Below are 41790 nucleotides of genomic sequence, written 5' to 3'. Positions count from 1 at the left end.
CCCCCATGCGTATATAGCGCCGGATAGTCTGGCGGGAACACCCCAAATGACGGGCAATAGCACGGATGGACATGCCTTGCCGACGAAGAACAGCAATCTCCACTCTTAACTCCAATGTTAGCATCGGTAGCTCGCTTAAAACTGCCAGTTTTACCCATGGTGGGTCCATTTTACATTGGCATGTGGGTCATTTTTACATCGGCGCTAACAGTTACCACCAACGGGGCTGCCTGATTTTAGGCAACAAAAAAGGCCCCAACCATGACGGCGGGGCTTTTCTTATTTGGCTTTATTACTTCACTTCTTTAGCCTTAAGAGCCAGATCGCGAAAATGTTTTACACTGCGCTCGAACCCCACGCGTTTTTCCATGCGAAAAAACTTGTTCTGATCGAACCCCATCAATCTACAGAAAGCTGCCCGATTGATAATTTCAGGGGTAAATGTGGACAGTAGATTAAAACCAAGTGAGTTGTTTATGGAGATCTTCAAGTGTTGCCTCGAATAGTTAAAGGTATCAATAAATGACATCTCAGGATATGTAGCAGCGGGGGCGTTAGGCCCCCCATCTGTCAGAGAATTACTTAGATTTTTTCTCTTTGATGTTTAACTTCATTTGGAAGTTAGGGCGCAGGTTCAGCGGCAAGTGGCTGAATTCCTGTTCCATATTGAGCATGCCGTGGTCATCTACACGAGTCCAACCATAGCGAGCCTGAACACCACCCTGTGCAACGGTTTGGAGACGGCTACAAGGGCCTTGAATCACACGCAGCGGGTTAACATCAGCGCGGGAGAACTTAGGCAACATTAGACCGGTTTTCTCGTCCAACTCGTAGCGGTCATCATCGATCAGGATGAAGCGCATGTTCTGCCAGTCGAAGAATTCGAAGCCCGCGATCAGTTGATTGGTATAGGCATTCTTAGGAGCACCGGCAACATTGTACTGAGTCAGTTCACGGTTGTAGGCGTTGGTGCGGATAGAGTCGTACAATTCAGCGCCAGCGAATACCACCAGACCCTCTACGAAGCTACGAGCGCCACGCAGTTCTTTATTCAGTGCACGACGCGCCTTGTTAAACTGGGTGGTCAGTTCGTTGGTATTGGAACTACGTTGGCGGCAAATAACGTAAAGCCCTGCATGGATAGCAGGGCCTTGATGGTTTAGAGCGTGGTACCGGGAAGGCGTTCTATTTTTGCACCGGCCCGGCGAGCCGTTGATGGCAGAATATTGGCTTTAGTCACATAGCCATCGGGATCCAGGCAACGATTAAGTTTGCGTACATCCTCAAGCAGGGTTTCATCCCAGTAAAGGCGTTTACGTTGATCCCCCTGAGTGGTCAGCGTGGCTTCCATATCTGCGTCCAACGCCCGATAGCTGCGCCAGCAGCCGGCAGGAACAGAAACCACCGAGCGCTCGGTGGCTACAATGGTCACTTCTTCCCCCTGCCGGTTATAAGTCACCTCCAGCGTGCCCTTAAATACCATCAGCACCTGTACGCTTTCACAAAGATGACGTCCTATCTGGTGCGCAGCGGCCAGGCGCAGCCACTCTACCGAGAAGCCATGGGGATTAACTATTGGCGGCGTGGAGTTACGATCCTGCGAAATCCCATAGCCAATCACCGGAACCATTTCACCGCCGTGCCCTGGCAGGACGGCATCCAGCAACGCATCTGACGACCATTGACGCTGTTCACCTGTCACGGCACGCCGCGCCATCTCCTCGACGGAATAATCACGCAATTCTCGGATGCTGTCTTGATCTAATGGCGGTAACAGATCGTTGGCGTCGGGCAGCGGATCTCCTGCATTGACGTCAATCAGCATGTTGTCCCGGCTAAGATACAGACCGTATTCCTTGGCCGCATCCAAAATGGAAGGATGCCAAATGATCCCGCCGGTGCTATCGCCACCCAACACCGTGTACACCATGCCGCAGGTATCTTCGGGACTGACGTTGGTGAAGCCACGGAAGATCCAGGTGGGGATCGACAAAATGGCCGGGGCGGAGAACTCGGCCTGATGCTCACCGTTGGCTCCCCAGCGAAAACGCCATGTGCCTTCGTGGATCAGGAATACCTCGGCGGTGAAGTGCAAATGCAGATTATTGATCACTCCTTTTGGCATGGCTGCCGCGCCGATATTAAAGCCGTGGGCTTCAGGGATATTCACCACCTGAGAGGCTGACTGCGTTACGCCAGGCCCAATAAAGGAGTAGTTTTGTTTGAGGTGGGAACCCGGCAACTTGCAGTCGATAAATGCCACGCTGCACGACACCATATCTTGCGGACTTACCAGGCGGCGCTCGGCTTCTTGCTGGCTCAACGTTACTGTTTTCATGTGGGTAACTCCTGTTAATAACCGGACACACCGCGGGTGGGTGCGGATTTGCCAAGGGTAGCGGCAATGGCTTCACGGGCGGCACGGCCAAGCTGCATGACATCATTGGCGGGTGTCACCAATTGAAATCCTTGCGCCAGGCGGGCAGCAGCAGCGTCGCCAGAGGTACAGAAAATACCGGCAACTTTGCCGTGTGCACGGCTGCGGGACAGCACCAGCTCAATGGCCGCCAACATGTCAGGATGCTGAGATTCGGCGCTCGCGCTGCCGGTTAACGTCAGCGAGAGGTCGTTCGGGCCGATAAATACGCCGTCCAGCCCTTCGGTGTCCAGAATGGCGTCAAGGTTGGCCAGCCCCTCACGGGTTTCAATCATCGCCAGTGTCAGAATTTCACCGTTGGCGTATTGCGGGTAATCCTTGCCGCCGTACAGCAGCGCACGCGCAGGGCCAAAAGAACGGGTGCCTAACGGTGGATAACGGCAGGCGGAGACAAACTGCCGCGCCTGCTCGGCGCTGGAGATCATCGGGCAAATAATGCCCCAGGCTCCTGCATCCAGCAGCCGCATGATCTGCGCCGGATCGTTGCAGGCCACCCTGGCGAGCGGGACAGCAGGCGTGCAGGAGATGGCTTGCAGCATGGATAACGCATTGGAAAAATCGATCATGCCGTGCTGCATATCCACGGTGATGGCGTCGTATCCCTGATGCCCGGCAATTTCTGCGCTGTAACCCGACGGGATTGCCAGCCAGCCGTTGACGACAGGGAGTTGCTGACGAAATGCCTCTTTTAGGCGGTTCATTCTCATAAAAGCTCCATTAACCAATGACGAAGAGCAGCGGAGGTAAACTCTGGTGCTTCAAGGGGAAGAAAGTGCCCGCAGTTGGGCAGGGTCTGCCAGTGTGCTGCCGGTGCGGCAGTGGCAATAGCCTGATGATGTTGTGCAGTGCAAATCACGTCTTGAGCACCGTTGAGGATGAGTATCGGATGTGAAAAGTTGGCTAGCGCTGCACGATGATCGTGGCGAGTTATCGCGATTTCCGTTTGCTGGGCAAACGTTGCAAGACCGCATTCCAGCGCCATTTGTACGACGGTGTCATGCAAGTTGGCATCGTCGAGGCGCTCGGGAGCGACATAGTGAGGCCAAAGCGTCGCGGTTAACCAAGGAACCAAACCTTGCCGTGCTGCATTGGCCACCGCTGCGCGTCGGGGGGCTGCAGATTCTGGCGGGGCGGTGAAGGGGTTGGCCGAAATGAGCGCCAGCCCTGCCAGCCTCTGGGGGGCGTCTGCCAACATCTGTAAAGCCACAATCGCGCCCAGTGAAAATCCCACCAGGCAAAAATGCTCAGGCAGCATGGCCAATAACCGTTTTGACTGCGCTTCGGCGGAATCAGCCCCCGTCAGCGTCACGCAGATGACCGCGCTGACATTCATGTGATCGATCGCAGGTTGCCAGAGCCGCGTATTGCACAATGTGCCGCCAAGCAGCACCAGTGGCAGCGTCGTGTTATCCAAAAGGCTCAGGGAGGTGTTTGATCTCTTCATGTTGCGGTCCAACCCCCATCCACCATTAATGACGATCCGGTGATTAACGCGGCAGCGGGGGAGGCCAGGAACACGACTGGCCCCATGATGTCCTCAATTATCCCCAACCTTCTTAGCTTGATGTTATCCATGACGTAGCGTTTGAAAGTCGGGTCGGCCAATGAAGCATGCGAAAGTTCGGTCTCGATAAAGGTGGGGCAGAGAGTGTTCACTCTGATCCCCGCCTCTCCCAACTCCAGCGCCATCGCTTTGGTCAGCCCTTCCAGCGCAAACTTTGAGGCACAGTAGACGCTGCGATTGGGGCCGCCAACGTGGCCCATTTGCGACGAGATGTGGATGATGGAACCTTCTACGCCCTTTGCCAGCATCGAGCGGGCGACATGCTGGCTGATCAAGAAGGTCGCGCGTAGATTAAGGGCCATCACCGCATCGTAATTTTCCTCGCTGACCTCGACAAAAGGCTGGTGGCGTGCCAAGCCAGCGCTGTTGACTAAAATGCTGAAGCTTGGCAACTCAGCCAGCGTCGTCGCCACCGCGTGGCTATCCGTAATATCCAAAACGACTGAGTGCAGTTGAATGTTTTGCTCAGCAGCGAGCGTGACCGCTAGTTGCAGTTGCTGACTGTCGCGAGCGGCAATCCAAACCTTTGCTCCGGCTTCGGCAAGGGCAATGGCTGCCGCAAAACCGATGCCGCGTGAGCCTCCGGTCACCAGCGCCTGCTGGTTGTCGACACGAAAGCTTGGCGTATAGGGAACCGTCATCATGTTCAGGCCTTGTCACTATCCGTGACCGCCACCGGACTGGCGTAGGGCACATCGCGTTGGCCGTAGCGCCGCACGCGAATGTTTGCCTGTTCCGCATGGCCAGAGAAACCTTCCAGTAACGACAGGCGTGAGCAGTAGCCGCCGATCTCCGAGGATGCCTCGTCGCTGAGCACTTTCTGCCAGGTACAGGTTTTCATGAATTTACCCACCCACAATCCGCCAGTGTAACGTGCGGCTTTCTGGGTCGGCAGGGTATGGTTGGTGCCGATCACTTTATCGCCATAGGCCACATTGGTTCTTGGCCCGAGGAACAGTGCGCCGTAGTTAGTCATATTGCTCAGGAACCAGTCGTCGCGGGAAGTCATCACCTGGACGTGTTCGGAGGCGATACGATCGGCTTCTTGCAGCATCTCCTCGTAGCTGTCGCAGACAATCACTTCGCCGTAGTCATGCCAAGCCTGACGAGCGATCTCTGCGGTAGGAAGTTGAGTCAGCAGCCGTTCGACCTCCAGCAGGGTAGCCTTGGCCAGCGCCAGGGAATTGGTGAGTAAAATGGCAGGCGTGGTCACGCCGTGTTCCGCCTGGCCGAGCAGGTCGGTGGCACAAATTTCCGCATCCACGCTGTCATCGGCGATCACCAGGGTTTCGGTCGGCCCGGCGAATAAATCGATCCCCACGCGGCCAAAAAGCTGACGCTTGGCCTCTGCCACAAAGGCATTGCCGGGGCCGACCAGCATATCGACCGGGCTAATGGAGCCGGTACCCAGTGCCATGGCCCCAATCGCCTGAATGCCGCCTAAGGCATAAATCTCATCGGCTCCGGCCATTGCCTGGGCGGCGACAATGGCTGGCGCCGGTTGACCATGAAAAGGAGGTGCGCAGCTGACGATACGCGAACATCCCGCAACCTTGGCGGTGATGATGGACATATGTGCTGAGGCGAGCAGAGGATATTTCCCGCCAGGCACGTAACAGCCTACCGCATTAATCGGGATGTTTTTATGGCCAAGAATAATGCCGGGGCGCGTTTCCACTTCCAGATCCAGCAGGCATTTTTTCTGCTGGCTGGCAAAGTTAAATACCTGCTCTTGAGCAAACTCAATATCTTTAATATCCTGGCGAGTTAACTGCTTGATACAGGCGTTGATTTCATTTTGTGATAGTCGGTAATCGTTGCGGTCATAGTGATCAAACTTGATGGATAATTCACGAATTGCCCGATCGCCACGTAATTCAATGTCGGCGAGGATATTTTCGACCGTAATACTAACTTGTTTATTGTTTTGCTGGCGCTCGGAGAGCGATTTACTGGTTTTCAAATAATGGCTCATAACACTTTTCCTTTTTCTGCGCAGGCAATACCCGGCCAAAATATGGCATCAGGTGCGAGGTGATAAATTTACAGAGGTTGGTTGTTACTAATGAATTAGTCCTGTAACGCTGTCAGGGGTGATACCTCACCTTTATTCTTTACCAATTTTGATTGGCGTTGATAAACGCTGCGCGCAGCCAAAGGCGTCAAGAGAGCAGCCACAAATGACAGAGCACCTATAAACAAATATCCCGATGACAGATTAATGTGCTGTAGCATCACGCCCATGATCACCGGCCCGGCAAACATGCCGCAGGAATAGATCGTTTGAAACAACCCCATACGCGTAGACTGTTCCTCTTCCACCGTGTTAACCACGCTGAGTGACATAAAGACGGCGAAGGCCATACCGAAGGAGAAACCGGCCAGCGCTTGCAGGAAGTAGATCAGGTTTATATTGCTGGTAAAGGGGATGCCGACGCTGGAAACCACCTGCAGCATAATGCCAACGAAAGCGGTTTTGACTAACCCCAGTCGTTTGTAGAACACCGAGCTGCACAGTGCGACGGCCAAGGCGTAGCTCAGCAGATGAATATTGCTCAATAGGGTAAGAATACCGGCTTTAGCCCCAAGCTGCTGGGCGTAGATAGGAGTCAAAGTATCCCGTGTGGCAAAGGGTACCAGCACCACAATGGTGGCGAGCACACCAATCAACCATACCGAAGGATCAACCAGTTGGCGGCGTGCGCTGACGATGCAGGCTTTCAGGGTCGGAGCCTTTGCCGCATCGTGTACATCCTTGATGCGGGTAGTCAGAATTAATGCCAGGATGGCGGATACGCAGGAGACGAAATAGCCAATATTAGCCGCAAAATAGTGGATCAGAATGCCGCCAATGCAGTTCCCCAGAAATACTCCAAGCGGGCCAGCTAACGCCAGCAGCGCCACCGCGGCAGGGGCATCTTTGCGATCGAAATAGCGGATAAACAGGATGTTATAAAGCACCCAGGTGGCGGCAGTAAACCCGTCGGCAGCTTTTGCCAGATACAGCGTCAGTGCACTGGGGTCGATGTAGGCGATTGGCCAGGCAATAATCGGCAGCAACAATGCCCCTTGAATAAATATCTTACGGCTTTTGACTACGTCGGAAATGATGCCCAGCGGGAAGCGGATACACAAGGTTGCCAGACCGCTGGCACCCATGATCATACCCACAATCTGTGGTTCCATACCCTGATTAATCATCATCGGTGCCAGAAACGCATCGATGCTGTGGATGCAGATGAAAAACAGCACGCTGATAGAAAAAAACAAACGTAGCTCAGGACGACTGAATAGTGCACGAAACATGGTGGTGAACCTCTTTATTATTAGTGGCTTATAACCAATCAAGTACGGCATTAACGGGTTTTGTCCAATCAGTTTGACGCGGTGTCCCCGGTAAAATTGACGGCCTTCGGTGTCCTTGCATACGTATTCAAAGATTGAAGTTACGAAAAGATTTCGCGTTTGTAAATGGTGTTAATGAAAAATTAAAAAATAACACAATGACGCTTGCATACGCATGCAAAAATGATGTAAGTATAAAAAACACACATTCCTGCAGGTGGTGAAAGTGCCCTTGACGTGGCGTTCTGCGAGCGCTCCGTTACACTGGAAGACACCATGAGCACCGGGCCAGAATTCATGGCGGGAATGTTAAAAAGGAAGAAACAGCAATGAAACGTAAGACGTTTGGACCTGTGACATCGCAGCAGGTAGCACAGGTTGCCGGCGTGTCGCAATCGGCGGTATCACGCACTTTCACGCCAGGGGCCAGCATTTCGCCCGCGACCCGTGAAAAAGTGTTGCAGGCAGCGCGTGAGCTGGGCTATCGCCCGAACGCTATCGCCCGTTCGCTGAACACCGCGCGCTCCCGAATTGTTGGCGTAGTGATGTCTTATTTTGAAAACCAGTTTTACCCACAGGTGCTGGAGGCGCTGGCGCAGAAACTGGATGAGCTTAACTATCATCTGTTGCTGTTCGTGGGCGACAAGGACGGTAACGTCGACAGGATCTTCGATCAGATCATGCAGTACCGGGTGGATGGCATTGTGCTGGCCTCGGTTTCTTTATCGATTGAGTTGTCCGAAGAGTGCCTGGCTGCGGGGATCCCGGTGGTGCTGTTTAATCGAAATGCAGAAACGGGTACCGCTTCGAGCGTCAATACTGACAACGCCAAGGCGGCACAGCAAATCGCCGAGTTCTTGCTGGCAGGGGAGCATCGCCATTTTGCTTATGTTGCCGGGATTGCCGAGTCTTCAGTGAACCTGGCTCGCCAGCATGGCTACGTTGCTGCCTTGCAAGCCAGAGGGGTAAAAGATATTCAGGTGGTGTTTGGCAATTACGATGCGGAGCAAACTGCCAGGGCTGCACGAGAGTTGTTTTCCAGCCCACAGCCACCGGATGCGATTTTTGCAGCCAACGACCATATGGCACTAACCGTGATGGATGTAGCGCGCTACGAATTTGGGCTACGCATTCCGGAAGATGTTTCGGTGGTAGGTTACGACGATACCGGGCCTTCGGGCTGGCCGTCCTATGCGCTGACCTCCGCATCGCAACCGGTTGATGCCATGGTGACAGCAACGGTAGCGCTGTTGATGAAGCAAATTGACAGCGGCAATATTGAACCCGAGCAGGTGATTGTCCCCGGAGTGTTGATCGTGCGGCATTCAGCCAGGCGCCCACGCCTTGGCATTATAGAAAAAGAGGGATTATCCTTGTTCCAGCCCCAGGAGGTTGAATGACACGCTTACCCGGCTTTAGCCCACAGTTTGATTCTATTCAACAGTTTATTCTGACCCTGACCCACGTAGTGTGGGAGCAAAAAGACATTGGGCAACTGGCCGATTTTTACGCCACGCCGGTGGTGTTTCATACCCCGGAAAAACGCCTGACCGATCTGTCGCAGTTTATGCGGTTGACTCTTGAGGCCATGCACAGTTTCCCGCAACGCTCCGTGCTTACCGAAGATATTCTGTGCAGCCAAAATAATGAGGGTGAGTATTATGCGGCGCAGCGCGCTGTGGCCTGTATCCGCCATCAGGGGGAGGGTTTCTTCGGCAAGCCGAGCGGGAAAAGCCTATGGGTACGCACCTGGGCCGATCGTATTTGTGCTGAAGGTGCAGTGCGTCAGGAATGGCTATTGCAGGATCGGGCTGCCATCGTTTCACAAATTGGGCTGGACGTGCGTGATTTTGCCAACCAACTGGCGGCAACCCGCCGTGAACTGGGGCTTGAACCGACCACGGCAGAAGAGTTGGATGCCCGCTGGGCCGGGGGGCCTGAAGGTGATGATGTCGAAGGCCCGCTGGCTGGATTGATCGAGCGCTATTTATCTATGTGGGCGGGCGGTAACAGCGGAGTGGTGCCCGGTTTGTATCACCCAGCCGCAACATTGAACGGCCCTGGCCATGTACTGTGCACTGGCGAACAGGATATTGGCAGCTTCCTTTCTGGTTATCGGGCGTCTTTCGCCGATAGTGAGACGCAGCTGCATCATATGATTGTCCGCAGAGATGCCAATGAACCCGTGCGTCTCTCGCTGCGTTGGTCATTACTGACCTGGCACGATGGCTATGGAAAGTTTGGCATCCCTTCACGGCGGCCGGTGTCGATTTCGGGGATCAGCCAACTTGAATTGCGTGATGGGTTAATAATGCGGGAGTATTTAGGTATCGATGAACTAGCAATATGGTCACAAATATTTAATTAACTGGGCTCTGCCCAATAAAACAAGCAGCCATTCAAACGATAAATACTTTGGTATTTATCATGGCTGTCTGTTGCCCTAAATAACTCAAAGTATTATCAGCGAAAGAGCCTTCACTCTTAATCTATGCTCGCAGGAGTGAGCCTCAGGCGTGCTGCGTATTTTACGCGAGCACATAAAAGAAAATACAGGAGATACCATGTCTTCCACTGAAACTACCAATAAAGCACCGGCAGCACCTGAAAAAATTACTCCGAAGGCCGTGCGAGATGAGCCGGTATTACAAATTGAACGCCGTGACTTTACTGATTTAGTCCCGGAAAAACGCCCGCGCGCACAATCACTACGCGGTTTCGATGATTGTTATACCGATATCGTTGATTACATTGTTCGCTGTACGCATAAAATATGGGACGAGCGCGATGTGGGATTAATTTACACCCATTATACGCACAACTGCATTTTATATAATGCGTTGGGAACCATGTATAACCGTGAACAGGTCGTGCAGGATACGCTGCAACGGCTGGTGGCATTCCCTGAGCGGCGTGGCATGGCGACGCAGGTTATATGGAATGGTAATGACGTCGACGGTTTTTATACTTCCCACCTGGTCACTGGCAGCGGTCGCCATACTCAGTTCAGCCATCTGGGTAAGCCGACCAATCGTACCTTCGTCACCCGTACCGTCGCCGACTGCATGATCCATGAAAACAAGATTTACCGGGAGTGGGTCGTAAGTGACAACATGGCGCTGATGAAGCAGATCGGCCTGGATACCCATGCCGTGGCCCACGACATGGCAAAAGAGCAGTTTGATAAAGGTTTCCGGGTGACCGACATCGGTGAAAACCGTCGCCTGCTTGGGCAGTACCCACCAGAAACCGAGTGCGATACTTCCATTGCCCATACCGACATTGAAGAGCAATGCCTGCGTTGGCTGCATGAAATCTACAACCGCAGAATGCTTGGCAAAATCAAAGACGTTTATGCCACCAACGTGCAATGGCATGGCCCACTGATGAAAGAGCTGTATGGCCAGGCCGCGGTGATCCACCAGACGCTGGCACTGATTGGCATGATCCCGGATGGTGCCTGGATGCCGCAGCATATCTGCTCAAATCCTTGCGAGGAGGGCGGTACCAAAGTCGCCGTGCGTTGGATTATGGAAGGGCATCATCTGGGCTATGGGGAGTTGGGTAAACCGACCGGCGAGCGTCTGTTCGTGATGGGCATGTCTCACTACCACATTATCAACGGCAAAATCGTCGACGAGTGGGTGGTCTATGACCATCTGGCGTTGTTGGCACAAATCAAACTTGGGCAAATGGAGAAGTAACCGATGAGCAGCAGCGATAACTTTGCAAGCGTACAGTATTTGAAGCGGCCACAAGGGCAAGACGTGGTCGCAGACCGCTCATTGGGCGAGACCGTTAGCGATATTATCAGCCAGGTTCGCGAGCGTGGCGATGCGGCCTTGCGTGAATACTCACAGAAATTTGATCGGGTGACCCCTGCCCGTTTTGAAGTTACTGCGCAAGAAATCGAACAGGCACTGGCAGAACTGGATCCCCAAACCCGGCTCGATAGTGAGTTTGCCATCAACCAGGTCAAGCGCTTTGCCGAAGCGCAATTGGCCACCATTAAGCCATTGGAAGTCGAGGTACTCCCGGGAGTGCATCTTGGCCATCGTATTATCCCGATCCAAACCGTGGGCTGTTATGTTCCTGGTGGCCGTTACCCGATTTTATCTGCGCCGGTGATGTCGATCGTTCCTGCGAAGGTGGCAGGGTGTGACGAGATCGTTGCCTGCCTGCCGCCGGGGGCGCATTCTGCAATGATTGCTATCTGTCATCTGGCCGGCGCTCATCGTATTTTTAAAGTCGGCGGTGCACAGGCCATTGCAGCGATGGCTTGGGGAACCGAGAGCATCCCAGTGGTTGATAAAATTGTCGGGCCGGGCAATGCGTTCGTTAATGAAGCGAAACGTCAGGTATTTGGCAAAGTGGGTATTGATGCACTGGCTGGCCCCAGCGAGATCTTCATTATTGCCGATGACAGTGCCGATCCACGCATTCTGGCTGCGGACCTGTTGGCTCAAGCCGAACATGACGTACGTACCCGCGTTGGGCTGGCAACCACCAGTCTGGACATTGCGCAGCAGACGCTGGCTGAAATAGCTCGCCAGCTCGGTAATCTGCCTACGGCTAAAACTGCGGGTGAGGCTTGGCGTTCACAGGGGGAGATCGCCGTCTGTCAGGATGAAGCACAGTTGATCGCCTATGCGGATCATATGGCGACCGAGCACTTACAGGTGCATACGCGAGATCCGCACGGCACCGCCAGCAAAATCCGCAACTATGGTTCGGTGTTTATCGGCCAGAATGCCAGCGTGGTGTTCTCGGATAAGTGTTGTGGAACCAACCATACGTTGCCGACTATGGCTGCCGCGCGCTACACCGGTGGATTGTGGGTGGGGGCTTATGTGAAAACCTGCACCCATCAGTGGATCGATGAGCAGGGGATCCCGGCCATTGCCCAGCCAGCCATTCGCCAGAGCAGAACCGAAGGGATGCAGGCCCATTGTCGGGCTGCGGAGCTCCGTTTGCATCCGGAAGCCATTGACGCCATTACAAGTGGCGAACGCGACTAGTAGCCCTCACCCCGACCCTCTCCCACAGGGAGAGGGAGCCGCCACGGTGCACTGGGTTACCTTGTGCTGCTGCGGGACGCCGAGTAAAGAACAAGAAAGGCAGGGTATTACGCAAAGCAATCAACGAACTCGATCGGTTCCCTCTCCCTGTGGGAGAGGTTAGGGTGAGGGGCCATCTTGGCGCAAAACAAATGGATATCATATGAAACCTCCTTCACTCATTCCTCCGCTGGATTGTCGGGAAGAAGTGCGCCGTCGTCTGCAAACTATTGCCGAACATCAATCATTGAATGCTATCTTGCAGGTAAATCCGCAGGCAATTGCCGAAGCTGAATATTGGCACCAGGCCAGGAAACAGGGCCTACCGATGGGGCCACTTCAGGGCATCCCAATAATCATTAAAGACAATATTGATCTTTCCCCTATGCCAACCACGCTGGGATGTTTAGCTTTGGCAAACGCCAAAGCGTCACAAGATGCCTTGGTGGTTCAGCGTCTGCGAGGGGCCGGAGCCATTATTCTCGCCAAGGCTAATCTGTCGGAGTTTGCTTTTGATGTGTGTTCACGCAGCTCTCTTGCTGGTGATGTGCATAATCCTCTGATGCCTGGCGTCACCGCTGGAGGATCAAGCGGGGGTTGTGCGGCAGCGGTGGCGGCGAATATGGCCGTGGCTGCCATCGGCACCGACACGGGCGGTTCAATACGTATCCCCAGCAGCTATACCGGCTTGGTAGGGTTGCGCCCCCATCATCGGCGTGAACTATTGCAAGGTGTTGCCCCTCTATCTCCCAGCAAAGATTGTGTGGGGCCGATGGTGAACAGCGTGCAGGATGCCGCTCTGCTAAACGCGATTATGGCGGGGAAACCGTCGTGCCCGTTACCAACCATCTCGTTGAAAAGAATGCGACTGGGAGTATTGAATGAGCTGGAAGGCCATTCTCCGCAACAACTCGTGGTTTGGCACGAAGCGTTAAACCGGCTGCGCCGCAACGGGGTGGAGTTAATCGATGTGACATTGCCCATCATTTCGGAAGTGGCGAATGAACCTTGCCTGAGCCTGTATGAGTTTCATGTCGCCATCAATACGTGGTTGGCAATGTACCCGTCAACCCCGCATGACTTGAGCGAGCTGTATCAATCAGGCCAGTTTTTGTCAGAGTTCTCACCGTTTATTGCGCAGTTGCTTTCACACAGAACGCTGAAAACAGCGCAATGGCGCAACGCTCGTTGCTTCCAACGCAAACTCAAGGGGGCTCTCTACGAACTTATTGATACTCAGCGGTTGCATGGAGTCATTTACCCAACCGTGTCCCGCCAGCCGGAGAGTCTGGAAAAAATGCCTCCTGGTTGCGCCCCTGAGCTTTCCGCCATCAGCGGTTGGCCCGCGCTGACTTTACCCTGTGGCGTGAGTGCTGTGGGACTGCCGGTAGGGTTAGAAATATTGTGCGCCCAGCCGCAAGAGGATTTATTACTCTCGCTGGCATTGGCATGCGAAGGGGTGTTTAACCACTGAGAGAAATGCGCTTATGGCAGCAAATTATTTCAGGATGAAAGGCAACAGGAACGGCTCGGCAGATTGCTCCAGCAGGGTAATAAGCTCAGGATCCATATACTGATAGTCATCAGGGATATCGAGAACGTGCAGGGGTTTGTGTTCCAACAGGCGCTGATACTCGGCAACCAACCGGCTCTTGTGCTTTTGCTCCATGACAAAAATCATATCTGCCCAGCGCAATAACTCTGGCGTTACCGTTTTTTTGGCATTACGGCTGGTCCCGGCCGACCTGGTGGTCAGGCCGGGAGTCCGTTGCCATATGCGTTCTGCGGTAGGGCTGCGCCATTGGTTACGGCTACAGACAAACAGCACATTCATGGTTAATCAATCTCATCAAGTGAGTTACGCCGGGCTACGGCGCGGGATACTTGTGGGTATTCAATGCCTAGTTGCCTCGCCCGGGTCACTTTATGTGAGCGGGTATAGAGCATTTTCCACTTTTTCTCTTTGGTGAACTTGGGTTGAAAATCCCCCATCTCACGGTGTTTGTTGCGTTTGTTATTTACCAGGCGCCAGGCTCGGCCACGTATGTCAGTCATGTTAATGCCTCATCGGTGTTATCGGGGTTCAGCAGCCGCGATAATACGAGAGGTGGTGCAGCAGCATCTTATGCCGCCCGGTAATGCTAACATTTCGGCTATAAACAATAAATCGTCTTTATTCTGTGGCCACTGCTCTGACGAGGTCGCAACCTCTCTACGGGAAATAAAAGGAATGCATGATGTCAGTAAAGGATAAGTTGTTGGCACTGTTTGTGGTGGTGGCCTGGGGGCTGAACTTTGTGGTCATCAAAGTTGGTCTGTATGGCATGCCACCGTTTTTACTGGCGGGCCTGCGTTTTGCGCTTGTCATGTTCCCGGCAATCCTGTTTGTCAAACCACCGAAAATCCCGCTCCGCTGGATGCTGGCGTACGGCATCACCATCAGCTTTGGTCAGTTCGCTTTCCTGTTTATGGCGATCAAGCTTGGCATGCCTGCGGGCTTGGCATCACTGGTGTTGCAGGCCCAGGCTTTCTTTACCATTTTGCTCGGCGCACTGTTGCTGGCAGAAAAGCTGAAATGGAACCATATTGCCGGGATTATGATTGCCACCGTTGGCATGTTTATGCTGGCTAGCGCGGGCATGGCTGGGCAAACGACGGCGGGTATCACGTTGACCACCATGATGTTGACGCTGGCCGCAGCGCTATCTTGGGGACTGGGGAATATCACTAACAAGGTGATTATGCGCGATCGTAATGTGCCGATCATGTCACTGGTGGTGTGGAGTACACCCGTACCGGTGGTGCTGTTCTTCATATGCTCATGGTTGTTTGAGGGGCAAGCGCTGTTGATTGACAGCCTGGTGCATATTCAAGGTGAAACCATTCTGGCGCTGCTCTATCTGGCGTTTGTTGCCACCATTATGGGTTATGGCATCTGGGGTAACCTGCTGAGCCGTTACGAAACCTGGCGCGTTGCGCCGTTAACGCTGCTGGTGCCTGTTATCGGTATTGTCTCAGCTGCATGGTTATTAGGCGAAAGGCTATCATTGCAACAAATGATCGGTGCATTGGTGATCATCGTGGGCTTGCTGGTCAATGTGTTTGGCGGTTTGCTCAAGCCTGCCATCAGAAAATATCAACAGCGCTAGTGGTGTGAAGGGGGAGAATGGAGAATGCTGAACTCCCTCATCTACTCTTTTTTTCATGCTGTGCCGTCATCCATTGAAGGCAGCGCGATAAACCATGAGCCACTCTGCTATTGCAGGCCCTAATCTAATAGCTTCACTCCCCCACACATTTTGCGACTATTCCGGATCCATCGCGATAGGCATCGGTGGTACAGTGGCCCGATTTCATTCATTTTGATGTTTTTTTGGCTGTTGAACGCCGAGGTGTGAGTATGAGTAAGTTTATTGCAGCGGGCCTGCTGGCCGTTTTACTGTCCGGGTGTGCTACCGAGTCGCCTTGCGTACCGGTCTATGACGACCAAGGCCGTCTGGTTCATACTAATACCTGTATGAAAGGCACCACCCAGGATAACTGGGAAACCGCCGGGGCGATTGCAGGCGGGGCGGCAGCGGTCGCTGGCCTGACATTGGGTATTATCGCGTTAACCAAATAGTGATTTTTTAGTCGGGGCGCAGCATAGGCGCCCCGATCCTGTTACTGCTGTTGAGCCAGTTTTTTGCTGTCACAGCCGGTACTTTTACATTCCCGCTCTACGCTTTTCAGAAAATCGATACGGCTTTGCATGGTCTTGTTTGAGCAGGCGACATTGATCATGGAATCGTCGCTACATTGACTGTCCCGATTTTTAAGCCATTCGATCTGCGACTGCTTCAGCGTCTGCTTTTGCGGTTGGGTCAGCAACCCCATCACCTTCTTGTATTGCACATTGATCTCTTGATCCAGTTGCACCATCTCCAATGCCGCGCAGTAGGTCACGTCATAAGGGGTGCGCGGGCTGTCACAACCACCGGCCAACGTAGTGGCAGAGACCAACAGCAGCGAACATCCCAAGATTGTTTCTTTAATCACTTTGCACTTCTCCGTGTTTGGTTTTGAACTGGCTACACAGTAAACCAATGCCGCATTTTGCAATAGCCCGATTGAAGACAAATATTCAACCGGGCGTATGCGTTGCCCTTACTTAAGTCTCAAACCTCGGTTTGCGGTGTGACCTTTTGCTTATCGGAGTTCATACAGCTGTAGATCACCGGCAGCACCAACAGCGTCAGCACGGTAGCAAAGCCCAGGCCGAACATGATCACCACCGCCATGCTCTGGAAGAAGGCATCGCTAAGCAGTGGGGCCAGGCCGAGTACGGTGGTAAAGGCAGTCAGCAGGATAGGGCGCAAGCGTGAGGTAGAGGCATCGATGATGGCCTCCAGGATCGGTTTTTCCTGCCGCTGTAACCCGATCTCCTCTACCAGCACAATGCCGTTACGTATCAACATCCCGCTTAAACTCAACAGGCCAATCAGCGCCATAAAGCCAAACGGAATACCGGTTAGCAGGAAGCCCACGGTTACCCCAATCAACGCTAGCAGAATGGTCAACCAGATGGCGACGGCATTTTTTAGTGAGCTGAACATCAGCACGGTGATGATGAACATGATCACAAAGGCCACCGGCAGGCTGGTGAACAACCCTGCCTGGGCTTCCTTGGTACTTTCATAGTCGCCGCCCCAATTCAGTTCATAGCCGCGCGGTAATGGGATGGCATCAATATCCGGTTTGATGCGTTGCAACAGTTCGGCAGAGGTTTCACCACTCTGGGAGCTAGGATCGGCCTGAACCGTCAGGGTGCGTTTGCGATCCCGGCGCATGATCAGCGGATCTTCCCACTCGGTTGTAAAGCCGTTAACCACGTTGTCGATAGGAATAAACGCCTGCCGTGCCTGGCTCCAGATCATCACGTCGTTCAACCGTTCGGCATTCAACCGCTCCGAGTCCGGCGTTCTTAACACAATCGGCATTAACCGTGTGCCATCACGATATAGGCCAACGGCGATCCCGCCAAAACTCATGCGCAGTGCACTGTCGATTTCGCGTTTATCCACCCCTAATTCACGGCCAAGATAATCCGAGAACTGCGGGCGAATGACCTTGCTGCGCTGTTGCCAATCGTGCATCACGCCGTCGGCATTGGGGTCGGCGCTGGCGATAGTTTCTGCCTTGGCCGCCAGCGTTCGCAGCACGTTAGGATCCGGGCCGATAAAGCGTGCTTCGATGGAACTGTTATTCGAAGGCCCGAACATGATGCGCTTGGCCTGGGCGTTCACCTGAGGGAAATTGTTGCGTACGTAGCCCTCTATTTGGCCGATCATACCGGGGATCTGGTTGAGCTGTTTGGCTCGTACCATGATCTGTGCATAGTTGGAATATTGCCGCTGCGCGTTGTAGGTGAGCATAAAGCGCATCGCACCCTGGCCGATGGTGACCATGGTATCGCTGACGCCTTCTTGCGCCTGGATATGCTGCTCGATCTCGGCGGCTATCTTTTCGGTGTAGGCGATATCGGTGCCATAGGGCAGCCAGAGATCGACGAAGAAGATCGGCGTATTGGACGGTGGGAAGAAGCTTTGGCGCACGTTACCAAAACCGATCACCGAGACAACCATCAACGCGACCAGCACCCCCAGCGTAATGGTGCGCTGGCGCAGCAGTTTGCCCAACAGATTGCGATAGACGCGGAACAGCCAACCATCATAAGGCGACTTGACCGGCTCATCGGGTTTTGGCTCGGCCATTTTCTGTTTTTCAAACGCCCATTTGGTGAATACCGGCGTCAGGGTCAAGGCGGTGAACCAGCTCAGCATCAGAGAGATCAGCAGCACCTGGAACAGTGACTTACAGTATTCCCCGGTGGCATCGTTGGATAAGCCGATCGGTGCAAACGCCAGAATGGCAATCACCGTCGCCCCCAGTAGCGGGAACATGGTGCGTTTGACCACGTTATTAATGGCCTGCAGGGTTTTCTCACCCTGTTGCCGCCCAACCAGCACGCCCTCGACGATCACAATGGCGTTATCCACCAACATACTTAAGGCGATCACCAACGCCCCGAGCGAAACGCGCTGCAGCTCAATGTTGAACAGCTTCATGATCAGCAGGGTGCCAAGCACGTTCAGCGCCAGCGAGGCGGCGATCACCAGCCCGCTGCGCACCCCCATAAAGATCAGCAGGGTGCCGACCACGATCAGCAGCGCCAGCAAAAAGTTCATGATAAAGCCGTTCACCGCGCCTTCTACTTCATGGGACTGATCGTAGAAAACGCTGATATCCATCCCGGCGGGGCGTTCGGCTTGCAGTTGGGCCAACCGGGCCTTGACCGCTTCGCCCACCACAATCACGTTCACATTCGGGGCAAAGGATACGCCGATGGAGAGTGCAGGCCGCCCGTTGGCACGGTAGATATTATTGGGGGAGTGGGTTACGCCCTGGCTGATAGTGGCGATATCGCGCAGGTAAACGCTGCGCGGGCTACCCGGCTCGCTAATCAGCAGGTTACCCAACTCTTGCACGCTGGCAAATTCCCCGGTGGGATGCAGCCTGATCGACTCGCTGCCCACCAACAGATCTCCGGCGTTGGACACCACGTTCTGCCGGCTCAGCAGATCGTAAAGCCGCTGTGGGATAATATTGGCGGCGGTCATCTGGGCGCGAGAGATCTCAATCTGCACCTCTTCCGGGATCACCCCGACAATCCCCACCTTGCCCACGCCTGGCACCACCACTAACTCACGGCGTAGCAGCTCGGCAAAGTTGCGCAGCTCCTGATTGCTAAAGCCGTCGCCATACAGCGAGAAGAAGAAGCCGTACACATCGCCAAAATCATCGTTCACTATCGGTGGGCTGGCACCGGGGGGCAACCGTATCGCGGCATCGCCAATGCGCCGGCGCAGCACATCCCAGATTTGCGGCAATTCGGCGGCTCCGTATTCGGCACGGATATTAATGGTGATCTGCGACAGCCCCACGCTGGAGATGGAGGTCACGTTGTCGATATATGGCAACTGCTGAATGGCATTTTCCAGCGGCAGGGTGACTTCTTCCTCCACCTGCTGGGCCGAAGCGCCGTCATAGCGGGTGACCACCACCGCAGTCTTGATGGTAAAGGCCGGATCCTCCAGCCTGCCGATGTTGAGAAACGCCAGCACGCCGCCAATGCCTAGCAGCAGGATAGCCAACCAGATTCGGGTGCCGTTGTTGATAAAGTTCTCTGTCAGTTTCATTACAGACCTCGCTCACGGACCCAGGCGCGCACTTCCTGATTGGGGCGCAGTTCGCGAGTACCGGCGGCGACGATCCGTTCACCATCGGCCAGACCGGATACGATCTGTATTCCGTTCGCGGTCAGTTGTCCGGTTTCAACCTGACGAGATTCCACAAACAGTTTGCCATCACGTTCTTTGATCACCCACACGTGGGGCTGATTACGTGGGCTGTTATCTGGGTTAAATATTGCTTCTACGGGCACAATGACATTGGTCTTCTGCGAAGCCCCGGCCAGATTACCGAGATTGATTTTCACGCTGCCGCTCATTCCCGAGAGCATTGGCAGATCTTTTGGGCGCGGCATGGTCAGGGTCATTTGATAGGTCAATGAGCCCGCGGTGGTATTGGTGGTGTGTTCTTTATAGCGGGCGGTAAACTCGCGGCCCGGCAAGTTGTTCAACAGAACAATAGGTTGGTACTGTGCATTGTTTTCATCAATCACAATGAACAGATTTTCGGGGATGCTGAAGACCACATCCAGCGAATCCAGCGAGTTCAGGGTCGCTATCGGTTGGCCTGCCGGGATCACTTGATAGTTACGGGCAGTGAGCGTGGCAATCACACCGGTAAAGGGGGCACGGATTTGCATATCGCTCACTTCTTCCCTGGCCAACTTCAAGGCGGCTTGGGCCGAATCACGCGCTGCGCGATGAACATCCAGTTCGGCACGGGGAATAACATTGCGGGCACTCAGGGTGGCGAAACGATTGAATTGCGCCTGCGCCAAATCGAACGTGGCCTGCCGATCACGTAGCCGCAGGCGCGCGTCATTACTGTTTAGCTCGGCAATCACTTGCCCCTGGTTGACTCGTTCCCCTTTGCGTACCAGCAATTGTTGCAGTTGCCCCGGGCGCTTAAAAGCCAGGTCGGTACGGTCACCCGCGATAATCCTGGCTGGGAAGATGCGTACTCCTTGCTGGGCACTGTTGCTAACTTCAAAGATATTCACCGGACGGACGCTTTCGAGTTCTTTAGGCGTCTCTCTGTCACAGGCAGTAAGAAAAAGTGTGCAAAGCACAACGGCAACCAGTTTTATATTCACGATGCAATCTCTTAGGATCGGATTTTAGGGGGAGCGATGAGTTAACTCGTTGACCATATGCATCACGTCTTACCGCTCGTCTAGGCCAGCTCCGGCCTTGGTTCACGCTGCTGCGGGAACTTAATCTTGCTACTGTGACCGTAGGACACAACCCTCTGGGATTTCACGCACTCCTGACGCGATTCCCGGTACCCGCTAGCGGGCGTGCGCAACCCATGTTGTTTCCTTCAGTTTCAACCACTCGTAGACTCTTCAAGCTTAGTATGCCGTTTGCCAACGTGAGTAAATTATCTTCAGTTCATGCCGTTGGCCCGGTTTCGGTTATGGCTAATCAATCAACGCTAATGATTTCCCGGCTAAGATGATCGGTAACAGATAATCAGCATCCGCGGTAGCAGGATGCCGAGGATGGTACGGATTAAGATGATTCTTGGTTATGATCTAAATCATTTTCCGCAATTATGTTGGTGGCTATGATAAAAATCCCAGTCCCGCACACCTTGTGCTATCAATGATGCAAGTTGTTCTGCTTTCTCCCTCCGATTATCGCCTCGTAATACCGTTTAGATTTTCTTTAATATCTTGCGTTCTTGATGTGGGGTTATTTTCACGTTCAGGGAATTGTCCTTTATTAATTACTGTTATTTGGTACGGTATATCTAGTGGTGTATTTTTTTATTGTGTTTAATCTTGTTCTTTAACGGGAAATATCCTGTATTAGCGGCATTATGATTTGGTTGCAATAGGTCAATTGCCGCAAAAATTATTATTGATCTGCTTTAAACGTCGGGCTATCCTTGGGCTAGAGTTCTTTTGATAGAGCGAAATAATTCAGCTTAACGTAATTTCCTGCGCTTTAATAAAGGTATGGTTAATCGTGCCTTTATATCAAGCGTAGGATTGCTCTATCACTGATGATAGGCGTTACTCGGGCTGTTTTTGTTTCACTTTTATAAAAAGGACGATGTTGTGAAAAAAGTTAATACACTTGAAGCAGATACAATTGTTGGTGGTAAATGTAAAAGAGTCTGTGCTGTTGAGTATGTGGGTGGCGCTGGTGGTGCTTGCTATGTAGTCAGAACTTGTCTGGATAAGAATGGCCGAATTGTGAGTCAGACTAGCTCCTCTGTTGATTCTGCCAACTGCCCGGCAGGCCGGCCGTAAGCTCTTCCTGAGTTTCAGGATATAAATTTGGGCTGATGCGATAGGATTTTCGCATCGGCCTGTTTGAAAAATGGTGCTTATTGATGGACAGGGATGTGATGGCTGCTGGCTCGCCAACGGCGCTACGTGCTAAATAAAAATGGCTATCCCTCCGTTATAAGATCTCATTGGTGTGCCTTTTTTAGGAGGTATGGTTTATGTTCAAAAAACCCCTACTGCTTCTCATTTATACCTTGGCGATCATCGTTATTTCCTCGTTGATCACGACGGCCTATTTCCACTATTTTGTATTGAATCAGGGCATCGAACAGCAAGCTCTGGTTGCTGTCAGCGATGACGAGATCAAGAATAGCCCGATCAAAGAGGGTAATACCCTCATCGAGATATTCTCTTACGGCTGCCACTACTGTGCCATAAACGAAGAGAATATTGCCAAGCTGGAAGCGCGTATGCCAGCAGGGACAAAACTGATCCGTCTGCATCTCAATAATGCGCAGAGCAATGGCCTGGCAAGTTACGCCCCATTATTTGCCACCCTGACGGTGATGGGTATTGAAGCTCAGCATCGTGAAAGTGCCTATAACGCCGTCATCAAACAGCAAAGCGATCTGAGTAAACCCCAAAATCTTGATAGCTGGTTGATGGAGAATGATATCGATCTCGCGGCTTATCACGCAGCCAGTCAAACTCCGCAGGTCGCAGAGTTGCTGAGCTATATGACCATGGTATCCGATCACTACAAAATCAACGCGACCCCAACCTTTATCGTCAGCAAGAAGTGGCTGGCACTGCAGGATCGCGATTTCCCGGAATTTGCCGATCACCTGCTGTCGTTGCTGCAGCATGATAAACCGCTGGAGCAATAATGCGCTTCTTTGCCGTGTGGGTTTATCTGGCCTGGAGAGATGCCCTCGCAAAAATCGCGCGGGGTTTTTTACCGTTGCGCAGAACACAGCACAAGACCGTTTGCTGGTTGCTGCGGCATGGCGATTATCGTTGGTTTCTTGGGCTGGCGGCGCTTAGCCGCTGGCTGCGGTTGAATAATCGGGGGGAGCGCAGGCGTGCGTTTGTGGCCGCAGCCAATAAGCAATGCCTGATTAAGGATGACCGCAAGGTGGATTTTGCCAAGATCAGCCAGCGTCGTCGTTTGTTGGATCTGGCCGCTGCCTATGCCGGTAACGCTCACCTCCTGGCCCAGTTGGAACACTGTCAGGTACAGCTCAACGCAGTTGTCGAACCCTTGCACCGAGCAGGGCAACCGGTGGTTCTTGCACCGTTGCATATGGTTTCTGACGTGTTGGCTGGCATGGTAGGAGCTGGGGTGTTTCCGGGGCAGGCAACGGTGGTGGTTTCTGCCAGTGCGGAGGTCTATCAGGAAAGAACGCGACAGCAAGCGGGAATTCACCTGTCTTACTGCTCGATCCATGATGATAACCGGGCGATTGCCGGCAATTTGACTAGCGCGATTATTGCGGCGGCCGATCATCAACGCAATATCATGATTTTCCCAGATATCTCGCCGGATTACACCGTCAATGCCAATGAGGCGAAAACGGCGAAGCTCAGTTGTCGCCTGTTTGATCGCCCGGCCAACCTGCACAGCGGCGTTATTCGTATCGCCAGAGCCTTGTCTGCACAGGTGGTCTCTTATTACCTGTATTACGATCAGGGAATAAAGATCCACATCTATCCGCCGATACCGGCCTGCAATCTGAAAGCCAAACTGCCGGAACTGATTGAAACGTCGATCGTCAGGCACCCTGAAGATTGGCTGTTATGGCACTCACATTCGTTATTTTTTATCAATGAATAACCTGGAAATTGAAGAAGTCAGATCATGGAAAAGATAATCCCGGCGCTGGTGTTTCAAGGCGAAACGAATGAATGTGGGCTGGCCTGCATCGCCATGATGGCGGAAACGCAGGGCATCAGTGCGCCATTGGAGAGCTTGCGGGAGCGCTATCCCGCCTCACAACATGGCACCTCGCTGGCCACATTGTGCGACATTATGGCGGAACTGGCGATGCCCGCCTATCCCGTTGCTTTCGAGCACGGTGAACTGGCGGAAATACCGCTGCCTGCCATTTTACATTATGGGGCGAGCCATTATGTGGTGTTGGCCTACCGTAAAGGTAATCATGTCTGCGTGATGAACCCGGGCATTGGTCAACAACTGTTGCCGATTGATGCGTTAAAAATGGAAATCAGCGGTTATGCGCTGGTGCTGGACAGTGAAGCCCAGCCTGACTCTCAGGCGCTGGCCAATGTTCAGCCCAGTAAACGCTTCAGTGCGTCCGACACCATGAGCCTGAAAGAAACCGCGCGTATCCCCGGTATTTACCGGCTGATGATACTGGCGTTTCTGATCTCTTTAACCCTGTTTATTATGCCGACGATGGTCAGCAGCGCCATCAATCAGGTTTTTTCCAGCGCAGGTGAAACCGACTTCCCTTATTTCTACTTCCTGCTGGCATTTGTCGTGTCGACCACACTGGCCTTCGGCGTGCGTTGGATCACCGAGCGCTTTATCAAACGCTTTGTGGTGATCAACAGCGTGGCGGGATTCTCGCGCCTGCTCAGCAATTCACTGAACTTCTTTGATAAACGCGCGCCGGGCGAAGTCTTCAGCCGTTTTTCCAACTGGCAGATGGCGTCGGGGACTAAAATCGAGCTGGATAACGGCCTGCGTACCGACTGGATCATTGGCGCTATCGCACTGGCGGTGATGTGCTACATGAGCCCGCTGCTGGCTATGGTGTCTGGTGTGGGGGTCACTCTGATGGGATTGGTCAGCGTCTGGGCCATCTATCGTGACCGTTTTTACACCCAGCAGTTGCAGGTAAAAACCGCCGAGCAGAGCGACTTTATCCTGGAGAGTATTCAAGGCTTCTCGACCATCAAGTCCGCCGGATTGGACAGCCAGCGCAAAGGGATGTTCGCCAAGTTTGCACTGTCGTTGTTTACCTGTCGCCAGCAGCAGAAGATGTATGAGCAGGTCAAAAGCAGCCTGTATCAGTTGATCGGCAGCCTGGAGATGGTGTTCTTTATGTTGCTGGCGCTGCCGTTGCTGAAAAACGGCACTATCACGCTGGGGGAGTTCTTTGCCTACAGTTTTGTGCGTGAAATCTTCACCTCTTATATCACCAAGATTTTCTACTCCGTTCTGCAAAAGAACCAGTTGCACGTGATCGATACCCGCGCCAGAGACTTGTTCCCATCGCGGCCTGAACAGGATAGGGCGGAGGATGCGGTACCTACACCGATCCCTAAATTCACTTCGCAGTTACGTTATAAAAATATCGCCTTTGCCTATGACGCCCAGCAACCGGTATTGCAAGACCTTTCTCTGTCGCTAAAACCTGGGAAAAGCATTGCCATTGTGGGTGAGTCGGGGGCGGGGAAAAGTACCTTGCTGAAAGTGATGACCGGCCTGATGACACCCCAGCAGGGGCAGGTGATTGTTGATGGCCAACCGCTCGATTATCAGCAGGTGCATGCGTTGTTCTTCCTGCAAAGCCAGGAGGACATCTTGTTCAATGCCTCGGTGCTGCAAAATATCACCCTGTTTGATGAGGGGTTTGATGAGCGCAAACATCGGCAGATCGAGCGCTCCCTTACAGGTCTGAATCTGAGCTCGGTGATAGAAAAACTTCCGGGGGGCTTGAATGCCCTGATCCGTGAAAGCCATTCTGGGCTTTCGCTGGGGCAGCGCCAACGTCTGCTGCTGGCGCGGGCTATGTACAGCGATCGTCCGGTGCTGGTGCTCGATGAGCCTACGGCCAACCTGGATGAGGACACGGCGCACCAGGTGATGACCACCTTGCTGATGCATTGTCGCGAGCAGCATAAAACGCTGATCACCGTGACGCACAGCGAAAGCGTATTGCCGATGTTTGATCGGGTGTACCGCGTGAGCAACGGCCATGTGGTGAGCGTTGCTACGGAGCTTGAAGCGTCAACAGCGTTAACCACGGCGGTGAGTTAATGAAGTTGAAAATGTTTGGCATGGATAAACGCAGGCTAGTGCCGATTGCCTTGCTGTGTCAGGTGGTGTTGATCGGCACGATCGCCTGGTTCATCGTTGGGCCTACGCACAATAATACCTATGACATCGAAGAGATCGCCCGTGGCGATATCGAGAAAACCGTGTTGGCCACCGGTATCCTCAAACCGGCGTTGCAGGTCAGCGTCGGTGCGCAGGTTAACGGACAATTGCAAAAGCTGTATGTGAAGCAGGGCGATCGCGTCACCCGAGGACAACTGCTGGCGGAAATCGATCCGACCTTGCAACAGAATGAGTTGCGTAAATCGGAGGCTGCCTTGCAAAGCGCTCAGGCGCAGAAACAGGTCACCCAGGCAACGCTCAAGCAGTATCAGCAGGAATTGAAGCGTCAAATGAGGCTGGATCGTGATGGTTCAGGCGTGAAAAGCGATCTGGAGAAGGCGCAGGCGCAGTTCCAAACCCAGCTTGCCCAGTTGAAGGTCAACGACGCGCAGATCGTTCAGGCGCAGATGGAGCAGCAAACCGCGAAAGCCAATCTGGACTTTACCCGCATCGTCGCGCCGATCGATGGCGAAGTGTTGGGGATCGTCACCAAAGAAGGGCAGACCATCGTGTCGTCACAAACCGTGCCGACCATTCTGGTGCTGGCGGATGTCGACACCATGACGGTACACACCCGTATTTCGGAGATCGATATCCTGAAGGTGCGAGTCGGGCAACCGCTGTGGTTCTACGTTGTTGCCGATCCCAAACAGCGTTACGAAAGCGTGATGGGCTCGATCCAGGAAGCCCCGAACGAAGCCTTGCAGGAAGGTAACTCGTCAGGCTCTGCCAATCAGCAGGCTTCGGCGGTCTATTACAGCGGCGTGTTTGCCATTGCCAACAGCAAACGTCTGTTGCGCACCTCGATGACCGCTCAGGTCTTTATTATCACCGAACAGGTGAAGAATGCCCTGCGCGTGCCGGTGGCCGCCTTCGGTGAACAGCAGGGTAAAGATCGTTATCAGGTACAGGTGATGAATGGCAAACAGCTTGAAACACGCTGGATCCGCATCGGCCTGAACGATCGCCAGTTTGCCGAAGTGAAAGAGGGGCTGAAAGAGGGAGACCGCGTAGTACTGGCGCAGCGTGCCGTCGGGAGTGCTAGCAATGGTTAAGTTATCCACTCCCTTGATCGTACTGAGCGGCATTTCCCGCCATTTTGTCTCCGGGTTGCAGACCGTGGCGGTGCTGAAAAATATCTCTCTCTCCATTCAGCGTGGCGAAATGGTGGCGATCATTGGTGCGTCCGGCTCGGGGAAATCCACGCTGATGAATATCATCGGCTGCCTGGATAAGCCTACGCAGGGGGAGATGCAGATCAAGGGGATCTCCACCCAGCTTGCCAGCAGTGAGCAGTTGGCTCAGCTACGCAGCCAGTACATCGGGTTTATTTTCCAGCGTTATCACCTGATGCCCTACCTGAGCGCCGCCGAAAACGTCGCCATTCCCGCCCTGTATACCGCGATGCCTGCGGCAGAACGCCAGACGCGGGCCGAATACCTGCTCACCCGGCTTGGATTGCAGCACCGAATGGATTACAAACCGGCGCAACTCTCCGGTGGGCAACAGCAGCGAGTCAGTATTGCCCGGGCGTTGATGAACGGGGCGGAAATCATTCTGGCCGATGAACCGACCGGGGCGCTCGACCGTGCCAGTGGTCAGGAACTGATGGGGATCCTGCATTCCCTGCACCGCTCGGGGCATACCATCATTATCGTGACCCACGATCGGGACGTGGCCAATCAGGCGCAGCGCATTATCGAAATCAGCGACGGCGAGATCGTGGCCGACCAGCGTAATGAGGCGGTAGCCCTGCAGGAAACCAAACCTGCGCTGCCGGTTGCCGCGGCTACCGGGCGCAACCCGTTCTGGCCGAGCGTGCAAGAGGCGGTCAAGATGGCCTGGCGTGCGTTGCTGGGGCATCGAGCAAGGGCCTTTTTGTCGATGTTGGGCATCATTATCGGCGTCTCTTCCGTGGTGTCGTCAATGGCGGTGGGTGAGGGCGCACGTCAAAATATACTCAATGAAATTAGCCAATTAGGTAGCAGTACCTTAGATGTCCGCCCCGGACTGGGGTGGGATAAACCGCGCCCGGACCTCGCCCGCTCGCTGACGGTGGCTGATGTTGAGCTGTTGGAGCACCAGCCTTATGTCGACAGCGTGTCGCCGGTGGTCAGCAAAACCGTGGCCGCGGTGCGCGGTGGCAAAGAGGCGATGGCTTCGATTTCCGGTATCAGCAACGCCTATTTTCGTGTGCAGGGCCTGAATTTCCTTTCCGGCAACGGCTTTACCCGGCGCGATCTGGATGAGCGTGAGCCGGTGGTGATCATCGATCCGCAATTACGCGACACGCTGTTTGAGCCGGATGAAGTGGCTGAGGGCGGGATCGTCCAGCTTGCAGGTACCCCTTACCGGGTGATCGGCGTTGCTGAACCTAAAGGCGGCAAATACAGCGGCATGATGTTGGGTGCCTGGATGCCTTATACCGCAGTGCTGGAGCGCATGTCCGGCGATATGCCGATCGAGTCGATTATGCTGCGTGTGCACGAAGGGTCCTCGCTTATCGAAGCACAGGGGCGCGTCGAACGGCTGTTGGAACAGGCGCATGGCCGGCGCGACTTTTTCACCCAAACCAATGACCAGATGACCAAGGCCATCCGTAAAGCCTCGGATTCGATGACGCTGCTGATCACCGCCATTGCCGGGATTTCACTGCTGGTGGGCGGGGTTGGCGTGATGAACATCATGCTGGTTTCGGTTACCGAACGTACCCATGAGATCGGCATACGCCTTTCGGTCGGTGCGCGGCCAGTGGACATCATGCGCCAGTTCCTGATTGAGGCGATGGTGATCTGCTCGCTGGGTGGGTTGATTGGCATTATTGGCTCCGGGCTGGCCGGGGTGATTTTCTCCCTGGTGACACAGGAGTTCACCATGATTTTTACCTGGCCGCCGTTGGTGCTGGCCTGTGGGTTCTCGGCGTTGATCGGCCTGGGTTTTGGTTTTTTTCCGGCGCGCAATGCGGCGCGTCTGCATCCAACGGAGGCGTTGGCGCGCGAATGACGAACAACAAACTTTCTCTGGTGATGCTATTGCCACTGCTGTTGAGCGGTTGTGGCTCCTTGACGAAAAGCGATTATCAGCGGCCAATGCTGTCAGTACCTGCCGAGTGGCGGATGCAACAGAGCGGAAGCGATTTTCTGCAACACACCGAGCATTGGTGGGATAACTTCGACGATCCGCAGCTCTCCGTGCTGATTGGGCGGGTGCTGACCAGCAACAACGATCTGGCCATTGCCGGGCTGCAACTCCAGCAGGCGAGGCTGGCGGCCGGGCTGAAGAATACCAACCTGACGCCAACCGCGACGGCAAACGGCGGGGTCAGTAATAGCAAGAACCTGCGTCAGAATACGAACTCCACAGAGTCTTACAACAGTGGTCTGGAGCTAAGTTATGAATTGGATTTGTGGGGCAAACTGGCACGAACCAGAGAGCAGGCGCAGTGGCAGGCTGAGGCCAAGGAACAGGATCGGCAAAACACCGCGCTGACGCTCATCGGCAACACGGCACAGTATTATTGGCAGATCGCCAACCTTAATCAGCAAATCAAGCAACAGCAAGCGGGGCTGGAAATCGGCCAACAGACGCTGGCGATGGTGCAATCGCGTTATGACGCCGGTGCCGCCGGGCAGATCGACCTGCAACAGGCACAGCAATCGCTGATCAATCGTGAGAATAACTACCGCACGCTGCAACAGCAGCGGGAAGAGAATCGCAACGCGCTGGCGATCCTGTTCAACCGTTCACCCACCGATCGCCAGGCCGAACGCCGCTCCCTTGATATCAATCAGGAAGTGCCGGTAGCGAGCGCTTTGCCGGTAGAAGTGATTGCCCGTCGGCCTGATGTGCAGGCGGCAGAAAAGACTTTGCGTGCTGCGCTGGCAGGGTCGGATGTGGAGCGTTTGAACTTCTACCCTTCGCTTTCGCTGAGTGCTTCACTCAATGCGGGCAGCACGATTTTCCAGCAGTGGTTCAGCAACCCGAGCAGAAGCTTGGGGAGCAGCGTTGCTTTATCCTTCCTGAACTGGAATACCGTGCAACTGACCATCGAAATAGCCGATTTAGACGTCAAGCAGGCGGCGATCGCTTTCCGCAGCCAGGTCTACAACGCGTTGGCGGACGTGGACAACGCCATGTCGCAACAGCTCAGCTATCAACAGCAAAAAATCAATCAGCAACGCAACCTGCGGCTTGGTCATCAGCGTTTGGCACTGGCCAACAGCCAGTATCAGGCCGGTGCGGCCTCCCTCCAGACCTTGCTGGATGCCGAGGATGCGTTATTGACCATTGAAAGCAATTTGTCAGATCTGCAGTACAACTACCTCAACGCCACCATGAAACTGTGGCTGGCGTTGGGCGGCGGTGTGGAAAAAGACGGTGATATAACAGGATGAGATCATGAATAGAGATGCTTTGCCACGTCGCGTGGTGGTTACGGGGTTCGGTGCGGTCACGCCATTGGGGATGAATACCGAGCAAAGCTGGGCGGCGATGATGGATTATCAACTAGGCTACCGCTATTACGATAAATCTGCCGTGGGGATCCAGTCACGTTTCTTGGGGGTGATCGACGACGAACCAGACTTGAAAGGGGTGCCTGCCGCGATCCGCCGCCGTTTGCCTCGCTTTGCCCGGTTAGCCTTGGGAGCGGCCCGTGAAGCAATGGAGATGGCTTTCCATGGGGAGAGCCCGGCAGCCTATTACGATTTGCTGGAGTGCGGCACTATCATCGGCAGCGGCTGGGCGGGCCAGGATGAAATTCAAAACAATCATGAGGACTTTTTGCGGGCAGGACTGGGTTCACCCTTTGGCTGCTTCCTGTCCATGCCGAATGTCGCGACGGCCGCCTGTAGCCTGTTCTGGGGGCTGCGTGGTTATCAAAATAGTCCGATTGCGGCCTGTGCGACCGGGACGATTGCCATTGGCGATGCGTTTGAGGTGATCCGCAGTGGCCGTGCCTCGATGATGCTGGCCGGGGCAGGAGAGTCGTTAAGCAGCGACACTGCCGTCTGGAATATCGATGTGCTGCGTGCTTTGACGAGTGAGCAGGATGATATCAGCAAGGCCTGCTGCCCGTTCAGCCTCGATCGCAATGGCTTTGTGCTATCCGAAGGTGCTGCCGTGTTGTGCCTGGAAGAACGCGAAGCCGCACTGGCTCGCGGGGCAACCATCCTGGGGGAAATCAAGGGCTACGGCAATTACTCTGATGCCTTCGACTTTACCGCTCCCGCGGAAGACAAGCTTGCCCGGGTGAAAACCATCCAGCATGCCTTGCACCAGGCCGGGGTGACGGCGGAGGAGATTGACTATATCAATGCACATGGCACCTCTACGCCCCTCAACGATCTGAATGAAACCCAGGCGATCAAGCTGGCCTTTGGCGACGCGGCCTACAGCACGCCGCTTTCCAGCACCAAGTCTTACTCCGGGCATCTGATTGCGGCGGCAGGCAGCTTTGAATCCATCATCTGCCTGCAAGCGTTGCAGCATCAGCTGATGCCCGCCACCTGTCATCTGAAAAATGCTGACCCGGAGTGCGATCTGGACTACATCAGCGAAGGGCACCGCCCGGCCCGATTACAGAACATCTTGAATCTGAGCTTCGGCTTCGGCGGCGCTAACGCGGCGTTGGTTATCGGGCAGGCATGAGCATGATCTTCAACTACACCCTGCGCGATGCCGAGGAATGGGCTGCTTTTTCCGGCGACTACAACCCGATCCACTTTGATCTGCAACAGGTACGCAAAATGGGGGCCGATCAACTGAGCGTCCACGGAATGCGTGCGATGCTGGATATGAAACGTCATCTGAGTGCGGTGCTGCTTGCGGATCCGCTGGAGCATGCCTTTTATGTGTTCAGCACCCGTATGCGCCGACCGGTGTTGTGCCAGACGCCGTATCACTTGCAGATAGCGGGCAATGGCAAGCAGATCACCGGTGAGTTGCGGGATTGTGCCACGCAGGAAAGTTGCTTCAGCAGCAAGCTGGTTCCGGCTAGGTCACTAGACTTGGTGGCTTCCGATCACGAGCATGCGCTGACCGTTAACGAGGTGATGGCACTCTGCCAGCCTTTCCCAGGGCAGGCATCGGATGCCACTCAGGCATGGAGTTTCTTTGACGCCCTGCTGTTCCAACTGCTGGTGAAATCCCCGGAAACCGTGGCGATGTTGGCGACGACGCTTCCGGAACTGCAGGCCACCACGCTGATTGAGGTGTTTGCCCAGAGCCCAGTGGTACAGACGCATCATGAGACCCACTTCAGCGCCCGATTATTCAACCCGGAAACGCTATTTGCACCCGAAGATCGGCTGTACTACCGTATTCAGCCGATGCTGGTGATCGGGAATAAAAGCAGCGGATTGGTGTTACGCACGGTGATTGAGGCCAGAACGCAGTGGCATCCGCTGCTGGCGACTTCCGTCACCTTAAAAACATGGCCAATGGCCGATCATTAACATAGGGATATAACCATGGAAAACTACCAACAGGTTTACGACACCGTCACGGAAATGATTTGTGATGCCAAAGATCTCGGGATGGCCGATCTGGCGCCAGAGATGCCCCTGCACCAGTTGAAGCTGGACAGCCTGGACTATGTGGAGCTGATGGTGCTGGCGAAGCGCGAGTTCGGAGCCACGCTCACCGCAGAAATGTTCATCAATCAGCCGACTATGACGCTGGGTGAACTCTGTCAACACCTGGCCGATGCACAAAAGTAATCTCATGACTAAACGATGGGTGTTAGTGACCGGTGGGAGCCGGGGAATTGGCCGCGCATTGGTGGAAGAGTTGGCCAAGCAATGGAACGTGGTGTTCACCTGCCGTAACGGCAAGGCGGCCAGCGCGGCGGTGATTGAAGCCTGCGCGGGGTTGCCTGGCTGGGTGGAAAGCTGCGTGTGTGACGGCAGTGACGAGCAGGCGGTGAACCTTGTAGCTCCGCAGTTGCTGGCATGCCTCGGTGCACCTTTTGCGGTGATCCATAACGCCGGAATCACGCTGGATGATTTGCATATCCAGCAAACCGGCGAGCGCTGGCGGCAGGTGATCGACACCAACCTCAACGGCATCTTTTATTGGAACCGCCACCTGCTGCCCGCCATGATGGCGCAGGGGGAAGGGGCGATGGTGCTGATGTCTTCGGTGACGGGCATCAAGGGCAACACCGGGCAAACGGCCTACGGGGCCAGTAAGGCGGCGATGATCGGCCTGGGGAAATCTCTGTCGCTGGAAGTGGCGCGCTTTGGTATCCGAGTGAACTGCCTGCTGCCCGGTATTATCGAAAGCGAGATGACACAGGCCATTCCGCCGGAGGCGCTGAAGGCGCTGCGTAAGCAAATTCCTTTACGCCGCCTGGGAAAAGCCAGCGAAGTGGCGCGTACCACCGTGTTTCTCATCGGTGATGATAGCCGTTATATGACGGGGCAAATTTTGGTGCTAGACGGTGGTTTGACCGTCTGAGCGCGTTAATACATCCTGTATCAAGTCGGGGCACTGTCTATCGGTGCCCCTTTTTATTGCCGTACGTTCCTGCGAATTTATTTTTCTCCGTTTGATTTTCAACCCAATCATTATGCGTATTTTCCGATAAAGCTGCCTTTTATATAGATAGTAACTATGTTTATCATTTGTTTTATATGCTTTTATTTTGGGGTTATTCTCTGATGGATCCGTTGTCGAACACCACTATTTTTTACTGTTCATTAGGTTGCCGGGGTTAACTGTTATTGATTTTTTCATCAAGGGTTTTTTATGTTGTATTTATTGCTTTTATCCTGTTGTTATTATGTTGCGCAATTTAATTTTGCTGTTTTATTAACCTACAGCTGAGCTGAACTACTGATTTTAATCTAAATGTTAGCTAATTTGCGTTAGATCATGGGTAATTATCATTGTTCAATGACCTGGCTGTTTCGTAATTATTTATCGGCTATACTTCGCTTAGGATCCAGGATGTTATCCGAAGGCAGGGGCCAATGCTCCTGAGCGTTGTTGTGGAAATAAAAGGGAGGAAAAATCCACATAATTTTGGTGAAAAGTCAAAGAGGTACTATGACCAGTCGTAAACATTTAACGCCTTCCGAAGTGGAAAAACTGCTAGAGGCAACGCTGAAAGGCAAGAACCCAGAGAGAGATTACTGTTTGATTTATATGTGTTTTATTCATGGTTGCCGCGTGAGTGAAATCAATAGTTGGCGGCTGTCAGATATCGATCTTGAAGGTGGCAATATTTATATTCATCGATTGAAAAACGGCTTCTCAACGGTTCATCCTTTGTATGTGCGCGAGCGGAAGTGTTTACAGCGTTGGATGGCCAAGAGAAAACATTATCGTGGTGCGGATAGCGAGTGGTTGTTTCTTTCTAACCGGGGATCTCGGTTATCACGCCAACGTATTTATTGGCTCATTCGTAATTACAGTGAGGCGGCCAATCTAGAGGTCAATGCACATCCCCATATGCTGCGCCATGGCTGCGGTTTTGCCTTGGCGGACCGGGGAATTGATACGCGTTTGATTCAGGATTTTCTTGGCCATAGGAATATTCAGAATACGGTGTTATATACGGCAAGCAATGCCAGGCGGTTCAAGGAAGTATGGTGATTTGAGTAAGGAAAATATGTCTAATGAGTCACTTTGAACTAAATTGCAACATACTCTAAGGATACTCAAAAATAATGTCAACACTAACTATTCAATAATTCATCTTGATTAATAAAGTCATTAAATAACAATGAGTTAAATAATTTTCCCCATAATAAACCTTCATCCAGCCTTAAGTGTTTTCTTACTTGACCACCTAAAAAAATCCAAGATCGAAACTTGCTTGTTTTATAACTAGCTCATAATTCTTTTGCTCCTCTAATTTTCAGAGCATTAAACTATTCGTTGTTTGTTTTAAGGCCATCCTTGGCACGTTAAACCAAAGGAGTCACTTTAGTTCAAAATGAATCGTTTGGCTGGAAAGGTATTACTGCCCCATTGCTATTTGCGCAGGCGTGTTTCAGTCGATGAACTAAATAAAAAGGAATGACATAGGGTTATGTCAAAAATAAACAAATGCGCGTATTTGAAGTGCATTATTTAAAAGGAAAAGTAGTCTATGAACAAGAATCTGCTCGCCGTGGCTGTACTGGCCGCCTCCGCGTTTTCCACCGCGGCGTTCGCTGCAGACGGCAAAGTAAACTTCGCTGGTGAAATCATCGATCAAGCTTGTACTGTGCATTCTGATTCAGAAAACCAGACCGTTACTCTGGGTAAAGTATTTGTCGGCGCATTCAAGGGTGGCGCTGGCGTCACTGCTGCCTCTAAGGATTTCTCCCTGATCCTGCAAGACTGCCCAGATACGGTTAAAGCGGCGACAGTGCGTTTTGATGGTATCCAGGTTGCGGGTAACGATGCCGTTCTGGCGCTGACCGATGAGCCAGGTGTTGCCACTGGCGTTGGTGTTCAGATTGCTGACAACAACAACAAAGTGATTAACCTGCACACGGATTCAAGCGTTTACCCGCTGAGCAGCACCGAAGATAACGTGCTCGGGTTTGTTGCACGTTACTACGCGACTTCAGCCACCGTCACTGCGGGTAAGGCTAACGCAGTAAGCAACTTTACCATTATCTATCAGTAAGTTTTATCCGCTCGGCTGATACGGGCGGTATAAGGCTGGTCAGGGGGGCGAAAGCCATCCCCTGGCCTTTCTCTCAATGGCCGAAGTGGTGAATAAGCAATGAAAGTCTGGCGGAGCACAATAGTCGCAGCGCTGTTACTAACCTTTGGTGCGCAGGTACAGGCGGGCATTATTGTCGGCGGAACGCGCCTGGTTTATGACGGTGGTAAAAAAGAAGCCTCTCTGGGGATTAATAACCCGGATAAGGTGCCCTATCTCATTCAGTCCTGGGTTGACACGCATGAAGGGGACACGTCCAAGGCGCCATTTATCATTACCCCTCCTTTATTCCGTTTGGATGGTGAGCAGAATAATATTCTACGCGTAGTGCGTGCTGGCGGGAATTTACCGACCGATAAAGAATCTCTCTATTGGCTGAACATCAAATCTATTCCTTCGGCTAAGAAACAGGAAAACAGTTTACAAATTGCGGTCAAGACGCGCATCAAGCTGATTTATCGCCCACAGGGGTTACCCGGTACGTTAGAGGACGCCGCCAAGACATTGACCTGGCAGCGTAGCGGTAACGCGGTTCAGGTGACCAATGCATCGCCCTATTTTATCACGCTATTCTCAGTCAAGGTTAATGGTAGTCCGCTGAAAAATGTCAGTATGGTTGCACCGAAGTCCAGTGCGCGCTTTGAACTACCCGATGGTAGTCTTGGTGGGGCATTGAGCTGGGAAGTTATTAACGATTACGGCGGTATTACTAAACCGTTTATCGGGGTTCTATAAGGCATTCACCAGATTAAATACAGCTAATCCCTGCACAGGTAGTACAGGGAAGGGACGCGGCTTGCCGGAATTTACTGGCACGGCTGATAAATGGAGTTAAATGGATGAAAAACCCGAAGCGTATAGGCTCGCGCGGATTTGACCGTACCCCGCTGACCTGGTTGATCTCATGTCAGGTTGCCATGTTAATGGGAATGTCCGGTAGCGCACAGGCCCGCGATTACTTTAACCCGGCACTGCTGGAGCTTGATAATCCGTCTCAGCGAGGGGCTGATCTGACGGTTTTTGAAGATGGCCGTACTCAGGCCCCAGGTACGTACCGGGTTGATATCTATCTGAATGGGGCGATGATCGATACCCAGGATCTTGATTTCTCCCTGCAGCGAAGCCCGGCAGGTGAGGATAGCCTGCAGCCTTGCCTAAGCAGCGATATGCTTGAGGCAATGGGCGTGAAGATCGCTTCCTTCCCCGCTATCCCGGCCTCTGGGCAGTGCGTTAATCTGGCGCAGATCATTCCCCAGGCATCGGCCTCGTTCCGTTTTAATCAACAGCGGTTGGACATCAGTATCCCCCAGGCGGCATTGAACTCGACTGTTCGTGGCTATGTTCCGCCAGACCAGTGGGATCAGGGAATACCGGCGCTGTTGGTCAACTATAACTTTAGCGGTGCCAACAGTTGGGCACGTAGCAGTAAGAGCTCGGACAGCAATAGCTATTATCTTAACCTGCGTTCAGGGATCAACCTCGGCGCCTGGCGTCTGCGTAACTACTCAACCTGGAATCGTGACTCTGAGGGTGAAAGCCACTGGGATTCCATCAATACCTATTTACAGCGCGATATCGTGGCGCTGAAGAGCCAGTTGATACTGGGCGATAGCTCCTCCCAAAGTGAGGTGTTTGACAGCGTGCCTTTCCGTGGCGGTCAGTTAGCCTCGGATGATGACATGCTGCCAGAGAGTTTGAGGGGTTATGCACCGACGGTGCGAGGCATTGCCCGCAGTAACGCTCAGGTCACGGTTCGCCAGAACGGCTATGTCATTTATCAGAGCTATGTGCCACCTGGGGCCTTTGAAATCAGCGATCTCTATCCGACGGCGGGCAGCGGCGATCTGCAAGTGAGCATTAAAGAGAGCGATGGCAGCGAGCAAAGGTTAGTGGTGCCGTTTGCTTCCGTCCCGGTGTTACAGCGGCAAGGGCGTTTCAAATACAGCCTGACCAGCGGCCAATATCGTTCATCCAACAGTAACGTGGATGATACGTTGTTTACTCAAGGCACGGCGATCTACGGCTTGCCGAGGGGGGCCACCCTCTACGGCGGCGTGCAGGCCGCCAGCAAATATCAGGCACTGGCTCTCGGCTGGGGGCAAAACATGGGGGTTATCGGCGCGTTTTCTGCCGATGTTACCCAGGCTTGGTCTAAACCTGAATTTTCTGCCAAAGAGCGCGGCCAGTCGTGGCGTATGCGTTACGGCAAGAACTTTGTCGAAACGGGTACCAGCTTTACCTTGGCCAGCTATCGTTACTCTACGGCGGGGTTCTATACGCTGCAGGAAACGTTAAATACCTATACCGGCGGCAAAACATCACAAAGTCAGAATCACAAGAAGAGCCGTGCTGAACTGTCGATGAGCCAGACGCTATGGGAAGGTGCCGGTTCACTGTCGCTCAGTCTGTACAACGAAGATTATTGGAACGATCGGCGCCGTAACCAGTCGGTGAGCGTCGGGTATAACAATAGCTGGAACAGTATCAGCTATGGCCTGAACTACACCTTCAGCAGAGATGGTTATGACAGCAGCGGCGAACGCGTCAACTACGACGACCATATTCTCGCCTTAAATATCAGCATGCCATTGGGTGGAAGGCTGTCTGACAGCTATGCAAGCTACAACCTGAATACCAGCCGTAAAGGCACCACCAGTAACTCAGTCGGCCTGAACGGTACCGCATTACCCAGTAATAACCTGAGCTATAACGTCAGCCAGGGCTACACCAGCCAGGGAGTCGGAGCATACGGCAATAGCAGCCTTGGCTATCGTGGCGGCTTGGGCAGAGTCAACGTGGGATATGGCTATAACCGTTCCGATCAACGCCTCAACTACGGTGTGCAGGGTGGGATCCTCTTGCACGAAGACGGTTTGACACTTTCGCAACAGATGAATGAGACAGCGGTGCTGGTGAAAGCACCGGGAGCCAAGGGTGTCAATATCGCCAACCAATCAGGAGTGACTACCGACTGGCGTGGCTATGCCGTGGTGCCTTATGCCACGGTTTATCGCAAAAACAATATTGCGATAAATACCACTACTCTGCCAGATGATGTCGATATGACGATAACCAGTCAGACGGTGATCCCAACCCGTGGTGCCATCGTGCGCGCCGAGTTCAAACCTAATGTCGGTCAGCGTGTATTGATGACCCTGTTGAGGCAGGGGGCGCCAGTACCGTTCGGTGCCACCGTAACCGATAGCAATGGGGGTGACAACGGCAGCATCGTCGGTGACGGTGGTCAGGTATTCCTCTCTGGGATGGCCGGTAGCGGCAAGTTGCAGGTCAAGTGGGGCAACGCCGCGTCACAGCAATGCCAAGTGTCTTACAGCGTGCCGGAGCAACAAGATAGCGCCGGGATCCGTTTGATGAATGGCCAATGTTTATAAAGGCTTTAATGATGAATAAATGGAAATCGTTAGTGCATTATTCGGCCATCGGGGGCGTTATCGCCTTGGGGTTGGGGAGCCTGCCGTCGGCGCAGGCAGCCATCGGGCAGTGCGAACCTGCAGGCTCCACTATGGGTTATCACTTTATGTTTAATCAGCTGTTCGACCATCCGGATAAGAACACGGCTGGCAAGATGTTTTATGAGGTGAATAAGGCCGAAAATGTGTGGCAGAACGAGGGGGACGGGTATCGGGTCAACTGCGACTGCGGTAGCGAAACTCGGATGAAAGAGTCGTTTATTATGGCTGTCCCAAGGGGGGCGCCTCTGCCGGATGGGGATGGTAGCAGGCAGTTCTATTCGTTGAGCGGTAGCGAGGATTTTTCTGCTGCTATGGATGTGTATATTGCCGGTGCCGTCAATAAATATTTCCCTGTGCCTTTCCCTGGTAACGGATGGAGGGGGAATGGTTTTTTTAACCGGCCTCAGAATTGTAAGGGCGTACTCTATGATAGTGGTGCACAAGGATTAGTTCATCTCTATTTCAGGCAGGCGGTTATTGGCACGTCGATAATAACGCATTCTCCCCTGTTGGATGTCTATATTAATTCGGATCCCAATGTAGGCCGGGGGAGCAGACCAACTGCTTCAGTGAGCATGAGCGGTAAGATCATCGTGCCGCAAAAATGCGAACTTAAAAATCCAATGATTACCGTGCCCTTTGGCAGCATTATGTCCACCGATTTTAAAGTTAAAGGCCAAAAGCCAAGTACCGTCCAGATACATGAAGAAACCCTGTATCTGGAGTGTACCAACCTGTCGACGCGCGCAAAAATCAGCTTGCTGTTTGAGGGCGAGGTGAATCCTCATGATCCTACTGCCCTGAAGACCACTACCACTAATGGTTCGGTGACGTCGAATAATGATGATATTGCGATCAGAATTGAAGAAAAACGTGGCGGGAACACTCAGGTTATTTCGCCTGGGGATCGGCTATCAATGGAAATGAATGGCTTGGGTAATATCAATAGCGATAGTCAGACGACATTGAATTTCTACCCTATTAGCACGACCGGCAAAGCACCGAAAGTTGGAGACTTTGAGGCAACCGCGACTATTACGGTAAAAATGGAATAATCCCGTTTGCATCGGCAATCTCGAACTTTCTGCGAAAGTAAGTTTAACTAAAATGGAGAAGGATAGTTATTATGGATATGAAAGCAATTTTTAAAACGACTGCATTGTGCCTGGCTCTCGGTGGTATGGGGATCAGTTACTCGGCTCTGGCAGTCGATGCACGTATAAAGATCACCGGTACGGTTAAAGCTTCGCCATGTACGGTCGATGCAGTGGGCGGCGATGTAAACGTGAATTTGGGGGAGATCAAGGCACATACTCTGACCGCGGGTGCAGGGAGCGATTGGCAGAGTTTTAGTCTGGATCTGAGTGACTGCCCAGTTTCAACCACTAACGTTACTGCGGCATTCACCGGTACGGCAGCGGATGAAAGCACGGATTTGTATAAGAACGAGGCGGCCAATCCTGCCGGTGCCGTGCAGATTAAAATGGTTGATGGCAGTTCATCAGCTAATCGCCGGTTGGGCAGCGGCAGTGATATGACCGTGGCTGTCGATCACTCCACCAATAAGGCGAGCTTCCCGCTGAAGGCGCGTGCTTTTAGCACTAACGGTGGGGCAGCCCCAGGCAGTATTGAGGGCGTTGTGCAGGTGGCACTCACCTATCAGTAATCATCAGTAATACCCTCTAGCCATAAGAAAACCTGGCCCCATTTTTTTATGGCCGCTTTAGCTTTACCTATGTTTGTTGAGTTAATTGCCTGGGGCTTGTTAATTGTTGGTAGCTGACTTTATTTTCGATGTGTTGTTTGATCAATAAAAACAAGAAAAGATAGCCTTCATAAATATGAGAGGGAATGACATTTTTGCACACCAATTTATCAAGGAAGTAAAAACGGGTATTTAGCAGAAATGGGCGGTTTAATATGACAGTGGTTCATACTTATCAGAGAGGGAGTGCGCATTCCCCCAGCCCTTATGGGCTAAAAGGGGACGGTGTGATTGTAATGGAATCTTGCCCCATCACGGCACTCGGAATGCGTAATATTTTGGCCCAGTCCTGTGGCCTGACGGACGAGGTACAGCGGGTAAGCAATTTGGAGCAAATCCCAGGATTGATGCGCCACCGTCCGGCCCGGCTGTTGATTATGGAACTGTGTGGTGAAGAAGAGTCGGTTCTGGATGGTTTAAGGCTGATTGCCCAGTGCCTGGAGCATTGGCCAACCACGGCGATGATCGTGTGTACCGCTCTTGACGATCCTCGAGTGCTGCAATTGCTGACCGCATCAGGTATCAAAGGTCTGGTGCTCAAACAGGAGCCTGGCGTTGCGCTGGCACAATGCGTAAAGCAGGTCTTATCGGGCTGTCGCAGCTATAGCCATAAGGTGCGGCAATTGCTGAGCAGTCAGTCTGCCATTGGCAAAGCCTTGACGTCCCGTGAACTGGATGTGTTGACGCACCTGTTTTCCGGTAAAAGCGTGACCACCGCGGCGTTGATGATGCACCGTGATGTCCGCACCGTCAGCACCCACAAGCGTAAGCCCCATTCCCACTCGAAACGCAACAAAACCCAGGGGGCTTATGCCGCCTGTAAGTGTGTTAAAAATACCTCATTGGGGGAGCGATAGCCCAGAGATTTTCTCCCTCGTGTGTTGAGTATGTGTTCG

At 53.2% G+C, this 41790-nt stretch carries 37 protein-coding genes; 24 read left to right on the top strand and 13 right to left on the bottom strand.

What is annotated here, in order from left to right:
• The 8 genes from ACMV5H_RS22055 to ACMV5H_RS22020 all read right to left on the bottom strand — a co-directional run.
• A partial coding sequence (locus ACMV5H_RS22055) for a helix-turn-helix domain-containing protein (protein ID WP_414822067.1) occupies positions 1-124 on the bottom strand: 124 nt, incomplete at its 3' end.
• Between the two features lie 454 nt (positions 125-578).
• A complete protein-coding gene (locus tag ACMV5H_RS22050; RefSeq protein WP_414822479.1) occupies positions 579-989 on the bottom strand; it encodes a hypothetical protein in 411 nt (136 codons plus the stop codon).
• 170 nt (positions 990-1159) lie between these two features.
• Positions 1160-2338 (bottom strand): cupin, encoded by a 1179-nt coding sequence (locus ACMV5H_RS22045; protein WP_414822477.1) that lies wholly within the window; start codon positions 2336-2338, stop codon positions 1160-1162.
• A gap of 14 nt (positions 2339-2352) precedes the next feature.
• Positions 2353-3144: an HpcH/HpaI aldolase family protein gene (locus ACMV5H_RS22040; RefSeq protein ID WP_414822476.1), complete on the bottom strand. Its 792-nt coding sequence runs from the start codon at positions 3142-3144 to the stop codon at positions 2353-2355.
• Entirely contained in the window at positions 3141-3881 is a 741-nt protein-coding gene (locus ACMV5H_RS22035; protein ID WP_115159266.1) for an alpha/beta fold hydrolase, read from the bottom strand. Before ACMV5H_RS22035 ends, ACMV5H_RS22040 begins: the two co-directional genes overlap by 4 nt.
• Positions 3878-4645, bottom strand: coding sequence for an SDR family NAD(P)-dependent oxidoreductase (locus ACMV5H_RS22030; protein ID WP_258557383.1), 768 nt, complete (start codon positions 4643-4645; stop codon positions 3878-3880). The genes ACMV5H_RS22035 and ACMV5H_RS22030 overlap by 4 nt, the downstream gene beginning before the upstream one ends.
• A 2-nt stretch (positions 4646-4647) precedes the next feature.
• Positions 4648-5976, bottom strand: coding sequence for a histidinol dehydrogenase (gene hisD / locus ACMV5H_RS22025; protein WP_414822475.1), 1329 nt, complete (start codon positions 5974-5976; stop codon positions 4648-4650).
• A gap of 95 nt (positions 5977-6071) precedes the next feature.
• On the bottom strand, positions 6072-7307 hold the full coding sequence (locus ACMV5H_RS22020; protein ID WP_414822474.1) for an MFS transporter: 1236 nt from the start codon (positions 7305-7307) through the stop codon (positions 6072-6074).
• A 368-nt stretch (positions 7308-7675) separates the two neighbouring features.
• Between ACMV5H_RS22020 and ACMV5H_RS22015 the strand changes: the two genes are divergently transcribed.
• The 5 genes from ACMV5H_RS22015 (at position 7676) to ACMV5H_RS21995 (ending at position 13877) form a co-directional block, all read left to right on the top strand.
• Entirely contained in the window at positions 7676-8746 is a 1071-nt protein-coding gene (locus ACMV5H_RS22015; RefSeq protein WP_115159263.1) for a LacI family DNA-binding transcriptional regulator, read from the top strand.
• A complete protein-coding gene (locus ACMV5H_RS22010; protein ID WP_115159262.1) occupies positions 8743-9714 on the top strand; it encodes a nuclear transport factor 2 family protein in 972 nt (323 codons plus the stop codon). The genes ACMV5H_RS22015 and ACMV5H_RS22010 overlap by 4 nt, the downstream gene beginning before the upstream one ends.
• Positions 9715-9910: 196 nt before the next feature.
• Complete coding sequence (locus ACMV5H_RS22005) at positions 9911-11050, top strand: ester cyclase (RefSeq protein ID WP_115159261.1); 1140 nt, start codon at positions 9911-9913, stop codon at positions 11048-11050.
• A gap of 3 nt (positions 11051-11053) precedes the next feature.
• Positions 11054-12364, top strand: coding sequence for a histidinol dehydrogenase (gene hisD, locus ACMV5H_RS22000; RefSeq protein WP_414822473.1), 1311 nt, complete (start codon positions 11054-11056; stop codon positions 12362-12364).
• 202 nt (positions 12365-12566) lie between these two features.
• Positions 12567-13877 carry an amidase gene (locus ACMV5H_RS21995; RefSeq protein WP_115159259.1) on the top strand — a complete coding sequence of 437 codons (1311 nt, stop codon included), beginning with the start codon at positions 12567-12569 and terminating at the stop codon, positions 13875-13877.
• A gap of 24 nt (positions 13878-13901) precedes the next feature.
• Here the strand turns inward: ACMV5H_RS21995 and ACMV5H_RS21990 are convergent, their stop codons facing one another.
• Complete coding sequence (locus ACMV5H_RS21990) at positions 13902-14237, bottom strand: low molecular weight protein tyrosine phosphatase family protein (protein WP_115159258.1); 336 nt, start codon at positions 14235-14237, stop codon at positions 13902-13904.
• A 2-nt stretch (positions 14238-14239) separates the two neighbouring features.
• Complete coding sequence (locus tag ACMV5H_RS21985; protein ID WP_021806176.1) at positions 14240-14458, bottom strand: hypothetical protein; 219 nt, start codon at positions 14456-14458, stop codon at positions 14240-14242.
• A 182-nt stretch (positions 14459-14640) separates the two neighbouring features.
• Between ACMV5H_RS21985 and ACMV5H_RS21980 the strand changes: the two genes are divergently transcribed.
• Positions 14641-15552 (top strand): EamA family transporter, encoded by a 912-nt coding sequence (locus tag ACMV5H_RS21980; protein WP_059201683.1) that lies wholly within the window; start codon positions 14641-14643, stop codon positions 15550-15552.
• Positions 15553-15803: 251 nt separating this feature from the next.
• On the top strand, positions 15804-16025 hold the full coding sequence (locus ACMV5H_RS21975) for a hypothetical protein (protein ID WP_021179822.1): 222 nt from the start codon (positions 15804-15806) through the stop codon (positions 16023-16025).
• Between the two features lie 41 nt (positions 16026-16066).
• On the opposite strand, the gene ACMV5H_RS21970 is transcribed toward ACMV5H_RS21975, so the two are convergent.
• From ACMV5H_RS21970 to ACMV5H_RS21960, 3 genes are all read right to left on the bottom strand, one after another.
• Positions 16067-16441 carry a lysozyme inhibitor LprI family protein gene (locus ACMV5H_RS21970; RefSeq protein ID WP_021806174.1) on the bottom strand — a complete coding sequence of 125 codons (375 nt, stop codon included), beginning with the start codon at positions 16439-16441 and terminating at the stop codon, positions 16067-16069.
• A 119-nt stretch (positions 16442-16560) separates the two neighbouring features.
• Positions 16561-19641: an efflux RND transporter permease subunit gene (locus ACMV5H_RS21965; RefSeq protein WP_414822472.1), complete on the bottom strand. Its 3081-nt coding sequence runs from the start codon at positions 19639-19641 to the stop codon at positions 16561-16563.
• On the bottom strand, positions 19641-20726 hold the full coding sequence (locus ACMV5H_RS21960; protein ID WP_414822471.1) for an efflux RND transporter periplasmic adaptor subunit: 1086 nt from the start codon (positions 20724-20726) through the stop codon (positions 19641-19643). The genes ACMV5H_RS21965 and ACMV5H_RS21960 overlap by 1 nt, the downstream gene beginning before the upstream one ends.
• 1361 nt (positions 20727-22087) lie before the next feature.
• On the opposite strand from ACMV5H_RS21960, the gene ACMV5H_RS21955 reads away from it, so the two are divergent.
• The 17 genes from ACMV5H_RS21955 to ACMV5H_RS21875 all read left to right on the top strand — a co-directional run bounded on the left by ACMV5H_RS21955 (position 22088) and on the right by ACMV5H_RS21875 (position 41751).
• Positions 22088-22756: a DsbA family protein gene (locus tag ACMV5H_RS21955; protein WP_414822470.1), complete on the top strand. Its 669-nt coding sequence runs from the start codon at positions 22088-22090 to the stop codon at positions 22754-22756.
• A complete protein-coding gene (locus tag ACMV5H_RS21950; protein WP_414822469.1) occupies positions 22756-23703 on the top strand; it encodes an ABC transporter in 948 nt (315 codons plus the stop codon). Before ACMV5H_RS21955 ends, ACMV5H_RS21950 begins: the two co-directional genes overlap by 1 nt.
• 24 nt (positions 23704-23727) lie before the next feature.
• Positions 23728-25875 (top strand): peptidase domain-containing ABC transporter, encoded by a 2148-nt coding sequence (locus ACMV5H_RS21945; protein WP_414822468.1) that lies wholly within the window; start codon positions 23728-23730, stop codon positions 25873-25875.
• A complete protein-coding gene (locus ACMV5H_RS21940) occupies positions 25875-27050 on the top strand; it encodes an efflux RND transporter periplasmic adaptor subunit (protein ID WP_115159253.1) in 1176 nt (391 codons plus the stop codon). Before ACMV5H_RS21945 ends, ACMV5H_RS21940 begins: the two co-directional genes overlap by 1 nt.
• A complete protein-coding gene (locus ACMV5H_RS21935; protein ID WP_021806167.1) occupies positions 27043-28998 on the top strand; it encodes a MacB family efflux pump subunit in 1956 nt (651 codons plus the stop codon). Before ACMV5H_RS21940 ends, ACMV5H_RS21935 begins: the two co-directional genes overlap by 8 nt.
• Complete coding sequence (locus ACMV5H_RS21930; RefSeq protein ID WP_414822467.1) at positions 28995-30389, top strand: efflux transporter outer membrane subunit; 1395 nt, start codon at positions 28995-28997, stop codon at positions 30387-30389. The genes ACMV5H_RS21935 and ACMV5H_RS21930 overlap by 4 nt, the downstream gene beginning before the upstream one ends.
• Before the next feature lie 4 nt (positions 30390-30393).
• On the top strand, positions 30394-31644 hold the full coding sequence (locus tag ACMV5H_RS21925) for a beta-ketoacyl-[acyl-carrier-protein] synthase family protein (protein ID WP_094981491.1): 1251 nt from the start codon (positions 30394-30396) through the stop codon (positions 31642-31644).
• Entirely contained in the window at positions 31641-32450 is an 810-nt protein-coding gene (locus ACMV5H_RS21920) for a MaoC/PaaZ C-terminal domain-containing protein (protein ID WP_037375695.1), read from the top strand. Before ACMV5H_RS21925 ends, ACMV5H_RS21920 begins: the two co-directional genes overlap by 4 nt.
• A gap of 15 nt (positions 32451-32465) precedes the next feature.
• Positions 32466-32714 carry an acyl carrier protein gene (locus ACMV5H_RS21915; RefSeq protein WP_021806163.1) on the top strand — a complete coding sequence of 83 codons (249 nt, stop codon included), beginning with the start codon at positions 32466-32468 and terminating at the stop codon, positions 32712-32714.
• Between the two features lie 4 nt (positions 32715-32718).
• Positions 32719-33453 carry an SDR family NAD(P)-dependent oxidoreductase gene (locus ACMV5H_RS21910; protein ID WP_414822466.1) on the top strand — a complete coding sequence of 245 codons (735 nt, stop codon included), beginning with the start codon at positions 32719-32721 and terminating at the stop codon, positions 33451-33453.
• 591 nt (positions 33454-34044) lie between these two features.
• Complete coding sequence (locus ACMV5H_RS21905) at positions 34045-34593, top strand: tyrosine-type DNA invertase (RefSeq protein WP_021179836.1); 549 nt, start codon at positions 34045-34047, stop codon at positions 34591-34593.
• Between the two features lie 499 nt (positions 34594-35092).
• Positions 35093-35617: a fimbrial protein gene (locus ACMV5H_RS21900; RefSeq protein ID WP_021806160.1), complete on the top strand. Its 525-nt coding sequence runs from the start codon at positions 35093-35095 to the stop codon at positions 35615-35617.
• A gap of 99 nt (positions 35618-35716) precedes the next feature.
• Positions 35717-36391, top strand: a complete 675-nt coding sequence (locus ACMV5H_RS21895) for a molecular chaperone (protein WP_021806159.1) — start codon at positions 35717-35719, stop codon at positions 36389-36391.
• 104 nt (positions 36392-36495) lie between these two features.
• A complete protein-coding gene (locus ACMV5H_RS21890; protein ID WP_059201673.1) occupies positions 36496-39048 on the top strand; it encodes a fimbria/pilus outer membrane usher protein in 2553 nt (850 codons plus the stop codon).
• Complete coding sequence (locus ACMV5H_RS21885; RefSeq protein WP_414822465.1) at positions 39039-40184, top strand: fimbrial protein; 1146 nt, start codon at positions 39039-39041, stop codon at positions 40182-40184. The genes ACMV5H_RS21890 and ACMV5H_RS21885 overlap by 10 nt, the downstream gene beginning before the upstream one ends.
• A gap of 71 nt (positions 40185-40255) precedes the next feature.
• On the top strand, positions 40256-40795 hold the full coding sequence (locus ACMV5H_RS21880; protein WP_414822464.1) for a fimbrial protein: 540 nt from the start codon (positions 40256-40258) through the stop codon (positions 40793-40795).
• Between the two features lie 365 nt (positions 40796-41160).
• Complete coding sequence (locus tag ACMV5H_RS21875) at positions 41161-41751, top strand: DNA-binding response regulator (RefSeq protein ID WP_414822463.1); 591 nt, start codon at positions 41161-41163, stop codon at positions 41749-41751.
• The last annotated feature ends 39 nt before the right edge of the window (positions 41752-41790 follow it).

The sequence above is a fragment of the Serratia sp. N21D137 genome (assembly GCF_047530005.1).
GTDB classification, from domain to species: domain Bacteria; phylum Pseudomonadota; class Gammaproteobacteria; order Enterobacterales; family Enterobacteriaceae; genus Chania; species Chania fonticola_B.
This window is presented reverse-complemented; position numbering and strand designations above follow the sequence as displayed.

What these genes read in the sequence shown, in the direction of transcription:
- ACMV5H_RS21950 (WP_414822469.1), top strand. Translation starts at nt 22,756, where the DNA reads ATGCGCTTCTTTGCCGTGTGGGTTTATCTGGCCTGGAGAGATGCCCTC.
- ACMV5H_RS21905 (WP_021179836.1), top strand. Translation starts at nt 34,045, where the DNA reads ATGACCAGTCGTAAACATTTAACGCCTTCCGAAGTGGAAAAACTGCTA.
- ACMV5H_RS21985 (WP_021806176.1), bottom strand. Translation starts at nt 14,458, where the DNA reads ATGACTGACATACGTGGCCGAGCCTGGCGCCTGGTAAATAACAAACGC.
- ACMV5H_RS21930 (WP_414822467.1), top strand. Translation starts at nt 28,995, where the DNA reads ATGACGAACAACAAACTTTCTCTGGTGATGCTATTGCCACTGCTGTTG.
- ACMV5H_RS21975 (WP_021179822.1), top strand. Translation starts at nt 15,804, where the DNA reads ATGAGTAAGTTTATTGCAGCGGGCCTGCTGGCCGTTTTACTGTCCGGG.
- ACMV5H_RS21925 (WP_094981491.1), top strand. Translation starts at nt 30,394, where the DNA reads ATGAATAGAGATGCTTTGCCACGTCGCGTGGTGGTTACGGGGTTCGGT.
- ACMV5H_RS21885 (WP_414822465.1), top strand. Translation starts at nt 39,039, where the DNA reads ATGTTTATAAAGGCTTTAATGATGAATAAATGGAAATCGTTAGTGCAT.
- ACMV5H_RS21900 (WP_021806160.1), top strand. Translation starts at nt 35,093, where the DNA reads ATGAACAAGAATCTGCTCGCCGTGGCTGTACTGGCCGCCTCCGCGTTT.
- ACMV5H_RS21920 (WP_037375695.1), top strand. Translation starts at nt 31,641, where the DNA reads ATGAGCATGATCTTCAACTACACCCTGCGCGATGCCGAGGAATGGGCT.
- ACMV5H_RS22020 (WP_414822474.1), bottom strand. Translation starts at nt 7,307, where the DNA reads ATGTTTCGTGCACTATTCAGTCGTCCTGAGCTACGTTTGTTTTTTTCT.
- ACMV5H_RS22040 (WP_414822476.1), bottom strand. Translation starts at nt 3,144, where the DNA reads ATGAGAATGAACCGCCTAAAAGAGGCATTTCGTCAGCAACTCCCTGTC.
- ACMV5H_RS21910 (WP_414822466.1), top strand. Translation starts at nt 32,719, where the DNA reads ATGACTAAACGATGGGTGTTAGTGACCGGTGGGAGCCGGGGAATTGGC.
- ACMV5H_RS22005 (WP_115159261.1), top strand. Translation starts at nt 9,911, where the DNA reads ATGTCTTCCACTGAAACTACCAATAAAGCACCGGCAGCACCTGAAAAA.
- ACMV5H_RS21980 (WP_059201683.1), top strand. Translation starts at nt 14,641, where the DNA reads ATGTCAGTAAAGGATAAGTTGTTGGCACTGTTTGTGGTGGTGGCCTGG.
- ACMV5H_RS22030 (WP_258557383.1), bottom strand. Translation starts at nt 4,645, where the DNA reads ATGATGACGGTTCCCTATACGCCAAGCTTTCGTGTCGACAACCAGCAG.
- ACMV5H_RS21945 (WP_414822468.1), top strand. Translation starts at nt 23,728, where the DNA reads ATGGAAAAGATAATCCCGGCGCTGGTGTTTCAAGGCGAAACGAATGAA.
- ACMV5H_RS21965 (WP_414822472.1), bottom strand. Translation starts at nt 19,641, where the DNA reads ATGAAACTGACAGAGAACTTTATCAACAACGGCACCCGAATCTGGTTG.
- hisD (WP_414822473.1), top strand. Translation starts at nt 11,054, where the DNA reads ATGAGCAGCAGCGATAACTTTGCAAGCGTACAGTATTTGAAGCGGCCA.
- ACMV5H_RS21875 (WP_414822463.1), top strand. Translation starts at nt 41,161, where the DNA reads ATGCGTAATATTTTGGCCCAGTCCTGTGGCCTGACGGACGAGGTACAG.
- ACMV5H_RS21935 (WP_021806167.1), top strand. Translation starts at nt 27,043, where the DNA reads ATGGTTAAGTTATCCACTCCCTTGATCGTACTGAGCGGCATTTCCCGC.
- ACMV5H_RS22010 (WP_115159262.1), top strand. Translation starts at nt 8,743, where the DNA reads ATGACACGCTTACCCGGCTTTAGCCCACAGTTTGATTCTATTCAACAG.
- ACMV5H_RS21995 (WP_115159259.1), top strand. Translation starts at nt 12,567, where the DNA reads ATGAAACCTCCTTCACTCATTCCTCCGCTGGATTGTCGGGAAGAAGTG.
- ACMV5H_RS21940 (WP_115159253.1), top strand. Translation starts at nt 25,875, where the DNA reads ATGAAGTTGAAAATGTTTGGCATGGATAAACGCAGGCTAGTGCCGATT.
- ACMV5H_RS21895 (WP_021806159.1), top strand. Translation starts at nt 35,717, where the DNA reads ATGAAAGTCTGGCGGAGCACAATAGTCGCAGCGCTGTTACTAACCTTT.
- ACMV5H_RS22015 (WP_115159263.1), top strand. Translation starts at nt 7,676, where the DNA reads ATGAAACGTAAGACGTTTGGACCTGTGACATCGCAGCAGGTAGCACAG.
- ACMV5H_RS22035 (WP_115159266.1), bottom strand. Translation starts at nt 3,881, where the DNA reads ATGAAGAGATCAAACACCTCCCTGAGCCTTTTGGATAACACGACGCTG.
- ACMV5H_RS21990 (WP_115159258.1), bottom strand. Translation starts at nt 14,237, where the DNA reads ATGAATGTGCTGTTTGTCTGTAGCCGTAACCAATGGCGCAGCCCTACC.
- ACMV5H_RS22045 (WP_414822477.1), bottom strand. Translation starts at nt 2,338, where the DNA reads ATGAAAACAGTAACGTTGAGCCAGCAAGAAGCCGAGCGCCGCCTGGTA.
- ACMV5H_RS21955 (WP_414822470.1), top strand. Translation starts at nt 22,088, where the DNA reads ATGTTCAAAAAACCCCTACTGCTTCTCATTTATACCTTGGCGATCATC.
- ACMV5H_RS21880 (WP_414822464.1), top strand. Translation starts at nt 40,256, where the DNA reads ATGGATATGAAAGCAATTTTTAAAACGACTGCATTGTGCCTGGCTCTC.
- hisD (WP_414822475.1), bottom strand. Translation starts at nt 5,976, where the DNA reads ATGAGCCATTATTTGAAAACCAGTAAATCGCTCTCCGAGCGCCAGCAA.
- ACMV5H_RS21915 (WP_021806163.1), top strand. Translation starts at nt 32,466, where the DNA reads ATGGAAAACTACCAACAGGTTTACGACACCGTCACGGAAATGATTTGT.
- ACMV5H_RS21890 (WP_059201673.1), top strand. Translation starts at nt 36,496, where the DNA reads ATGAAAAACCCGAAGCGTATAGGCTCGCGCGGATTTGACCGTACCCCG.